36 protein-coding genes, 2 pseudogenes and 1 riboswitch are annotated in these 45,726 nt (G+C 48.7%); of the genes and pseudogenes, 30 read left to right on the top strand and 8 right to left on the bottom strand.

Going from position 1 to position 45,726, the window contains the following annotated elements; translation table 11 throughout:
• Both BMX22_RS14530 and BMX22_RS14525 read right to left on the bottom strand, forming a co-directional pair.
• A pseudogene (locus BMX22_RS14530) lies at positions 1–1,016 on the bottom strand (endo-xylanase); the annotation flags it as partial.
• Between the two features lie 200 nt (positions 1,017–1,216).
• Positions 1,217–4,372: a glycoside hydrolase family 9 protein gene (locus BMX22_RS14525; protein ID WP_318259779.1), complete on the bottom strand. Its 3,156-nt coding sequence runs from the start codon at positions 4,370–4,372 to the stop codon at positions 1,217–1,219.
• Between the two features lie 681 nt (positions 4,373–5,053).
• On the opposite strand from BMX22_RS14525, the gene BMX22_RS14520 reads away from it, so the two are divergent.
• Positions 5,054–5,866: a hypothetical protein gene (locus BMX22_RS14520; protein WP_074743234.1), complete on the top strand. Its 813-nt coding sequence runs from the start codon at positions 5,054–5,056 to the stop codon at positions 5,864–5,866.
• Between the two features lie 111 nt (positions 5,867–5,977).
• Here BMX22_RS14520 and BMX22_RS14515 read toward each other — a convergent pair whose 3' ends face one another.
• A complete protein-coding gene (locus BMX22_RS14515; RefSeq protein ID WP_074743232.1) occupies positions 5,978–6,763 on the bottom strand; it encodes a helix-turn-helix domain-containing protein in 786 nt (261 codons plus the stop codon).
• A 160-nt stretch (positions 6,764–6,923) separates the two neighbouring features.
• Between BMX22_RS14515 and BMX22_RS16250 the strand changes: the two genes are divergently transcribed.
• The 4 genes from BMX22_RS16250 to BMX22_RS14495 all read left to right on the top strand — a co-directional run bounded on the left by BMX22_RS16250 (position 6,924) and on the right by BMX22_RS14495 (position 11,452).
• A complete protein-coding gene (locus BMX22_RS16250) occupies positions 6,924–7,685 on the top strand; it encodes a substrate-binding domain-containing protein (RefSeq protein ID WP_074743230.1) in 762 nt (253 codons plus the stop codon).
• Positions 7,588–8,895 (top strand): GDSL-type esterase/lipase family protein, encoded by a 1,308-nt coding sequence (locus tag BMX22_RS14505; protein ID WP_318259780.1) that lies wholly within the window; start codon positions 7,588–7,590, stop codon positions 8,893–8,895. Before BMX22_RS16250 ends, BMX22_RS14505 begins: the two co-directional genes overlap by 98 nt.
• Before the next feature lie 194 nt (positions 8,896–9,089).
• The gene (locus BMX22_RS14500; RefSeq protein ID WP_074743240.1) at positions 9,090–9,884 is read left to right on the top strand and encodes an alpha/beta fold hydrolase; all 795 of its coding nucleotides are present in this window, start codon (positions 9,090–9,092) and stop codon (positions 9,882–9,884) included.
• A gap of 413 nt (positions 9,885–10,297) precedes the next feature.
• Positions 10,298–11,452, top strand: coding sequence for a phosphotransferase (locus tag BMX22_RS14495; protein WP_074743227.1), 1,155 nt, complete (start codon positions 10,298–10,300; stop codon positions 11,450–11,452).
• Between the two features lie 69 nt (positions 11,453–11,521).
• Here the strand turns inward: BMX22_RS14495 and BMX22_RS14490 are convergent, their stop codons facing one another.
• Together BMX22_RS14490 and BMX22_RS14485 are read right to left on the bottom strand one after the other, a co-directional pair.
• Positions 11,522–14,092: a dockerin type I domain-containing protein gene (locus BMX22_RS14490; protein WP_074743226.1), complete on the bottom strand. Its 2,571-nt coding sequence runs from the start codon at positions 14,090–14,092 to the stop codon at positions 11,522–11,524.
• Positions 14,093–14,346: 254 nt separating this feature from the next.
• Complete coding sequence (locus BMX22_RS14485; protein WP_074743225.1) at positions 14,347–16,500, bottom strand: substrate-binding domain-containing protein; 2,154 nt, start codon at positions 16,498–16,500, stop codon at positions 14,347–14,349.
• Positions 16,501–16,718: 218 nt separating this feature from the next.
• Here BMX22_RS14485 and BMX22_RS14480 point away from each other — a divergent pair, with 218 nt between their 5' ends.
• The 3 genes from BMX22_RS14480 (at position 16,719) to BMX22_RS14470 (ending at position 23,031) form a co-directional block, all read left to right on the top strand.
• The gene (locus tag BMX22_RS14480) at positions 16,719–19,706 is read left to right on the top strand and encodes a dockerin type I domain-containing protein (RefSeq protein WP_074743223.1); all 2,988 of its coding nucleotides are present in this window, start codon (positions 16,719–16,721) and stop codon (positions 19,704–19,706) included.
• Positions 19,707–19,727: 21 nt separating this feature from the next.
• Positions 19,728–22,430 carry a DUF6055 domain-containing protein gene (locus BMX22_RS14475; RefSeq protein ID WP_074743221.1) on the top strand — a complete coding sequence of 901 codons (2,703 nt, stop codon included), beginning with the start codon at positions 19,728–19,730 and terminating at the stop codon, positions 22,428–22,430.
• 103 nt (positions 22,431–22,533) lie between these two features.
• A complete protein-coding gene (locus BMX22_RS14470; RefSeq protein ID WP_074743219.1) occupies positions 22,534–23,031 on the top strand; it encodes a nuclease-related domain-containing protein in 498 nt (165 codons plus the stop codon).
• Positions 23,032–23,062: 31 nt separating this feature from the next.
• Here the strand turns inward: BMX22_RS14470 and BMX22_RS14465 are convergent, their stop codons facing one another.
• Positions 23,063–25,543, bottom strand: coding sequence for a S8 family serine peptidase (locus BMX22_RS14465; protein WP_074743218.1), 2,481 nt, complete (start codon positions 25,541–25,543; stop codon positions 23,063–23,065).
• Between the two features lie 366 nt (positions 25,544–25,909).
• Between BMX22_RS14465 and BMX22_RS14460 the strand changes: the two genes are divergently transcribed.
• The gene (locus tag BMX22_RS14460) at positions 25,910–27,106 is read left to right on the top strand and encodes an ATP-binding protein (RefSeq protein WP_074743216.1); all 1,197 of its coding nucleotides are present in this window, start codon (positions 25,910–25,912) and stop codon (positions 27,104–27,106) included.
• Positions 27,107–27,119: 13 nt separating this feature from the next.
• A complete protein-coding gene (locus BMX22_RS14455; RefSeq protein WP_074743214.1) occupies positions 27,120–27,665 on the top strand; it encodes a prolyl-tRNA synthetase associated domain-containing protein in 546 nt (181 codons plus the stop codon).
• Between the two features lie 184 nt (positions 27,666–27,849).
• Here BMX22_RS14455 and BMX22_RS16245 read toward each other — a convergent pair whose 3' ends face one another.
• Positions 27,850–28,191 carry a dockerin type I repeat-containing protein gene (locus BMX22_RS16245; RefSeq protein WP_143055547.1) on the bottom strand — a complete coding sequence of 114 codons (342 nt, stop codon included), beginning with the start codon at positions 28,189–28,191 and terminating at the stop codon, positions 27,850–27,852.
• Between the two features lie 31 nt (positions 28,192–28,222).
• Here BMX22_RS16245 and BMX22_RS16605 point away from each other — a divergent pair, with 31 nt between their 5' ends.
• From BMX22_RS16605 to BMX22_RS14355, 20 genes are all read left to right on the top strand, one after another.
• Positions 28,223–28,378 (top strand): hypothetical protein, encoded by a 156-nt coding sequence (locus tag BMX22_RS16605; protein ID WP_177173040.1) that lies wholly within the window; start codon positions 28,223–28,225, stop codon positions 28,376–28,378.
• Between the two features lie 55 nt (positions 28,379–28,433).
• A complete protein-coding gene (locus BMX22_RS16240; protein WP_143055546.1) occupies positions 28,434–28,631 on the top strand; it encodes a hypothetical protein in 198 nt (65 codons plus the stop codon).
• A 73-nt stretch (positions 28,632–28,704) separates the two neighbouring features.
• The gene (locus tag BMX22_RS14440; protein ID WP_143055545.1) at positions 28,705–29,001 is read left to right on the top strand and encodes a hypothetical protein; all 297 of its coding nucleotides are present in this window, start codon (positions 28,705–28,707) and stop codon (positions 28,999–29,001) included.
• Positions 28,998–30,572: a recombinase family protein gene (locus tag BMX22_RS14435; RefSeq protein WP_074743210.1), complete on the top strand. Its 1,575-nt coding sequence runs from the start codon at positions 28,998–29,000 to the stop codon at positions 30,570–30,572. Before BMX22_RS14440 ends, BMX22_RS14435 begins: the two co-directional genes overlap by 4 nt.
• Before the next feature lie 174 nt (positions 30,573–30,746).
• On the top strand, positions 30,747–31,877 hold the full coding sequence (gene cbiD, locus BMX22_RS14430; RefSeq protein ID WP_074743208.1) for a cobalt-precorrin-5B (C(1))-methyltransferase CbiD: 1,131 nt from the start codon (positions 30,747–30,749) through the stop codon (positions 31,875–31,877).
• 1 nt (position 31,878) lies between these two features.
• Positions 31,879–32,637, top strand: coding sequence for a precorrin-4 C(11)-methyltransferase (cobM, locus tag BMX22_RS14425; RefSeq protein ID WP_074743207.1), 759 nt, complete (start codon positions 31,879–31,881; stop codon positions 32,635–32,637).
• Positions 32,634–33,665: a cobalt-precorrin 5A hydrolase gene (locus tag BMX22_RS14420; RefSeq protein ID WP_074743205.1), complete on the top strand. Its 1,032-nt coding sequence runs from the start codon at positions 32,634–32,636 to the stop codon at positions 33,663–33,665. The genes cobM and BMX22_RS14420 overlap by 4 nt, the downstream gene beginning before the upstream one ends.
• Positions 33,665–34,387, top strand: coding sequence for a precorrin-3B C(17)-methyltransferase (gene cobJ, locus BMX22_RS14415; protein ID WP_074743203.1), 723 nt, complete (start codon positions 33,665–33,667; stop codon positions 34,385–34,387). Before BMX22_RS14420 ends, cobJ begins: the two co-directional genes overlap by 1 nt.
• Entirely contained in the window at positions 34,380–35,120 is a 741-nt protein-coding gene (gene cobK / locus BMX22_RS14410) for a precorrin-6A reductase (RefSeq protein WP_074743201.1), read from the top strand. The genes cobJ and cobK overlap by 8 nt, the downstream gene beginning before the upstream one ends.
• The gene (locus tag BMX22_RS14405; protein WP_074743199.1) at positions 35,117–36,307 is read left to right on the top strand and encodes a bifunctional cobalt-precorrin-7 (C(5))-methyltransferase/cobalt-precorrin-6B (C(15))-methyltransferase; all 1,191 of its coding nucleotides are present in this window, start codon (positions 35,117–35,119) and stop codon (positions 36,305–36,307) included. The genes cobK and BMX22_RS14405 overlap by 4 nt, the downstream gene beginning before the upstream one ends.
• Positions 36,304–37,623: a cobyrinate a,c-diamide synthase gene (locus tag BMX22_RS14400; protein ID WP_074743197.1), complete on the top strand. Its 1,320-nt coding sequence runs from the start codon at positions 36,304–36,306 to the stop codon at positions 37,621–37,623. The genes BMX22_RS14405 and BMX22_RS14400 overlap by 4 nt, the downstream gene beginning before the upstream one ends.
• 1 nt (position 37,624) lies before the next feature.
• Positions 37,625–38,674: a nicotinate-nucleotide--dimethylbenzimidazole phosphoribosyltransferase gene (gene cobT, locus BMX22_RS14395; RefSeq protein WP_074743196.1), complete on the top strand. Its 1,050-nt coding sequence runs from the start codon at positions 37,625–37,627 to the stop codon at positions 38,672–38,674.
• Complete coding sequence (locus BMX22_RS14390; RefSeq protein WP_074743194.1) at positions 38,671–39,192, top strand: bifunctional adenosylcobinamide kinase/adenosylcobinamide-phosphate guanylyltransferase; 522 nt, start codon at positions 38,671–38,673, stop codon at positions 39,190–39,192. Before cobT ends, BMX22_RS14390 begins: the two co-directional genes overlap by 4 nt.
• Positions 39,186–39,953: an adenosylcobinamide-GDP ribazoletransferase gene (locus BMX22_RS14385; RefSeq protein WP_074743192.1), complete on the top strand. Its 768-nt coding sequence runs from the start codon at positions 39,186–39,188 to the stop codon at positions 39,951–39,953. The genes BMX22_RS14390 and BMX22_RS14385 overlap by 7 nt, the downstream gene beginning before the upstream one ends.
• Entirely contained in the window at positions 39,947–40,330 is a 384-nt protein-coding gene (locus BMX22_RS14380; protein WP_074743191.1) for a bifunctional adenosylcobinamide kinase/adenosylcobinamide-phosphate guanylyltransferase, read from the top strand. The genes BMX22_RS14385 and BMX22_RS14380 overlap by 7 nt, the downstream gene beginning before the upstream one ends.
• Positions 40,327–40,887, top strand: coding sequence for a histidine phosphatase family protein (locus BMX22_RS14375; RefSeq protein WP_074743189.1), 561 nt, complete (start codon positions 40,327–40,329; stop codon positions 40,885–40,887). The genes BMX22_RS14380 and BMX22_RS14375 overlap by 4 nt, the downstream gene beginning before the upstream one ends.
• Positions 40,884–41,849, top strand: coding sequence for an adenosylcobinamide-phosphate synthase CbiB (gene cbiB, locus BMX22_RS14370; protein ID WP_074743187.1), 966 nt, complete (start codon positions 40,884–40,886; stop codon positions 41,847–41,849). The genes BMX22_RS14375 and cbiB overlap by 4 nt, the downstream gene beginning before the upstream one ends.
• On the top strand, positions 41,846–42,880 hold the full coding sequence (locus BMX22_RS14365; protein WP_081349237.1) for a pyridoxal phosphate-dependent aminotransferase: 1,035 nt from the start codon (positions 41,846–41,848) through the stop codon (positions 42,878–42,880). The genes cbiB and BMX22_RS14365 overlap by 4 nt, the downstream gene beginning before the upstream one ends.
• Positions 42,873–44,342 (top strand): cobyric acid synthase, encoded by a 1,470-nt coding sequence (locus BMX22_RS14360; protein ID WP_074743185.1) that lies wholly within the window; start codon positions 42,873–42,875, stop codon positions 44,340–44,342. The genes BMX22_RS14365 and BMX22_RS14360 overlap by 8 nt, the downstream gene beginning before the upstream one ends.
• Complete coding sequence (locus BMX22_RS14355; RefSeq protein WP_074743184.1) at positions 44,339–44,980, top strand: precorrin-8X methylmutase; 642 nt, start codon at positions 44,339–44,341, stop codon at positions 44,978–44,980. The genes BMX22_RS14360 and BMX22_RS14355 overlap by 4 nt, the downstream gene beginning before the upstream one ends.
• An 87-nt stretch (positions 44,981–45,067) precedes the next feature.
• Positions 45,068–45,263: riboswitch (cobalamin riboswitch) on the top strand.
• Between the two features lie 263 nt (positions 45,264–45,526).
• Here the strand turns inward: BMX22_RS14355 and BMX22_RS14350 are convergent.
• Positions 45,527–45,726: pseudogene (locus tag BMX22_RS14350) on the bottom strand (IS110 family transposase); the annotation flags it as partial.

The raw sequence follows: 45,726 nt of genomic DNA, 5'->3' as shown, positions 1-45,726 counted from the left end.
GCATAGCCTCTCTTGGATATCTTGCCTGTGTCCCACATCGGGCTGTACTGACGGCGGATATACCACCAAACGTACGCGTTCATGTTTCCGACAACCATTGCGTTGTGGATGTTCTCCGCAACTGCAACGCCCTCGGGCCAGCGGTCTGCCGAGTTGGCGTCCGAGTTCGGTACGTATACCTCGGTCATCCATATCTCCTTGCCGCAGTTTTCGAGTGCGGGGAAGTCCATGGCGCTGCGCTGTGTGCCGTAGAAGTGGGTTCCGAACATATCGCAGTTCGCCATAGCCTTCGAGTCGTTCAGGATAGCGTTGTAGTAGTCCTTGCTGTAGCTGAAGCTCTCGGGCGACATCATCTTGGTGTTGGTGCCTGCGGTTACGGTCTTGCCGTAGTTTGCGAGGAATGAGGCACAGCGTGAGGGTGCCCAGTATGTCCACTCGCCCGACCAGTCAGGCTCGTTCTGTACAGAGATGGAGTTGAGCTCTACTCCCTTGCTGTTGCAGAACTTGATGAAGTCGTTGAGGTGCTTTGCGTAGTTCGCTTCCGCGCCGTTATTGAGGACGTACTGACCTCCGCGAGGTCCGCCAGAACCGTTGCTTCTCATCGAAGCAGGCGGGTTCCACGGTGTCGCAAAGACTGTGGCTCCGAGCGCGGATGCTCTCTGAGCGGTGGGTATCGCATTGTTCCATGCGTTCTGCTGGTCGCTGACAAAGATACGGAGTATTGTGAGGCCGAGCTCGTTGGCTCCGTTGCCGAATGCTGTCTGTACCTGCGCTGCTGTCATGTCTCCCGGAGCTCCGTTCTGCGCGTTGTAGCTCTGCCACTCGGGATGGTTCATTCCTCCGAAGCCGCGGATACGCTGGTACAGCTTGTTTGTGTTGATAGTGCAGGCTCCCGCCGCATTTGCGTCGAGCTCCTGTGTGAATGTGCCTGTCGGGAATACCGATGCCGCCGAAAATACCATTGTTCCTGCAAGCATTCCCGCAAGCACAGACTTTATTGCTCTGATCTTGCTCATTTCTGATTCCTCCTTGAATTTGGCGATTGTATGTACAATAAACATCCCTTCTATTATAATACAGCATACAAGCGATTCGGGAAACCCCTTTTTTGAAAGAATGGTGGACAAAATACAGTTTTTTGTAAATTTGTACGGACATTTATTAAATCAATTGGTAATGTTTGTGCGGTGTTGCCTAAAGGATAGCGTGCCGATATTCAGCTGTTCTTCCGATCGTTTGAGAGCAGGCTCATCTTTTCCGATGTTATCGGAAGGTCTGCCGCGCTGATGGTCTTTGCGTCGATCATACGGATAGCCAATGCATCCTTTGGTGTCACTCCGTCGCCTTTGTCTACAATGTCTGCGTTGACCTTGCCCTGCGGTTTGAGGTCGTATTTGTCCTTGTTGGCTATATACTGGAGTATGGCGGTCGCATCTGCGACAGTTACCTTTCCGTCTGAATTGGCATCACCGTATAATGACGTTCCTGCGATCCCTGAGGTCGAAGTCGAGGTAGTGGTCGTTACGGGCGGTATGGGGCCGACGCTCGGGGCTACATCTTCAAGGTAGGAAGTTATCCACGCAAGCGATGCGTTCCAGTTGAGTGCGGTCTCGTTCACAGACCACGCTTCGCCTGAGTCTACATAGCACTTCTGGCTTGCGAGTGTGCCTCTCCTATATCCCGTGCCGCGGATATAATCATCATATGCCCCGACATACGGACCTCCGCACAGTACGCCCGAGGGCGCCTTCGGGTATTCGGGGGAAATGCCGTTAGCCCAGTATCTGTGGTGGGGATACTGCATCACCGAGCCCGATTCCACGTCGCCGTAACCCGACACATAAGAGAAATCGTTGCCGTTGCGTCCGAAGATGTAGTCCATGGCAATCGACGCTCCGCTGAGATATTTGGAAGACATGGCGGCGTCGTAGGCATATGCCATTACTATCGCGTTGTTTACTACGTATGAATTTGAGCCGAATTCATAGCCCGATAATTCAATTGGTTCGACGATACCGCCGCTTATGTAATCAACATAATTAATGCCGACATAGGGTATACCCATACCCGAGATATTTTCCTGATAAATGTACGTATCGGCTGCCTTGCATATCGAATTCTTTACTGCCGCTGCGTCTTCGGCATTGAGCTGGTCATCATTGAGGTAAAGCGACAGCGTTCCGAGACCTGCTGTACAGCCCCAGTTGAATGAGCTGAATGAACCGCTGTTCTCGCCGCCCGTGATATTGGTCGTGAGCCCGAAAGCCTTGTCCTGTCCCATGGCGTCGTTGAGGTTCCTGTAGACCTTGAGCTTGTCGTAATACTCGGGGGCGCCTGTTGTGGCGAAGAGCTCGCAGAGTGCCCAGTAGTATTCGTCTGTTACGTAGGTGTCGCCGTAGAGCTCGCCTTGCATTGCCTGGTCGAGAGGAGCGAAATATACGTCGCCCTCCCTGTTGTTCATGCCTGTGACGTCGTCCTGCTCGGCGGATGTCCCGTTCTTGTCGTACCAGTTCGCTTGCAGCTTTTCCGCGGCAGCAAGTCCTGTCTCTGCATTTTCAAGGCACTTCGCGGCAAATTCATCGTCTATATCTTTCCACAGACGCGCTGCCTGAGCGGCACAGGCGACCATATTGAATGTTGCGGAATACGTGGGCGGCTTGACTATGCGTGTCGGCGTGCCGAAGCCTTCATAATCCCATGCGCGGATAGCAATGCCTGTCCATTTATGGTCCTGTATACTGTGATATACAAGTCCTGCGTCCTCGCCGAAGTACGGGTCGTCGGGCTTTACCATCATGTCAAACATCCACTCGAGCTCGACACGCGCCTCGTCAAGTACATCGGGTGAGCCCTTGGCGTTGTTCTTGTCCTGCGGGATGAGTATTGACTTGCCGTCTTCCCACTTCTCATCCGAGCCGAGATGCTTTGACATCTCATACATATTCTGGAGCGTCCAGACGGATATGCCTCCGCTGACAACGTTTTTGCTGTGGTTGCCTGATTCGTACCAGCCGTTTGTGGCTGTTATCTTGTAGGCCTTGTCGCCGTCGAATTCATTTGTGTAATACTTTACCCAATTCGGCTGGACGTATGCTGTGTCAGGAGCATGACCGTAACGGTCGTGAGCAAGAGAAGCAGCATTGTCGCTGATGATGTACTTTGCCTCTATCGGGACGCCTGAGCGGTTCTGGTAGAAATAGCTCATGGAGTCGCGGAGAAGTCCGTCATAGACAGTGTCGGATATGCTGAAAGGATGTGACTTGTTCATCTGGTACTGTATGCCTGTCTTGCGGTTCGTCCACATTACCTTGTCGCCTGTGACCTCTGTGTCGAACGCCTTCTCTTCCGCTCCGCTGCGGGTACCTGATACCCCCGTATCGTCCTTTACTATAATATAGTATCCGTCACCTGTTTTCTCCAATTCCGAAAAGTCCAGAATATGAACGTATGTGCCGCTGTCCTTATATTTGATAGCAGGATTTCCGCCGATGTTTTTTACGGTAGTATCCTTGGGAGTGCCCGAATCGTAGTCGTTTGAGATGACCGTGGATGTTCCGTGGTATACGGACTTCCCCGAAGCATCAAAGACGTCGAATTCAAGCGGAACGCGAGCGTCTGTGGTGTATGACGCCACCTTTCTGAGCCCATTGTAATAGCCGACCTGATTGAGGCGGACATTCGACTTCGGTCGTATCACCCCGTACTCTGTAATGTTCGGCTCATCACCCGAGCCGTCAAGGTCCTGAAGTGACATATTATCAAATATCAGCATGGAGCCGTTGGGCATCCCTGTTTCCGTCATTCCGTACATCGCTTCGCTCGATGCACCCTTGTCGCAGGCATACGCAAACATCCACTGAGCAGGTCCTTCCTGCATGGCGGAAGGTCCTTTGCCTGCTGTGAAGTCGGTATCAATGATGAATGTCTCGCCCTTTGTAAGCTTTGACGCCTTCCAGTCTCCGCTGCCCGTATCGTTCCAGTATTCGAGGTCGCCCGCGTAGTTACCGATGGACGAATAGATGTATCCGTCTTCGGACGGCGTTATCTCTGCGTGGATATGGTATCTGTGCCCAAGTGTGAGATGAATGCCCCTGTGACGGAATTGCAGGTCCCATCTTCCTTCGCCGCCGTAATTGTTGAGGATACGGATCGTGTAGGCTCCGTCAACAATGTCGAATGTCTGTCGGGCAGGGCTTGTCTCGCAGGTGTGCCACGGGAGACCGACGCCGTCGTCGAAGTCCGTGGCTCCGAGCAGTTCGTCTGCATTTGCGCTCATGGGGGCAAGCACTCCTGCTGCGGAAGAAGCTGCCATGACTGCTGCCATAAGGCTGCCTGTGACTGCTTTCATTAATGTCCTTTTTGCTTTCTTCACTATAATTCACCCCTGTTTTCAGATATGCTCCTTTTCATCTTATAAAGAGCAAGAGTTGGCTTTGATGCCTGACTGATACAAAGCCGTTTTGTTCCTATCCTTCATAACAATCTTCAATGCTCAACACATTGAAGGCAACACCGCACAAAGCCCGCCTGAAGGCTTTGTACTGGATATGCTTGCATATTTTCCGTCATCTTGCACAGAAATCCCTTGACATACGTCAGTATGCCTGCGGAATTTCTATACAATCTGACGAAAAATCTGTCGGCGCATCTCCAGCACAAGCTTTGTGCGGTATTGCCTGAATGGTTGTATAATAATAGTATATAACTTTTCTTCCGAAATGTCAATGAAATTTGCTGATTTATCTGATTATCCGCTTGCCTGATGCGGGCGGAGCTTTGCGGGGGGTGCGGGCGGGGGGGCTCACGCTCCTGCGGCGCGGCTCTCCTGTGTATGGTGTGCTTGCAGGGGACGGCTGCCCCGAATAGTTTTTTTACAGTTTCAACGGTTTCCGTAGCCTAAACTACACCTCGCAAAAATGCGTAGTTTAGGCTACGTTTCGGGGAATTATTGAATATTGATTCTCTCGCGTATCCGTGGTATTATGTAATCACGGAAGGGGAAAGCCCCTCAGAAAAATGTTATTAAATCGTAATGATAAAGGAGAAATCAATCATGAAAACAGGTAAGTTCACAGTAATCGCTATCGCTTCTATCCTCGGTGCTATCGCACTGACAGGCTGCGGACGTGCAGTTGAGACATCAAAGGACGCAGGTAAGGTACAGCCCGCAGCACAGACTGTTCAGACCACGGAGGCTGTTCAGACTGACAATGCCGCTGTGACAACAGAGACGGCTGTGACCGCTCCCGCAAAGTCGGCAGAGCAGAACGCAAACGCTGCTGCGCTCAGCAACAACGATGTCATTTCCTACAACGCTGATACAAATACTGCTTCATATACACAGCAGCCCGCAGCTCAGGCTCCCGTTCAGCAGGCTGCTCCCGCATACAAGGCTGCTTCCTCCGCAGAGCAGGCGGCTGCCGACAATGCGATCGCTTACGCGGGCGGTAACGGCAGGATTGTAAGCTCGGAGACTGTTCAGACAAGCGACGGCTCGGCTGCTTATCGCTTCGGTATCATTCCCGTCGACAACGCGAATGCTGCTGCTTGGTACTACATCGCAGGCGAGAACTTCGCTATGACTGAGGGCGAGTGGATCAGCAAACAGGACAGCCTTACCAAGGAAGAATGGGAGCATTACTATGATTCCGCCGAGCACAGATTCGCTTTCGCAAGCCAGCAGGCTGGTCAGAACGCTATCGCTGCTTCCGGTTTCGCTGACGGATTGATAGTAAGCTGCGACTTTGTGAACTATGACTATGATAAGCTCAGCTACGCTTTCAAGGTCGGCGTAAGACCCATGAGCGACCCGAACGCTAATATCACGTACTTCATTGCAGGTACCGATTACGCTGAAAAGTGCTGATCTATGTACATCGGGCTGCACCGCGGCTGAGCAGATACGGATTTTTCTCTCAATAAATATGAAACCGCTGTATGCCGATATTTCACGGCATACAGCGGTTTGTCTTTGACGTCAGTCGTTCCTTCTGTAGGCAGCGGGAGTCACTCCCGTTTTTTCGCGGAACAGCTTCACAAAATGCGAAACGCTGCTGTATCCGCAGTTCTCTGCTATCTCTTCTATCTTCATTTTTGAGTTTTTCAGAAGCTCGCAGCTCCTTTGGATACGGCTGTCGATTATGTCCTGCATCATAGTCGAGCCGAATGCTGTGGTGTACAAATGCTGGAAGCGGGAACGGCTTATGCCGAGCTCGGCTGCAAAAAAATCTGCGTTCCATTCCTGCTCGGGCCAGCGGAATATAGATTCGCGTATCCACAGCAGGCTGTGCATATATTTCGTTTCGGTGAGAAAGGTGTCGCTGTAATGGAAGACAAGCTGTTCGTTGAATTTGTACAGCATCATGCGGAAATACAGCGATGCTATCTCGTTGCGGTTACGGTGTGCGGAGTAAAACTCAAAGCAGATGTTCCGCATCATGGCGGAGGCTGCTGTCGTGTCGCCGATGTGTACGGGTCTGTTAAGCGGGATATCGAGCTCGCTGAACAGACGGAGTTCTTCCTCGTCAGGGAAGAAGTGCAGCCAGTCGTCGATGTATTCGCCGCTGTCGGCTGAATACTTCAGCGGTGCATGGAGCGGAAATATGATATATGTCCCCGCCTTGGTGTGTATCTCTTCGCCTTCGATACTGAACACCGCGGGAGTTTTTACTATGAGCAGCAGCCAGTCGCCCGAGCCGTCGGGACGGTCTACCGCGAATTTTTCGTCATGTATATGATGATAGCCTACGCACAGACACTTCATTATCTTCACCTCTGTTCTGATTTTATCATAATTATGGCGGAAAAGTCAACGAAAATATTGCATTTCTGCTATCATTTCAGCACAAATCCTCATTTACTTTTTTGTTCGGTCGGAGTATAATAATAAGGAGAAACGCTTCGACCTGTAGGAGGTGCTTATCATGGTGGCTGAAGGCAGATTCGGACTCATTATCCCCGAGATAAACAGTCCGCTCGACCGCGATCTCGTTGAGGAAGCATACGAACAGGCTAAACTGCTCGGATATGACCTGACCGTGTACACGGGGATATACAACTGCCTGCGTGAATACCGCTATGATTCGTATATCTCGGGGCTTGAAAATATCTATACCCTGATATGTATGCATAGGCTCGACGGGATCATCTTTGCCGAGGAACGCTTCCACACGCAGGAGGTCATCGAAAAGATTAATGCTTGTCTCATGCAGACCGATACACCTTGTCTCGTGCTCGGCGGCAGCTCGGAAAAGCCGAATGGTATGAACGCTGACGAATACGGAAGTATGTACCGCATAACAAGGCATCTGACCGACGAACACGGGTGCAGGAAGCTTTACTGCCTCGCGGGTGTGCCCAGCCACCGCTCGTCGGAGGAGAGGCTGAGAGGCTTCAGGGACGCGTGCTCGGATCGCGGCATCAGCCTTTCTGACAGCGATATCCGCTCCGTACATTCTGCCTCGGAGCAGCCCGACGATATTTTTACCGACTTTACCCCAAGCAATAATATGCTAAGAAAATCTGTTTTACTGGAGGATGATATATGTGAAAAAGATAGTTTCATCGGTTCTTGCTGCGGCTGTCGCGCTGAGCGGCTTAGCTGCTGCGGGTTCGGATGTTTTTGTGTCGGACGGGAGCGCGTACAGCACCGCTTTTGCAGCCGATCCATTCTTCGAGGGGGCTAATCCCGTTATAAGCAGGGGCGTTCCCGCTTATTCGGACAAGTCCGACAGTGCTTCCATGGGCAATGATGAGCACTACTTCACCTCGTGGAACGCGTCGGCGGGCGACTACCTCGCGTATGACCTGTCGGGGGTGCCGAAGGAACAGCGTAAAAATGTGCTCGCGGCGTGGTACAACCTCAGCAGCTATGACGACCTCGGTGCCTATGCGAGCAGAAATGCCGAGCCGACAGATTATACTATCGAGGTCAACAAGGCAGCAGGCGGAAACTGTCCGTCGGCGGGCTGGGAGACTGCTGTGACCGTTACGGGCAATGGGCTGAGCTCGCGTCAGCACCTGATAGATATGGACGGTTACAACTGGATACGCATGAACGTCTCAAAGGCGTCAGGTGACAGGGTAACGCTCAACCTCGATATACACGACGCCTCGCAGGGTGTGTTCGACAGCTGGATATTCTTCGGCGATTCCATTACCGCGGGCGGTATGGTAAACGCTTACGGTACGAGCTACGCCAGCTATGTGAATCAGATAGACGACCGATTCTTCCCCGCTCAGGAGAACGGCGGCATCGGTGGTATCACCAGTAAGGACGGCAGGGAACACATCGACGAATGGCTCAGCGGGAGCCCCGTCCATTTCGTCAGCATTGCTTACGGTACGAATGACTGCTGGGGCAACCCGAACAACGCGGAGAGCTACTACAGCAACACAAAGTATATGATAGATGCTGTGCTCAAAGCAGGAAAAGTGCCTGTGCTCCCGAAGATACCGTCCTCTACGAACAAGGACGTCGGCGACAATGTGGGCTACTACAACTCTGTGGTCGATAAGCTGTATGAGGAGTACGGCGATAAGCTCGTTCACGGGCCCGATTTCGACGACTTCTTCAGCAAGAACACATGGGGACTCAGCGCTGACGGCGTTCACCCGAATTCCGAGGGCTATGAGGCAATGAAGAAGCTCTGGGCGGAGACGATGTATGAGAATGTGTACAGGAAGATAGGCTCTCAGCCGCCTGTCCCCGAGTATGTGAAGGGTGACGTCAACGGCGACGGTGAGTTCTCTTCCGCTGACCTCGTGACCTTGCAGAAATGGCTGCTCGGAGACAAGTCCGCAGAACTTGCTGACCGAAAGGCGTACGACCTCTGCGAGGACGGCAGGATCGACACGTTTGACCTCTGCCTGCTGAGACAGCTCCTCATTTCATGACATATCACCTGTTTTCCTTTAGGCAACACCGCACAAAGCCCGCCTGAATGCTTTGTACGGTATTGCCTTAAATTTTCAAAAAGGTCTTCTCAAAATCAGTCGGCAGTGTTATAATGTTTTTGACCGATATGCTCGGAAGGTGTAAAAAGCTTGAGCGCAGAGCTTACAAAGCAGAAATGAAAAAGGTGACAATTATGTTTAACGCTGAAAATAAAACGGTAATGCTGCCGTCAGGTGCTGAGATGTATTATGCAAAATTCGGCAGGGGCAGCAGGCAGATGGTGATGATACCCGGACTGAATATTGTCGATATGAGCGGAACAGCAGGCAATCTTGCATATTTCTACCGCAGATTCGCAAAGGAGCTCACGGTGTATGTTTTCGACAGGCGCAAAGGACGTGACCCCGGATGTACGATACGGACTATGGCGGAGGACCTTGCAGGCGCTATGATGGCACTGAATATTACCGATGCGTATGTGGTCGGTGTGTCACAGGGCGGAATGATAGCACAGTATCTTGCGGCATATCACCCCGAACTTGTCAGAAGGCTTGTGCTCGGTGTTACGGCTGCAAAAACGAATCCTCTTATGATCAGCGCGGTGGATGAGTGGCTCGCTATTGCCGAAAACGGCGATCTTCAGGGCGTTCTCACCAAAAGCTACGATAAGATGTATACCGAGAAACAGATGAAGCTGTACCGCAGACTGATCCCGCTTATGATGAGATTTACTAAATTTATGAGCATTGAACGCTTTGCTGATCACGCAAGGGCGATATATTCGCTCGACTGCTCAGGGCTGCTTGACAGGATAAAATGTCCTGTGCTTGTATTGGGCGCTGAGCTTGACAAGATAACCACCGCTGAGGGGGCAAAAGAAATTGCGGATAAGCTCGGCTGTAAGGTCCATATTTTTCCGAATGAGGGGCACGCAGTTTACCTCGGCAAGGGGTTCAACCGTATGGTATATGATTTCTTTGAAGAATGAGGTTTTCAGCCGCAGGGTGACTTGCGGCTTATCATGCTGATCGGCAGCTGCTCGGTCCGCCGTATGCTCCGCAATGCTGAAAGCAATAGTTCGGAGCCGAAAAAACTGTGATTTTGTCAATTTACAGCAGACGTAAAATGTGCTATACTGAAGAAAAGCAAGACGGCGGATGATGACAGTGACTGATGAACTGATGGTGACCGATTTTATTAAAGGCAACACCGCACAAAGCCCGCCTGAAGGCTTTGTACTGGATATGCTTGCATATTTTCCGACATCTTGCACAGAAATTCCTTGACATACGTCAGTATGCCTGCGGAATTTCTATACAATCTGACGAAAAATCTGTCATCGCATCTCCAGCACAAGCTTTGTGCGGTATTGCCTAAAATGTGAACAGTGGGAGAATGCCAATGAATGTTGTTATTAAATTTCCAAAGAGTGTGGATGCACGTAATTCCGATGATTTCGGCAGGGAGATCGAAGCGAGACTTGCTTCATATCAGGGTGAGAGTATCGACGAGGTGACTCTTGACGCTGATGAGCTTGATTATATTTCAAGTGCAGGTCTGAGAGTTCTGCTGAAATGTAAGAAAAAGTGGATAAATGTTTCCGTTATCAATGCTTCTTCCGCTGTGTTTGAGATCTTTGAAACAACAGGCTTTACCGAGCTGCTCAGTGTTGAAAAAAAGCTCCGAAATATCAGCGTTGATGGTCTGCCCTGTATCGGAAAAGGGGCAAACGGGGCTGTTTACCGACTTGACGAAGAACGGATCATCAAGGTCTATAACCCGATCTCAAATACTATCGAGAGGATAAAACGTGAGAAAAGTTCGGCGCGTCAGGCGTTTATCCATGATATCCCGTCGGCAATATCCTATGATATAGTTAAGGTCGGCGACAGATACGGTATGATCTATGAAATGATAAAAGCAAAAACTCTCGGAGAAACAATTGCTGATGCTCCCGATAAGAAAGAGTATTATGCCCGTCAGATGGCAAAACTCCTGAAAAAGCTCCATTCCACCGAGTTTGATGACGGAGTGCTTCCCGATGCAAGGGACGGACTTATGCTTTGGGCTGATATCGCTGCCCGAAGCGGTTGGTATTCGGACGAGATAATTGAAAAGCTCAGAGGCTTTATCAGGAGCATCCCCGCTGCAAATACTTTTATCCACGGCGATTTTCATCCCGGAAATATTATGGTTTGTGACGGTGAGCTGATACTTATTGATATGGGCGACGCTTCGGTCGGAGATCCTGTTATCGATCTTCTTGGTTCATATCAGATAATGAGGCTGGTAACTCAGAGAAGCGGCGGAGCAGAGCGCTATACAGGAATGTCTGATGAATTGCTGAGCAGTGTATGGGATGTTTTTATTCATGAATACACGGGCATCACCGATGAGAATGAGCTCGCGAAATATGAGAATAAACTTAAATTCTTTGCTATTATTCGTTCCTTTGCGGGAGTGACATTCTCAGAGCTCGTTCCAAAGGAAACACTGCCCGCTCTTACAAAGAATATCTCTGAGGCTTTTCTTCGCGGGCTTCAATGTTTCCGATGAAACGAGTATATGACGCAAATTCATAATGAATGAGAAAGAAGCTCCCCAATCAGTTGGGGAGCTTTCACCTTATCCAACGAGCTTTTTTCTCATCAGACATAAATCGAACACATCGAGCCTGTCATCTTCACACAAATCTCCTGCTTTCCAGTCAGCAAGTTCAGCGTCAGGTTTAGCAAGCAGCCAGTTCTGCAATACGACTAAATCAGCAACATTGAATTTTCCGTCTGCATTGACATCGCCGATAACAGTCTTATCAGCAGCCTTTTCCGATACCGCTGCAATATAATTCATGCAGCTTGTGGACTGTCCGTTTGCACCGAGTATAAGCTTTTCATCAGCTCTGACAGACTTCGTGTACAACACAAATGTTACGCCGTTGGATGTATTGACAGTATCATCTATCTTTGTGAAGCCCGAAAGCCATGAGGGGACTTTTTCCACACGGCTGTCCAGTCCTACATAGAGCGTACAGTCCTTTGCAAAAGTAAGTTCTGCCTGTTCTTTATCAGAATTCTTCGCATCGCAGGGAGTAAGTATCAGCTCTGCTCCTTCCAGATAAGACGGCAGTTCAAAAACCGCACATCGTTCAGCCTCTCTGTCTCCGAAAACTGTATCACCAACTGCAAGGGAGCTGTCAATGCCCCAGCTTTTGTAATATGTTGTATCCTTGATATTGAGTTCACTGACGAGAGCTCCTTTTATCGGCTCTACTTCGATAATATCGTCAGGACGGCTTCCGCCGCCGAGAACTGTGCAGGCAGGACGAGCAGGCATATCGTAGCCCGTACCGAGGAAGAAGCTGGTATGCGGCGGCTGGTTGTAGGCAGTGTTCTGCGAGGAGACCTGTACACGGTACTGCGGGTCATGCATCAGGCACTGTACACGGTAGTCCGTGTCGTAGGTAGTCGTATAGATGCGGATGCCGCTGCCGTCAGCCTTGCGGACAATGAGTTCCTCGCGCCAGTCGCCGAAAATATCTGCGCTCAGACAAGGAGTGCCCTTTGTCGTGTTGCAGGTGTAACAGCCGTCTGTAGAAAGCAGATTTGTTATAGTGGTCTTGCCTGCATCGCCTGTCAGCTTGGATATGGTAGCCGGAGAATCAGTGTAGCCGTCAAGTATCTCGCGCTCAAAGTCACCGTCCCAGTAGCTCAGAAAGTTTATAGCCGGACGACGGCAGTTGAGTGTTGATCCGTTCACATCTTTGACTTCGTTGCCGTTGCCCCAAAGCTCGGCTCCCGGATTGCCTGCCCAGACATTATCCGCACAGCAGCGTCCCGTATCACCTGAGCCGTTGTTCCTGAAAATCGTCTTTCCTGTGTCCGCATCAATGAGAGACACACCATAGGGCTTGTCCTCATGGCAAGTCCAGACTTCAATATCCGGATTGGTCGGATCAAGATCGCCCACATGAAGTGCGTCGCCGTGACCTGTATTTGTATTCCATTTGAGTGTGCCGTCATGGTCGATACACGTCGATCCTGTAATAATTTCGTGCTTTCCGTCGTTGTCCACATCTGCCACCATAGAATTGTGATTACCGTCGCCGTATCCTGCGGTGGATGAGCTTGTGCCTGTATCAAATGTCCAGAGCTTCTTGAGTTTCTTATTCTCCACGGAATAAGCCGTTGCAGTCAATCTTCCATAATAGCCGCGACCTGTGATGACGCTCGGCTTTACGCCGTCCAGATATGCAACACTGCCCCAGTAGCGCTCCACACGGTTGAACTTGTCAGAGGACTTGCCCCATTTGGTCGGATCACCGCGTCCCGGCTCATAATTGACGGTATCAAGTGCCGCACCTGTCGCGCCGTCAAACAGCGTGTAGAACTCATTGCCTGAGTAGATCAGTCCATTGCCGTCACGATATACTTTAGACTTATCTCCGATGACCTTGCCTGTGCCGTCAACCGTGCCGTCTGAGGTCTTGCAGGTCATTTCGCACTTGCCGTCAAGGTCGAAGTCTGCCACATAGAACTGCGTATAGTGCGCTCCTGCACGGATATTCACGCCAAGATCAATGCGCCAGAGCTTCTTGCCCGTGAGCGTGTAGCAGTCGATATAGACCTTATCTGTCTTTCCCTTCTGGGAGTTGTCCTTTGATGTGGAGGGATCCCACTTCACGAACAGTTCATACACACCGTCACCGTCCACATCACCGACACTCATGTCGTTCGGCGAGTAGGTGCCGCCGTCAGAGCCCTTGCCAGGCTGGTCGAGCTTGATGTCAAAATAGGCGTTGGATGATTTAATTGTGCAATTATCACTTGCTATGAGCTGTGTTCCGTTGTATGTCTCAACTTTGTAAGCAGAGTTTGCATTGCCTGACTTGTCGAGGAAACAAGTCGCACCATTCGCCTTTTCTGTCGAGGTGTAGATGAGCGTATTGTCCCGATACAGCTTGAATATGGCATTGTCAGGGTCAGTCGCAAGGAAACGCCAGTTAACAAGCATTCCGCTGCCTGTGTTGACTGCACAGATGCCACGGTCAAGGTACTCCACGGTCATACCAGCCGTATTGTTGAAGGCTGTGTTGTTTGCGGCTGCGGCATTGACGGACAAACAGGCTGTCGGCACATTCAAGGCAGATACGCCAATGCAGGCAGCACAAAATGCAGAAAGTAATCTTTTTTTCTTCATGACAAGTGATCCTCCTTATTTTGATAAAGGCTGGCTAACAAGCCAGCCTTACCCGAATTGTCCCCCTTACAGAACAATCTATATGATAATCTCCGTTCAGCGGAGCATTATCCTTAGGCACTGATTTACTTGCGAATTTTAAAATATGTTTCGTTATTCACGGCTAAATCATGTTTTCATTATAAAGCGGTGTCGGATACTTGTCAATCCACAAATCGGATAGAAAATTACACTTTTTGGATAATATGCAACATTCAGTCAGTGTTCTCAGAGCGTTTATGCTTTCTGAAATGATTCGGCGTGTCACCAGTCTCATGACTGAACTGACGGATAAAGTAGGGGAGATTCTTGTAGCCGCACGCCTCAGCCACCTCAGCGACCGGAAGATTGGTCTCGGAAAGCAGTTCCTTTGCCATAGCGATACGCGCTTCTATCAGATCACGGGTAAACGGAATGCCGAACATCTGCTTATACAGCTTCTGGAAATACATTGTGCTGACATACATGGATTCGGCAAAGCTCTCCTTGCTGTATTCAGCCTGCGGGTGCTCATATATCTCCTTGCGTATAAATTTGAGCATTTTGACATAGCGGCTGTGAACGGGAGCAAGCTCTTCATTGGTCGTCTTTGGTTCAAACATCTGCCTCAGACGGTTCATATTGCTGAGGAACTCCTCACGGCTGATGCCGCTTTTGAAGTATTCGTGATAGAAGCCGAGCGAACAGTTTTCATTTTGCTGCTCCTGAGAAATGCTGTTCTCGATCATGGTCAGTATCTTATCATTTTCGGTCATACCGAAGATACAGTATGTGGAATCATTTATCCTGATATAGCTTAGTTCCTTGGAGATCGAATTCTGTATGCTCTTTTTGACTTTTAGCCGGATATTGCTGTTGCTGTCGCGGGATTTGACAAATACAAGCATAATTGCAAAGCGCTCTGTGCTGAGCTGTGAGTTCTCGGATAGCCACATCATGAAGTTCAGCAGAGCTCCCCAGTCGATAGAACCTGAAAGCGGATCGCGTATCGAAGCAAGGTGCATTTTATATACAGATGTTTTCAGTCGATTACGCATTCGTATTTCTTCAAGAGCCACATTGACCTCATGGCAGAATCTTCGATATACCGATTCAAACGTGATCTTTCCCTCACCGCTCTGAGCCACGGAATAACCATAGAAATCCATACCGAAATGAAGCGAGGTGAAGAATATCAGGCGGTTCTCGTTAAGTATCGGATAATCCGACGGCAGCAGCGATGAAGCAGGGAATTCTATGTACGAGCCGTCGGGCTGCATTTCCATAAGTATCTCATTTTCTTGAAGCGGTGAGGATATGGTTTCATTCAGCCAGTTCTTCCGCAGGCAGAGTTTATGTATCATTACAGACGGTATCATATTCTGATACAGCTTTCGCATGAATTCGCTCAGAGACTGCGCCGTTGCAACACGCATGAGCAAATTACGGTTATCATAAAACTCATCGAATAGCGAATCATAATAAAGTTCATGATTCCGCTCTGCATTTTCTCCTAAGTTACAGTGCAGACAGCCGCAGCTTTCGCCAATAATGAGCTTTCCTGCATTTATTCTTTGGGGTTCGGTTTCGATACCGTTGATCTTGGCTATCAGCGTTTGGACTGCTTCATGTCCTGCTTCTGCATATGCCGGCAGACAGCTTGTGATACGGGGGTGACTTTTGAAGGCATAGTCAGTTCCGTCATAGCCTGCGATTGCCAGGTTTTGCGGCACTTCCCAGCCTTTTTCGGCTAACGCCCTTTCGAGCGTTATCGCCATAATGTCATTGGCACAGAGAACTGCCTGTGGCTTGCGAATCTCACCTGAAACCAGTTTTTCAGCATACGAAGTTGGCGCATTAAGCCAGTAATCACCATAGATGACAGTATCCTCTGCACAGCTCAGACCGTGTTCTGCAAGACTGTTCCTGAAACCTGAAATGCGCTGCTCCGAGAGGACTTCACCCTCCGGACCTGCAATGAGTACAATGTCAGTGCAGTTGTGTGCTTCAATCATATGAGATGTCAAAGCAGCAAACGCCTTCTCATGATCGGCGATAACATCAGGCTGATAGGTAAGCACGTCGTCCATAATGACTATGGGAGCTGTACAGCGTTTCTGCAAGATTTCATACACCTTGTCGCCGAATGAACGAAGCGTGAAGCTGTTTGGAATAAAGATAATACCGTCTAATACACCGTAGTTTACACTTTCCAGGAGAGCGAGTTCGCCTTTTTCATAATCCTCCTCTATCTCAAAGGATTCAAGCGATGCAAAGACTAAGACTTTCAGATTTTTCTCCTTTGCAGCCTGAGAAATTCCGCGCAAATATTCCTTTGCCATTGTGCCGAAAATGCTTCCTGCCACGACACCGATCGTTCCAAACTTCATCTTGATACGCTCCTTTTAGTATGCTTTCTTTCATTATACAACAAGGCAGTTTACTTCGTCAAGAAATATTACCCATTTCAGATACAATATCCAAAATGTGCAATTTTATATCCGATTTGTGAATTGACATTTTTAGTTGTTATGTTACAATAAAAATATGAGTAAACTGTGTATAAAACATATCAGATATATTTGCATTTTTACAAGGAGGATATCTCATGGGGGCTACAAGAAGAAAAGCAGCAGCTTTTGCAGCGGCACTTGCGGTACTGGCCGGAGGTGTTCAAATCCCTTCATCACAGCAGACACCGTATGCTATAGCCGCGCAGGCAGCCGACACCGCCTCACGCATCCGTGTGGACATCAACAAGAATGACGGCAGAAAGGCATCGTATTCCAAGAACGCCAACAACTGGATGCTTGAGGAAGGTACTGCACCAACATACAAGGTCGGAAATGTGACATTTAAGCTCTCTAACGGTGGTTCTGCCGGCGGTAATGTAACGGGCGCCAACAATAAAAAGTTACAGCTTCAGAGCGGCATTTATCCGCGGCTTACAATGGACGGGGCAAAGATAAAGGACGGCGATAATGGCGGCGTTCTCAAACTGGAAATATCAGGATTGTCAGAGAGCGAGCATTCCTTACAGATGTGGCATTGCAACACTGACGGATACACAAACAGTAAGCTCAGCATTTACGTCAATGGCAAAAAAGTTCTCACAGGCGTGAATTGTCCTACCAATGTCACCAATGAAAATGATGCAGGCATATCTTACGTAACATGGACGGGCAGCAGTGTTACTATCCTTATCTCACCTGAGGGCGGCGGCAAAATGGATGTTGCGTGGCTCAACGGCTTCGAGCTGGACGGCAGTGACCCTTTCAACGGTGTATCGAAAATGACTCCTGCCGATAAGGAAGCCCACCTTGACCGCTCACAGGGACTTTCGTGGACGGCAGGAAAGAACGCTCTGTCCCATGATGTTTACATCGGTACAAGTTATGATGCCGTTTTCAATGCGAATCACAATTCCGCTGAATTCAAGGGCAATCAGACCGCAGCAAAATATACCATCGATGACAGCTATTCTTCGATCCCGACATACTACTGGCGAGTGGACGAGGTAAGCGCAAACGGTACAGTCAAAGGCGCGGTATACTCGTTCATGCTCAGCCGCCTTGCTTTCCCGACTGCCGAGGGCTACGGACGTTTTGCAAGAGGCGGCAGGGGCGGCTATGTCTATCATGTCACCAATCTCAACGACAGCGGCGAGGGCTCTCTGCGCTACGGACTTGAAACGCTCAAAGGCGCAAGGACAGTCGTTTTCGATGTGGGCGGTGTTATTTCTCTGAAATCCGTCCTCTGCATTCCCGATGACGGCGGAGATGTGTATGTTGCAGGTCAGACTGCTCCAGGAGACGGCATAACGCTTATCAACTATACATTCGGAGCAATGGGCTCGAGCGATGTCATTATCCGCGATATTCGTACCCGCGTCGGCGATGTTTCGGGAAAATCTATGGGCGGTATGGGCATAAGCTCCTGCGACCATACGATCGTTGACCACTGCTCGATCTCATGGGCTACGGACGAGGGACTTTCCACCAGAAGTGCGTCTAATATCACTTTCCAGCGGAATATCATCGGCGAATCCTTGCACGATTCCGTACATTATGATGCAGGCGACCGTGGCAGCGGTACCGAAACTCACGCATTTGCGGCATCTATTGGCGGCTATGTCGGCTCGTTCCACCATAATCTCCTCATTAACAATACAGGACGCAACTGGTCACTTGCAGGCGCTATGGAACAGGACGGCGTGACATACGGCGGTGCGCTCGATATACGAAACAATGTCGTATATAATTGGCGTGACCGCACCACAGACGGCGGTGCAAGATTCGTGCAGTTCGTCAATAACTACTACAAGGCAGGAGCAGAATCAAATACCAGTCTGCATCTTGTGTCCGTGGACGGCAACGAACTGAACACAGGCGATATGCAGAAGCTCTATGCTTCGGGCAATATGAAGGTCGCACAGAACGGACAGACACTTATCGGCGCAAATGTTGATGAATGGAGCTCGGGCAAGGCTAAGTCCGGCGGAAAGAATTCAACGAACGATACAGTCCGCAGCAATTCGCCGTGGTTTGAGCCGTATGTGAACACTCAGTCCGCAGAGGACGCGTACAGGAGCGTTATCGCAAGTGTCGGTGCAAATTATCCGAAATGGGACTATATCGACTCGCGCTATATCAGTGAGGTCACAAACGGCAAGTACACTTACATCGGCTCCAAACAGAAACTAAAAGGCATCATCGACAGTCAGAACGATGCCGGCGGCTATCCGAACAGCAGCAATTTCAAGGGCGGTACAGCTCCGACTGATACTGACGGTGACGGTATGCCTGACGCATGGGAATCTGCACATGGTCTGAATCCGAATGATGCAAAGGACGGCGCAATAGTCTCCCTCTCAGGCGATGATTATACCAACCTCGAAATGTACCTGAACGAGCTTGCAGGCGATCCTGTTGAGTACAATGGCACTCCCGTCACATATGACGCTATAACAGGCAGACTTGTCAGTGTTGATGTGCTCGATACGGCATATTACAGAAGCTGGGGCATTGACAATACACTTGCTGTCGGAGATACGCTGTTCGGCGACAGGACTGCTGAGAAATGTGCAGTTTCCGAGCTCCCCGATAAGCTCGGCGGTGCGGAGCTTGTGATGACGCCTTGCGACGCGAAAGCTTCGAGCAAAGATCAGGCTGAATTGACAATTGCACAGGACTGCACAGTCTATGTCGGACTGGACAGCCGTGTGGAGAACGTCCCTGCGTGGATGTCAGACTTTACGAAAACGAACAGTGTGATCAAAACCACCAACGGTGTGACTTTTGAGCTGTATGCAAAGCCTGTCAAGGCAGGTGAAGCAGTGAAGCTCGGTTCAAACGGGCAGTCGGCAAGCTGCATGAATTACATCGTTATTGCATCGGAAAAAGATATTTCCTCTGTGCGCGGAGATATCAATGCAGACGGCAGACTGGATGTTGCTGACCTTGTACTTCTTAACAAATGGCTGCTTGCAGCTCCCAATACACAGCTTCCCGACTGGAAGGCAGGCGACTTGTGCAATGACGGCAGGCTCGACGTATTTGACCTTGTGCTTATGAGACAGGAACTAATTGAGCGGTAATTTTTTTTGGAGGGGATAATAATGTTTAGATTTGCAAAGAAAACAACAGCTGCTGTTTTGGCTTCAGCTCTGACGCTGACAACTATACCTTATATTTCGTATGCTGAAACTGCTGTTGCAGAAGAAAAACTGCTCACCCGTGATGTTCGGTGTGCAAATGAGGACGTGAACCGCTGGGAGTCCGAGCATTTTCAGTTCATATGGGGGAAAAACGGAGCTGATTCAGCAAAAATAACGCAGAGTTTCCTTGAGGAGAACGCAAGGAATCTTGAAGCCTGCTGGGACGTTTATATGAACGACCTGTCAATGGAACCGCCGACACAGTCTGTAAATATGAGCCTGCGTGACGGCAATCAGTACAAGGTCAATTTCTATATTTCAGGCACAGGTCTTTCGTCTTTCACTGATGACTGGGCTTATATGGGATACGACAGTCAGGGCTACGCTTTTATGTTCTGCTGCGTGGGAGCAATGCAGAATTCGCCCAATCCTTCATGGGTACTTCCGCATGAGTTCGGACACGTTGTAACAGCTCATCAGCTTGGCTGGAACGAGAACAAATACGTTCAGGCGTGGTGGGAGGCTATCGCTAACTGGTACAGGGAGCAGTTCCTTTATTCCGATTATTACAGCAAGCAATGGGGCAGTGTGAACGGTATAACCGATTATTTCGAGACGTATATGAAGAATCTCTGCTTTACGCCGATACTTGGACGTGACAATTATGCTTCATGGGCATTTTTGCAGTATATCACGGAGAATCCTGATGATCTGCCCGGATACGGAAACAGCTTTGTCAAAGACCTCATGCAGCAGGGACAGCGTGACGAATATCCATACGCCGAAATAGAGCGTATCTCCGGGGCTGATATGAAAGATACTCTCGGTAATTATGCTAAGCGCCTTGCAACTCTTGATCTGGCTCACAAAAAAGAGTATCAGGCACGTCAGCATGAGCTTTTAGCGCGGGGAGAATGGAACTGGGGAGAAATATATACTATCCTTGAAAATACGTCAGGCAGAGAGAATTTCTATACCGTTCCGACAGAGCGAGCTCCGCAGCAATTCGGAGTGAATATAGTTCCGCTTGAAGTCAGCGGCAGTAAAATATCAGTTACTCTTGAGGGGCTTACAAGTGTTGAAGGTGCAGACTGGAGAGCCTGTATTGTCGTTGAGCAGAAGGACGGTATTACCCGTTATTCTGACCTTTTCAAGTCCGATGAGACTATGACTATGGATTTCAGCAGCGCGACCGATGAAGCTGCATATCTCACAGTAACTGCAACTCCCGACAGTTCGGCATGGCAGCAGATAGGAGTTCCGTGGGCATACGGAACAGGAGAATTTGATGAAAGCAACTGCCCGTTCCTCAGTAAAACACGATATCCCTGGGCAGCAACTATTACAGGTGCAGGCATCAAACAGGAACAATACAGCAATGATGCATCAGGCGGAACTCGTCACCCTAACGGGGGCGGATTTGTTGCCTCAACAGCTAAAGTTGATCCTTCTGTATATGTCGGTCCGAACGCAAAAGTCCTCGGTCATGCAACTGTTTCAGGGAACGCAGTGATCGACGGTCACGCAGTAGTTACAGGAAGTGCGAGAGTATCCGATAATGCAGTCGTGACAGGTCATGCGATCGTCGCGGAAAATGCTGTTGTAAAGGATAATGCTATTATCGCTGACTACGCAGGAGTTATGGGTCAGGCAGTTATTTCTGATAATGCAAGAGTTATCGAAAGCGGACTTGTATTTAACACATATACTGTTAGCGGTAATGCTGCTGTAAAGGGCGTTGCATATTGTCTTGGCAACGGCTCTGCGAGTGGTCAGGCAATGCCTGATGGAGACTATTATGACGATTCGGGAAGGTCTGTACAGAAAGGCTCAATCTATGGCTGGGCAAGCTATGATGATTATGCACAGAATCGTCCATACACTGACGGACAAGTGGCGGCATTGGAATTCTCGGCAGACAGCTCTGAGATCGCTGCTGACGTTTACACATCTACATTCGGTATCACAATGGGAGCTCCGACATGGAGTGAAAATACAATTTCCGGCAAAGGCGTCCTTACATTTGACGGTTCTAAACGGCAGTATATTATCGCAGACAGTTCATATGCTGCACTTCATGATGCTGAGTATCAGACAGCGGTACTGCTCCGTGATAACAGCAGAAATGAGATCTTCAGTTTGGGTTCGGACAAAAAGCTCTCTCTGACAGCTGAAAACGGTACTGTTTCGCTGACCGAAGGAGACAATAGCGTTTCTGTGGATAATGCTTACATTCCTGGCGAGTGGATAACTGTAAGTGTACTCATCTCCGATGATAAAGCTACGCTGAAAGTCAACAACGGAACAGACATAAAGTCAGAAAGCGGAGTATTTACAACTGATCCTGTTGACGTTATAATTGACGATTCGGTTTATCTTATCGGTTCAGGTATGAACGGCTCTATGGACTATTTTCGTGTCTTCAACAAGGAGCACGAAGATGCTGAATACTATTACACAGAAAAAGAGACTCTTTCATCTGTTAAAGGTGACATTAACGCAGACGGATATTTAAGTGCAGCTGATCTTGTACTTCTTAATAAATGGCTGCTCGGAACTCACGATACTCAACTCCCCGACTGGAAAGCCGGTGATCTGTGCGATGACGGCAGGCTCGATGCATTTGACCTTGTACTGCTTAGACAAGAACTGTTAAAAACATAACTAAAAGCGATACTGTTCCATTTTCGGACAGTATCGCTTTTTCATCAAAGATAAAAAAAGGTCACATTTTTGGTCTGTTCCTGTATTTACTGTTTACCCCCGTATGATGTATCATATCTCTGAGCATGAGATCGATTTCGTTGTATTTGAACAAACCAAAGGAATTCTTTGTATTGAGGCGAAAGCTGGACAAATTCATTACTGCGATGGGGCATGGCGTTATGGTAATGGAGACATCATAAAACATAATGGACCATTTAAACAAGCAAGTGCGTTTTCACATAACCTGATTAATTACATAAAAGACTGTGGAGCAGGTCATTTGCTGAAAAAATGTAAAATAATGTATGCAGTTTGTTTCCCATCTGTTTCAAAGGTAAAGTTTGGGCACCCATCAATGCCGCCTGATTCTGATTCTGATTATGATCTCATATTATTCAAGGAATCTCCTGACGATATTAAAAATAGCATAACTTCGCTGTTTTCTTTGGATATAGAGGGAGCGGTTCAGAATACATTACTTTCCAACCAAGATGTAAAAACATTGATGGAAGGTGTACTTGCACCCAAACTTAATCTTCTTCCTATAGCTGAAATATGATAAGCGACGTAAACTGTTTGCTATTTTCATTTTATGTTATAGGATTATCCCATTCGATGATTATACCGCGTGTTACACCGTTCACATCGAAATCAGCAATATCCAAATAACTGAGAGCGTTCTCAGGGACTTCAAGCCAATATCCGAAATCTTCACTGCCAGTGGGATCATCACCACTACCGCGGAAGACTGCAATAACATCATCTAAGCCGTTTTGACCGTAGTCGTTCGGATAACCTTCCTGCCAATGAGTATAGTCTGTTTCAGTAAAGTTTACGGCGTAAACGGAGCCGTCAGAATTGACCAGTCCGCCTGTGTAGTAAACATCACGCTCACCATAAGTGATTAGTTCTTCAATAAGAGCTTGCTCTTCCTCGTCGTCTATAATAACGAGGTGCACTGTCGGGTCTTGTTTAGTTATGAGGCTCATAAATTTCGCTGAAACAGCGTAATCGCACACAGCATACAGGTGCCCGTTGCGATAAGTCCACGCCTTGACTTTGCTCAGCGCCTCTCCATAATCATAGCTTTTGTATTTGGAGCCCATAAATCTCTTAATATCATCACCGGTATGTATTTTTCCGTCTTCGAGAAGAGCGGTTTTGTGATCGTCGGTTGGTGTAAGCATTATTGTATCGAGATATTTTATTGTATTCTTCGTCACTGTAAACGTGCGCATATAGCTAAAGTTTCCGGGCCATTTCCAGTCCCTGTATCCATCAGCAGTTACGGAAAGCTTGTATTTTCCGGCGGGTACGGGTAATTCGACGTGTCCATCATCGTCTTTTTCGGATATAAAGGCCTCACCGGTTTCTGTGTTTGTTGCCGTGAACCTGATGTTGGAAACGACATACATTTCATCATATTTATCACGCACATAGGCGAAAATAATGCCGTTATCTCCTGAGGTCGGTGCAGTTGTGCGTTCAACTCCGAGAGCTTTCTGTACACAAAGAGCTGCATCAAGCATATTGACCTCATCCGTTCTATAATTCGGGCTGTTTACAACTATATCTTTGACCTGAGCGCCGGTCAGTGAATTATTAGCAGTCCAAACCATCGCTGCAACTCCTGCAACGTGCGGAGAAGCCATAGATGTGCCGCCTTTAAATGTGTATTTTTCTCCATACGTTTTATAACCGCTTACCGCTGATAAGATCCCCTCACCCGGAGCATAAATATCTGTTCTCGTTCCGCCGTTTGAAAAACATGATACATTCAGCTCCTGGTCAAGAGAACCTACAACGATTATCCTGTCGTATACATTCGGGTATTCGTCGCGTTCCATTATAGTAAGGAAGGAGTTATACTTTGCCTCAAGATTACCTGTATAATCATCAGAATCATTTCCTGCAGAAGTGACGATAACGAAGTCAAAACCCTTTTCGAGCAATCTATTGAAATAATCTCCAATTACCCTGGACTTCTCAAGCGTATCAATATGTTGTGATGGATCACTAAAGCAATTTATCAGCGCATCATCATCAACGTATCCCTCATCGTCTGCAAAGCGTTTGCGCAGTCCGTTGCCCATGCTGAAATTAATAACCTTAACATTGCGGATTATCATTTCACCGTATGCAGCCTTGGTAGACATTGAACTGAAATGGATACCTTTCAGATCTTGATATCTGTAAGCCCCCCACGCAGATGCCGCATATAGTCTTCCGTTTCCGTAAGGATATACTCCGCATATACCTGTTTCATCATCGGTGCTGGCGGCAAAAGTACCCGAGACATGTGTGCCGTGATCTTTTTCATCAAGACTTGTGGCAATATGATTTGCTCCGTTCTCATAGAAATAAGCTGAAAATCCAAGGTCATCATGTTCTGTATAGAAACCGGCGTCGCATACTCCGACTTTTATCGGAACTATGTCGCTGTTGGTCTGCAATTCCTCCCATGCTCCGTCAGTGTTGATAGCTTCAAGCGCCCACCGAGGTCTGACGATGCCATCGTCGCTTTCAGTGTAGTTGTCCCACTCTCTTCCATAGTAGAACTCTCCGAAACGCTCGCTGGATTCAAATAATTCTTCTTCATAAGAATCGACATAGTTCAGTGTAGCCGAATCAACAATAGCCTCAGTTGCAATACTCTTTACGATAGGAACAATCTCATCTGGAGTTGTTGCCAGCCTTAGCTGATAGTCGCCGGAGACTTCTATCTCTCCGACTATTTCTGCACCATAGGAAGCGGCAAGCTCAGCAATTTGCCCTCGGTTAACGCCGTCTTCCGCTACAACGAGAACCTCATTATCTATATATCCGCTTCCGCTTCTTTCATCTTCCACAATGACGTGTTCTTCGTCTATCGGGGAATAATAGAGTTTTCCAAATTCTGTATTAGCATTTGGGTCTGTCATATCGACAAGTTCAGTGTCCTGCATTGTTTTAAAATTCAAGCGTGTTCTTAGTTTTGTATATAGAAAAACGTCCAAAGAACCGAGAATCAATGCAATAACTACAAGTATTGAGAAAAACGGAAGAAAAAGAGAATGCTTCTTTTTTATCACAATTATACCTCCTGTATTATAAATGGATAAGTATACAACAACTGCTTACATTTTATCACATCTTCTCATATGTGTCAATACAGTCAATTTAAGGTGTTATGTGACGAAAGGTCGAGCGAGACCAACTGAATTCTGACAGGCGATATTTTGAGAACAGAAAGGCTTCTACTGCTTCTCTTTCCAATTGAAGTATAATGAAATATGTATTCTCGGTGGTCGCAAGACAGGCGGATATCGACACTTTATTCTATAATATATGCCTTATAACCGAAATAGTCATATAAATATTAATGTTTTTTCTTCTATATTGGAAAAACTTCTTGACTACTCATACTTTTTAGGGTATAATAATGGTGAGGTGATGTTATGATACTCAGACCTGATTATATTAACGCAATAGAGCCTTTTATAGACTCTCCTGTTGTAAAGATACTCGCCGGAGTTCGTCGCTGCGGCAAGTCCACTATACTCGAAATGGTTGCAGCTGAACTTGAAAAGCGGGGCGTTGAAAAGGAAAACATCATTGAGCGCAGATACAGCGAAATTATGTATGACGACTTTTCCGCCAAGGAGATGTACTCCGACATAAAAACAGCCATTTCAGATAAAGGACGATGCTATCTGCTTCTTGATGAATTGCAGGAGATAAAGGGCTGGGAAAAGGTCGTCAACGACCTGCTTGAAAACAGCGATGTCGATATATATGTCACAGGCTCAAACAGCAAGCTGATGTCGAGTGAGATCTCCACATATCTCACGGGCAGGTATGTGACTATTCCAGTTTATACGCTTTCGCTCCGTGAGTACCTGTCATTCAAGAATAAAGACGAGTCTCAGGCGAGAGACGTGTTCGATGAATATGTTCAGTATGGAGGCTTTCCTCTTGTGGGTATCAGCAGCTTCGATACTAATTCTGCATATCAGATAGTTGACGGTATATATGCTTCCGTCATTACACGTGATATCTCCAAACGTCATAAGATACGCAATAAGGAGCTGTTCGACAGAGTTGTCCGATACGTTATCGAAAACGTAGGTATGATCTTCTCGGCTAATACCATTGTGAAATTCCTTAAAAGCGAGAATCGCAGCCTGTCCGTTGAGACTATCTACAATTACCTGAAATGGCTCGGTGAAGCATTTATTATCTATCCTTGTCAGCGATATGACCTGCAAGGCAAGGCGGTGCTCAAAACTCAGGAGAAATACTATCTCTCCGACATTTCTATCAAGTACAGTCAGATGGGCTTTGATACAAAAATGATTTCGGCTGTGTTTGAAAATATCGTTTACCTTGAAATGAAACGGCGCGGCTATGAGGTCTACATCGGCAAGAACAACACCAAAGAGATAGATTTTGTTGCCGTCCGCAGAGATGAAAGGATATACGTTCAGGTATGCGTTCAGCTTCCCGACGGCTCCGACCGTGAGACAGCAAACCTTATGGACATAAAGGATCACTATCACAAATATGTGGTATGCCGCGATCCCCTTGCTTTGGGGAATGACAACGGAATAGAGATAGTGCATATCGCAGACTTCCTGATGCGTGACAACTGGTGAAAGTAGAATTGCAATGAATATTGATAAGACACTTTATACGGGACGTCCCTCGGACGAGCGTTCAGAAGTTGAAATGGCGATATACAACAGGCTTGATTCGCTCGGTATCGAGTACAAGAGAGCCGATCACGACCACGCCGATACTATGGAGGACTGCCTGCTGATAGAGTCTGTCCTCGGAGCTAAAATATGCAAGAATCTCTTCCTCTGCAACCGTCAGAAAACGAGCTTCTATATGCTGCTTATGCCTGGTGACAAGCCCTTCAAGACGAAGTTCCTGACCTCGCAGCTGAACTGTGCCCGTCTTTCATTTGCGGAAGCTGATAAGATGCAGGAATTTCTGCATACTATCCCGGGCTCGGTGTCTGCTCTTGAACTGATATTTGATACAGACAACAACATTCAGCTTGTTATAGATAACGATCTTATGAGCGATGAATACATCTGTGGACACCCAGGCATCAATACATCAACAGTACGCTTGCTTCGCGAAGATATGCTGAAATATGTCCGCGCGGTTAAGCATGAGCCCACATTTATTGACCTGCCGACGGAGTGATACTACAGAATTTTTTCACTGGGGATTGATAACGAAGCGGTATCAGGTCCTACGAGGCGGAGCATAAAAAGTATCAGCTGCACGCTGAATATATGCCTGCTTTCTCTGTTCAGCTAACAATACCCAAACTACCATTTATGAAGAATGAGCAAAAAGCTCTCCGAATCACTCGGGGAGCTTCGCTTTATTCTACCAGCATTCTTCTCATCAGGCAGAGGTCAAATACATCGAGTCTGTTATCTTCGCAAAGGTCACCTGCCTGCCAGTTTGCAAGCTCTGCATCGGGAGTCGCAAGCAGCCACCTCTGCAATAGTACAAGGTCGGATACATTGAAGCTGCCGTCAGCGTTCACATCACCTGCAACATAGGATCCGCTGCGGAGAGTGTCGTTTATCACCTTCAGCAGCGACTTTTCGCCCTTTGCGTCCTGCGTGAGCTCCCATATGATGTAAGGTGGGAGGACAACCGCAAGTATATCACTTACACTTGCCCCAATGGCAGAAAGTGCCGTGACAATAAGCTTCACGGCGACAAATACAGAAAGGAGAATATGGAGTATGAATTCAAAGCAAGAAGAATTACAGCAGATGTACGACAAGGAATTGTCGGCAGCGGCGGACACTCAGCCGACAGTGGTAGTGCTCGATTCCAACTGGAGAGCACTGATAGAGCCGTACCCTTTTACGTTATCAAAAAGGAGAATGTTAAAATGAGCAATTCAAATCACATAGGAAACACAAGCGAGAGATATATAAGGAGCGTGATATATTGGGAAGAAAGATCAAAGAACCGAGTATCAGGAACGTCAATGTCAGGTTCAATGGAGACGCACAGGGCTTCGACTTGTTCATAAAATCACTGCTGAGCGACTATCTCCATTCAGGTGATGTAGACAAATGTCCACTGACAGATGTTGTTGATAAGGTCGAAATTTCGAGCGAGAAGGAAAAATCAGTAGACTTCTGAGGAGGTCTGTGGTATGGTGTGTCGTAGCACCAACCGAGGTGCTGCGACTGCCAAAACGAATGGATGTATAAAAATGAAAGCATCAGCATTAAACAAAATGGAATCCTGTGACCGTGACGAGAGCATCATACAGGTTCCGCAGCATATACGTCTGGACTATGCCGAGCAGTACGACGATGACACAGGAGGTATAACGCTTGGAGAAGAAGTGTCATACTGCAGAATAAAGGAGCCGAAGATCAGAAATATTATCGCCAAATTCAACGGCGACCGTGAGAGCTTCGAGCTGTTCATCAAGTCGCTTCTGAGCGATTATCTTCACGCCGCCGAGGTTGAAAAGTCTTCGGCAGAACAGGAGGCAGATAAATGAAAGCATGGTTATATTACAGACTGTCACGCGACGAGGACGCCGAGATGAACAGTCTTCAGAATCAGCGTCAGATACTTGTGGACTACGCTGAGCAGCACGGTTACGAAATTGCAGGTGAGAGCTTCGACGACAACGTATCTGGTATGACCTTCGAGCGCAAGGGGCTTCACCAGATAGAGCTCGCGGTGGAGGACGGAAAGATTGATATACTGTTGGTCAAGGACCTGTCCCGACTTGGCAGGCACCGAACACGCACGGCGCTGTTCATTGACTACCTGAGAGAGAATAATGTCAAGGTGTACTCGGTGACCGAGGGTATCGACTCATCGAACGAGAATGACGATATGATAATCGGCTTCAAGCAGCTCGTCAATGACTTCTATGCCAAGGACATCGGCAAGAAGGTCCGCACGGGAATTCGTCAGAAGCAGAAAACGGGAATGCCTGTGAACTTACCAATGGGATATTATAAGGACAAATTCACAGGTGAGATACTGGTCGATGAAACGGCGGCAGCGATAGTCAGGGAGATATTTGAAAAGTTCTTCGCAGGCTACGGACTCAGTACAATAGCGAAAGACTTCAACCGGCGAGGAATAAAATCTCCGGAATACTTCTCACACAGAAAGGTCGGAGCACAAAGAACACAGATGTGCAAGAAATTCTTGTGGGTGCAAACAACGGTCAAGCGTATAATTCAGAACGAGGCGTACACGGGAACGCTCGTCAACCATAAGACCGTAACATCAAAAATCTACAAGACCGTGGACGTTATTCCGCCCGAGGAGCAGTACAGACATGAGAACTTCATGCCTGCGATTATCGACCGCGAGACCTTCGAACAGGCACAGATACTGCTAAAAAGCAGGCAGAGTACGCAGGTGAGGGCAAAGTTCGGAAGCGTTATCCATAGGTACTGCGGAATGATAAAATGTGCCGAGTGCGGAGCGAGCCTCATAGCTAAGAAGCGGACGGTCGCAGGCAACTCGTGGGTGGAGTACACCTGCAACAGCAATCACCGTTACGGAAACGAATACTGCACCGCTCACACTATCCGCGAGACTCAGCTTGACGAGATCATTCATACAGAGCTTGTAATGCTCCGCCAGGAGATACTTGATTCCAGTCAGAAGTACGACGAGATAGTCAGGGAGTGGAACAAGAAGAAGCCCAAATACGATAAAATGATAAAGGACTACACCGAGAAGATAGCCAATCTCAAGGTTCAGATCGAACAGGTGATCATTGAGCGGATCAATGACCGCGAACACGCCAAGATCTACAACTCAATGATCGAAAAGCGTGAAGCTGAGATAGCGGAGCTGACGCAGAAGATAGAGGAAAGCAGGAAGTTCGACGAACTCAGTAAGAAGCGTCGTGACGAGCTGATGTCCACAGCAGAGCTGCTGGACGAGGTGCTCCTCGAACCGTACATCTCGGATGCGAATATGCGTCTGCTTGTCCGCAAGATAAACGTCCACGAAAACGAGGACGGCAGCCTTGACGTAACGCTTGAATTCAATGGTGATTTCAAGAATTCGAGCACAGTGTGCTTTGAAATCAATGAATAGGCATGAAAACAGCCGCAGGGTGACCTGCGACTTTCTATTTATCAGCATACTCACGAACTACTGGCAATGTAACGTTGTTGTAACTAATGATTCTTCCCGTTTTATTCTTTATCATTGACTAAAATGCCATAATATGATAAAATAAATATATATTTGACCGAACCGGGTGATGTCATGGAGGAAAACTATATTTACAGCGGTACAAAAAAGCTTCGCTGCGGCTATACTACGGGGACTTGTGCTGCTGCTGCCGCCAAGGCTGCTGCTGAGTCTCTGCTTACTGGAAAGTACGTTTTCTTGGCGGAGATACTTACGCCAAAGGGCGTAAAGCTGAAGATCCCTACAGTCATCACCGTTGTCGGAGCTGATTATTCGGAAGCTTCTGTTGTAAAAGACAGCGGCGATGACCCTGACGTTACAAACGGTATCGAGATACGTGCAAAAGTCTCGCTTGCTGACAGCGGTATTGAGATACAAGGCGGCAAAGGCATCGGAAGGGTCACAAAGGCTGGGCTTGACCAGCCTGTCGGTGCGGCTGCAATCAATTCAGTTCCGAGAAAAATGATCGCTCAGGCGGTATCCGAGATAGCAGAGCTTTATGAGTATCACGGAGGCTTCCGCGTAGTCATCTCCGTACCCGCAGGCGAGGAACTCGCCAAAAAGACCTTCAATCCGCGGATAGGCATAGTCGGCGGTATTTCGATAATCGGGACGACAGGGTTAGTTGAGCCGATGAGCGATTCTGCCCTTATCGGGACTATCCGTACAGAGGCGAATATTCGTAAAGCTGAGGGAAGAAAGGTCATGCTGCTGACGGTCGGCAATTACAGCGAGCGCTTTATCGCCGATAATCTCCCTCAGCTGAACGAGCAGTGTGTAATGTGCAGCAACTTCATCGGCGACGCGATAGATATCGGCATAACACTTGGGTTTGAGGATATCCTCATATACGGACATATCGGGAAAATGGTCAAGCTTGGCTCGGGGATAATGAATACCCACTCCTCCTATGCTGACGGCCGGATAGAAACCCTTATCGCCTGCGGAGTTCTTGCTGGCGTCGATAGCCGGCTGCTTTGCAGCTTGAATGACTGCGCAACGACTGACGCAGCATTGGATATTCTCTATGAAAACGGTGCAGCGAATAAACTGCTTGAAGTTCTGACAGAGCGGATACACAGCTATTTGCAGGCACGGGCAAAGGAGAGCGCGAAGGTCGGAGCGGTTATTTTCTCATACAAGAACGATCTGCTCCTGAAGACCGAATATGCGGATGAGATACTGAAAAAAGCTCTGGAGGTGTGAAATGGTACATTTTGTAGGTGCAGGCAGCGGTGCTGCTGACCTCATAACGCTGAGGGGAAAGACTCTTCTTGAAGAAGCAGATGTCATAATATATGCAGGCTCCCTTGTGAATCCTGAGCTGCTCGGATATGCACGTTCGGAGTGCGAGATGCATAACAGTGCCATGATGACACTTGACGAGGTCATAGATGTCATGGAAAAGGCAGAAAACAGCGGCAGAACGACTGTGAGACTGCATACTGGCGATCCTTGTATCTATGGCGCGATACGCGAGCAAATGGACAGGCTTGATGAACTCGGTATCGAATACGATGTGTGTCCCGGAGTAAGCTCCTTCTGCGGAGCTGCCGCTGCCCTGAAAGCGGAATACACCCTCCCCGATGTGTCGCAGACTGTCATCCTCACCCGTATGGCAGGACGCACTCCTGTGCCCGAAAAAGAAAACATCGAATCACTCGCCGCACATAATGCGACTATGGTGATTTTCCTTAGTACAGGAATGCTCGAGGAGCTCTCAGAGCGTCTTATCAACGGTGGTTACAGTGCTGACACCCCTGCGGCGATAGTTTACAAGGCAACGTGGCCGGACGAAAAGGTGTGCCGCTGCACAGTCGCTACTCTTTCCGAGACTGCAAAAACTAACGGTATAACGAAAACTGCGCTCATCACAGTGGGGGATTTTCTCGGAGATGTGCGCTCGCTCTCGAAGCTCTATTCCGCAGATTTCGAGACTGAGTTCAGAAAGGCGAAGGAACAATGAAGGCTGCGCTCATATCTGTGACAGAGAAGGGGAGGGAGCTGTCGCTTCGTATCGCTGAAAATGCCGATTTCCTCAGCGCAGAACGCTTCTGTTTCAAAAACCGCTGTGACAGCTCCGCGCAGAGCTTCGACAGCCTCAGCGGACTTGTCGTTGATATTTTTCAAGGATACGAAGCGCTGATCTTCGTGTGTGCCTGCGGCATCGCTGTACGGTCTGTTGCTCCTCACTTGAAATCGAAAACAAGCGACCCTGCCGTGATAGTTATCGACGACTGCGGCAAGTTCGTTGTCCCGATACTGTCGGGACATATAGGCGGCGCGAACGCCCTTGCCGGCAAAATCGCAGAGCTTATCGGCGCTCAGCCAGTCATAACCACTGCTACTGATACTGGCGGACATTTTTCTCCCGACAGTTTTGCCGCTGCAAACGACCTGATGATCACTGATATGGACACCGCAAAGGCAGTTGCGGCTGCTGTCCTTGACGGCGAAAAAGTCGGAATAGTGAGCGACTTCGAGTACATAAATATGCCGGACGACCTGACCTCCGGTGAGGGCTGCAATATCGGGCTCTACATCGGCGCTGAGGAAAGGGAGCCTTTTCCGGTCACGCTCAGACTTGTTCCGAGGAATATCGTTCTCGGCATAGGCTGCAAGCGCGGTACAGCCTGTCAGACGATCGAAAATGCAGTCTCGTATGCGCTCGGAAACGAAGGGGTCGAATTTGAACGCGTATGTGCTGTCGCAACTATCGACCTTAAATCAAATGAAGAAGGGCTTCTGGGATTCTGCGAAAAACATCGCTTGAAGCTGTATACATACACCTCTGATGAACTATTGAGCACTGAGGGAGATTTCACCGCTTCCGACTTTGTCAAAAACGTTACGGGCGTTGATAATGTCTGCGAGAGAAGCACCGTAAAATGCAGCAGCGGAAGGCTCGTCATCACAAAAAAAGCTGCTGACGGAGTAACCGTCGCAGCCGCGGAAAAGCCGCTCATGCTTGATTTTGAAAGGAGGAGACTGTAATGCTGTATGTTGTCGGTATGGGAGCAGGAGACCGCGATGGTATGACTATCGCTGCTGAGCAGGCTCTTCTGCGCAGTGAGCTGATAGTCGGGTATACGAAATATGTCGAGCTTCTGAAGGCGTATTTTCCCGATAAAGAATATGCCTCCACAGGTATGAAGCAGGAGCGCAAACGTGTCGAACTTGCCTTGAAAGAGGCGGAAAACAGGAATGTTGCACTCATATGCAGCGGCGATCCGCAGCTTTACGGTATGGCTGGACTGGCCTTTGAGCTCGGTATCAGCTACCCCGATGTCGATATAGAGGTGGTACCCGGTGTGACTGCCGCTTTCAGCGGCGGCGCTGTGCTCGGCTCTCCGCTGACACATGACTTTGCTGTGATAAGCCTTTCCGACCTGCTGACGCCTGCCGAGAAGATAAGGAAGAGACTTGAATGTGCTGCTGAATGCGACATGGTGATAGTCCTGTACAATCCTTCCTCGAAGACGCGTGCCGACTACCTGCAAAAAGCCTGTGACATAATACTTAAACACCGTGCAGGAGAAATCGTTTGCGGCTATGTCAGAAACATTGGACGTGACGGTCAGGAAAGCCGTATCCTCACTCTTTCGGAGCTCCGCGATACGGCAGTTGATATGTTCACTACCGTTTATATCGGCAACTCCGAAACTAAGATCATCAATGGAAAAATGGTGACTCCGAGAGGATATAGGAATGTTTAAGCTGCTTATCTTCGGAGGTACTACAGAAGGTCGCAAGCTCGCTGAATATTGTGCAGCAAACGACATCATAGCTGATGTTTCCGTAGCAACGGAATATGGAGCATCACTTCTGCCGGAAGGGATAAGCATTCTCTGCGGCAGACTTGACGCGAGGGAGATGACTGAGCTGATACGCAGCGGTTATTCTGCTGTTGTTGATGCAACTCATCCCTACGCGGTCGAAGCAACCGCCAATATACGCGCAGCCTGCGAGGAGACCGGGACAAACTGCCTCCGCCTTATCCGTAAAAACTCAGTACCTTACGGGAAAACAGTTCCGGATATGGACAAGCTCATTGAGCTGCTCAACGGTACAGATGAGACCATTCTCAGCACCCTCGGCAGTAAGGCATTGCCGGAGCTGATAAAGGTGAAGGACTTTCGCAGACGGCTGTGGGTCAGAGTACTTCCCTCGGAGGAGATACTTGAGCAGTGTCGTGCTCTCGGCTATGACACAGCAAAGGTGATACAGCAGAAAGGTCCGTTCACGACTGAACAGAATGCGGCTCACCTTCGGGAGAGCGGAGCAGGTATGATAATCACCAAAGAGAGCGGTGAAGCCGGTGGATACCCGGAAAAGGCGGAGGCTGCACGGATATGCGGTGCCGAGCTCATAACACTCACCCGTCCGCCAGAGCACGGTCACAGCTTCGGAGAAATCATCGAGAGAATTGAAAAGGAACGGAAAAAATGAAAGTCTATATTGTCGGGACAGGTGTGGACGGTAGAAATACCCTTACGAAGGAGGCTGAAAAAGCCATTGATGAGGCAGAGCTGCTGATAGGTGCAGAGCGTATGCTGCAGCCCTTCCAAAGTATGGGGAAAGAACTGTTCACAAGTTATATGCCACAGGATATAGCTGATAAACTTGCTTCATCCAGTTACGGTACTGCGGCAGTTCTATTGTCGGGAGACTGCGGCTTTTTCAGCGGAGCCAAGAAGCTGCTCCCGTTGCTCGATATTTATGATGTCCGCATCATTCCCGGTATCTCTTCAGTCTCATATTTTTGCAGTCGGCTCGGCTTATCATATGAGAATATGAAGTTTGTCAGCCTTCACGGAAAAGCAGCGAATATTGCCGTGAACGTCAGACTGAATGAACGCTGCTTCTTCCTGCTCGGCGGCGACATGACTGCTGCTGATGTCTGCCGTGTACTTTGCAGCTTCGGGCTATCTGATGTGACTGTTCACATCGGTGCCGAACTCGGTTACGATACCGAGACTGTCACAAGCGGAAAAGCGCATGAGTTCGTTGATCCAGCGCCTGTCGGACTTGTGGTCATGGTAACAGAAAACAGTGGGGCTCTCCGCTGTGTACCGTCTGCGATAAATGATGATGATTTCGTCCGTGGCGAGATACCTATGACGAAATCTGAGGTCCGCTGCATAGCCGTTTCAAAGCTCGGTATACGTACCGATTCCGTCGTGTGGGACGTCGGCTGCGGAACAGGCTCTGTATCAGTAGAGTCCGCATATCGCTGTCCTGACGGCAAGGTAGTATCATTCGATAAAAAAACCGAGGCGGCAGCACTCACAGCTAAAAATGCACAGCTTTTCAGCTGTGATAATATCGAAGTAATTGAAGGAAGCTGTCCCGAAGTGCTTGAAGATGCACCTACTCCCGACAAAGTATTCATCGGTGGGAGCAGCGGTAATATGAATGGTATCTTTGATGCGGTATATGCTAAAAATCCTTTTGCGAACATCGTTGTAACGGCGGTATCACTTGAAACTTTGAATGATGCTGTAAGCTGTTTCAAGAAATACGGAACAGCTGCGGAAGTAGTTCAGATAGCCGTCATGCGCACGAAAAAGCTCGGCTCGCACACGATGCTGCAAGCGCAGAACCCGGTATTTATCATCAGCGGGAGGCTCTCATGAGACGGATACTTATCGGAGGAACAAACAGCGGCTGCGGAAAAACAACTGTGACGTGTGCGTTGTTCTCCGCACTAAAACGCCGCGGCTTAAACGTTGCAGCATTCAAGTGCGGACCCGATTACATTGACCCCATGTTCCACAGAAAGGCGATAGGCGTTGCCTCCCATAACCTTGACAGCTTTTTCTGTGATGATGATACACTTCTTAGCCTGCTCGATGAGTACGGCAGCGGTGCTGATATCGCAGTCATCGAGGGCGTTATGGGCTTCTATGACGGTGACCGCGGAAGTGCACATTCTGTTTCAGAGATAACGGATACTCCGGCTGTTATCGTCATTGACTGCAAGGGGATGAGCGATTCGATAGGCGCGGTGATGAGCGGATTTCTACACTATCGCCCTAACCGTATCGCCGGTTTTATTTTTGATCGTCTGCCTGAGAAGCTTATCTCACTTGCAAAGAGACTTTGTGATGAGATCGGAACTGAGTATTTCGGCTGCCTTCCCAAAAGCGATATAACGATAGAAAGCCGTCATCTCGGACTTGTAACTGCTGACGAGATAGGCGATATCCAAACTATGCTCGGCAGGCTCGGGGAGCTTGCTGAGAAATACATCTGCATAGACAAGCTCATCGAAAGTTTTGACCGTCCTCTTCCCGAGTTCAAGCATACAGATATATCTCGTTTTTCAGATGCGCCAATAATAGCGGTCGCAAGAGACAAAGCCTTCTGCTTCATCTATCAGGAGAATATCGACCTGCTTGAAAAAATGGGATGTCGGATAAAGTACTTCTCGCCGCTTTCTGATAAGGCGGTCCCCGAATGTGACGGGCTTATCCTCTGCGGAGGCTATCCCGAACTGTATGCGGAGCATTTGTCTGCGAATATGTCGATGCTCGCGGACGTAAGGAACAATATTTCAATGGGTATGCCGACAATTGCAGAGTGCGGAGGATTTATGTATCTTCACGATGAGCTGACGGACGGGAGCGGCAGCACTTACGCTATGGCAGGTGTCATAAAAGGGCGAGCCTTCCCAACTGAAAGACTGCAAAGATTTGGCTATATCACGATGAAAGCCGACTCTGACAGTTTGCTGTTCGGTTCGGGAGAGGCGATAAGGGCACATGAGTTCCACTACTGGGACAGCACCAACTGCGGAAAGGATCTCACCGCTGAAAAAGCTGACGGCAGAACGTGGAGATGCTGCCATACGAGCGATACGCTGTATGCAGGTTTTCCGCATATTTACTTCTATTCTGATGTTAAGGCAGCCGCGCGTTTTGTTGAAAAATGCATAGATCACGGAGACTAAAATGTATAGGATAAAAAATATCTCAGCTCCCGACAGAGCGGCTTATAATGCGGCTAAGGAGCGCTGGGACAGCATAGCAAAGCCCATTGGCAGCTTTGGACTGCTCGAGGAAATGATACAGAAGATAGCTGCCGTTCAGGGAACGCCTGATGTCGATATCTCCAAGCGTACTGTTGTCGTTATGTGCGGCGACCACGGGGTAGTAAGTGAAGGAGTTACTCAGTGCGGACAGGATGTCACGGCTGAATGCGCAAAGGCTATTGCAGAGGGACGCTCCAATATCAACGCTGTAGCAGCTGCCTGTAACGCTGATGTTATCGCAGTAGATGTAGGTATCGCAGCTGATGTCAAGTGCGAAAGTCTGGTAAAACGAAAGGTCGTTTACGGCACGAAGAATATCGCATCCGGATCTGCCATGACTTTAGAACAGACAGAGGAAGCTATAACAGTGGGGCTCGATACTGTAAAACAACTGAAAGCTAAAGGTACAAAGCTCATGATCACGGGCGAGATGGGTATCGGAAACACAACACCTACGTCAGCGATATCTGCTGTTCTCCTTGATCTCCCACCTGAAGAAACAACGGGCAGAGGTGCGGGATTGTCATCGGAAGGATTGCAAAGAAAGATAAATGCCGTTAAACGTGCGATAGAAGTAAATCGTGTATCCGAGGACAAACCGCTGGAGCTGCTGCAGAAGCTCGGAGGAGCTGAGATAGCCGCTATGACAGGACTTTTCCTCGGCGGAGCTTACTACCGTATCCCCGTGATAATCGATGGAGTTATCTCGGCGGCTGCCGCAGCTGTCGCATATGCGATCCAGCCGCTGTGCAGGGAATATATGCTTGCAAGCCACTGTTCGGGTGAGCCTGTCGGAGAAAAGCTGCTTGGATACTGTGGTTTGAAGGCACCGATAAATGCGGGATTAAGACTTGGAGAGGGGACTGGCGGAGTACTGCTGCTTCCTCTGCTTGACGGAGCATTGGCTCTTTACAATAATGCCCATAGATTTGATGATACTTCAATAGAAAGGTATGTTGAGCTGAAATGACAACTCTTGTTACAGGCGGTTCAAAGTGCGGCAAATCGAGCTTTGCTGAGAGAATCCTCGAAGGTCGCTCAGGCAGAAAAATTTACATTGCTACTATGCAGCCCTTTGGCGCCGACGCCATTGAAGCTATTGAACGTCACCGAAAAATGCGTCTGGGGAAAGGCTTTGAGACGATAGAGAAATACACTAATCTGCACGAGCTTTCCGTTACAGCAGGTTCTGCGGTCCTGCTTGAATGTGTCGGAAATTTGTGTGCAAATGAGATGTTCCGAGGCAATGAGATAATGTGTCCGACAGAAAACGTGATAAGCGGGATAAAGGCTGTTTCTGAAACGGCTTCTGAGCTTGTGATAGTAACAAATCAGGTGGGCAGCGACGGTATATCTTATTCTGAAGGCACAGCGCAGTATATACGCTGTCTCGGGGAGATAAACCGATATATCGCTGAAATAGCCGACAATGTGATAGAGTGCGTTTATGGTGTCCCTGTATTACTGAAAGGAGAAATGCCATGCTGAATTCGCTGCTCTCGGCGTTCCTGATGTACTCGCGGATACCTGTTCCGAAGGTGGAATGGAAGGAGGAGAACCGCCGCTATGCACTGGGATTTTTCCCACTTATCGGAGCAGTCATCGGTGCGCTGCTCGTTCTCTGGCGCTTTGCCTGCAATGCGCTTGATATAGGACAATTCTTGTTTGCGGCAGGAGGTGTTTTCATTCCCATTCTCGTAACGGGAGGGATACATCTCGACGGCTTCTGCGACGTTTCCGACGCGCGTGCCTCCTGTGCTGACAGGGAAAAGCGCCTTGATATAATGTCTGACCCTCATATCGGTTCGTTTGCAGTTATAAAGCTGTGCCTTTATCTTATCGTTCAGACGGCGCTGTTCTCGCAGGCAGATTCGCTGCGTACGACAGCTTTGATATCCGTCGGGTACGTGTTATCTCGTGCGTTGAGCGGGATCAGTGCCGTAACGTTCAAAGCTGCAAAGAAAAAAGGCACTCTGCAAAGCTTTGTATGCCCTGCACACAAGAGAATAACGATCGCGATGGAGGCGTTTTTCATTATTTCAAGTGTCTCGGCAATGACAGCGATACTGCCTATCCAAGGCATTTCAGCTGGGCTTGCCGCACTTTTTGTCTTCATCTATCATAGGTACACATCATACCGCGATTTCGGCGGAGTTACAGGCGACCTGTGTGGCTGGTTCTTGCAGATCTGCGAGATATCCATGCTTGCGTCAGTAGTTTTTTCAGGGAGGATAATGCAGCTATGGTAATGATAACAGGTGGAGCGTATCAGGGTAAAACTGCCTATGCTATGCAGAATTGCGGCATTCCTGCAAACGAGATCACAGACGGGAAGAGCTGCGTTCCTGAGGAAGCACTGAAAGCCCGTTGTATCACGGATTATCACGAGCTTGTCCGCCGTCTCGGAGACGAGTGTATGACCTTTACGGAGGAACTTTGCCATCGCAATGATGAAGCTGTCATTATCATGGATGAGATAGGCTGCGGTATAATACCTCTTGAAAAGAGCGAACGAGTATGGCGCGAGAACGTCGGACGCTGCGGCTGTATCATAGCTTCACACTCAGAAAAGGTGGTACGTGTTGTCTGCGGTATACCGACATTTATCAAAGGTGGGCACAAATGAGGATAGTGTTCATTCGTCACGGGCTCACCGCAGGGAACCTCGAAAAACGATACATCGGCAGAACTGATGAGCCTCTTTGCCCTGAGGGACGCAACTCTCTCACCCGCAGGGACTACCCACAGTGCGAGGTGCTTGTGTGCAGCCCTATGCTTCGCTGCATACAGACTGCGCAGCTGCTTTTCCCGAATCAGAGAATCGTCACATTTGATGATCTGCGCGAGTGTGATTTCGGCGGATTTGAGGGAAAAAACTACATCGAGCTGTCAGGAAACAGCGATTATCAGAAATGGATAGACAGCGGCGGAACTCTGCCTTTTCCGGGTGGAGAAAGCCCACAATCATTCAGAGAAAGATGTATAAGCGCCTTTGATCTTATCACTGAAAAATACAGCACATCACGCTCTGTTTGTCTTGTCGTTCACGGCGGAACGATAATGTCAATACTTGAAAAATATGCCGTCCCGCACAGGGATTATTTTGACTGGAACTGCGAAAACGGTCGCGGATATATCTGCGAATGGAACGGCTCAGAGCTTCACATAACGGAGAGAATATGAAACATTTTTTGCCTGCACTCCCCTTGATACTTGGATTCCTGCTCGACTGCATCATCGGTGATCCGTACAGTTTCCCACACCCGATAAAACTCATAGGCAGACTGATCAGCGCACTTGAAAAATCAGTGCGGAAGCACTTTTCTGATCTGCGGAAAGGCGGAGCCATACTTGCGGTGACCGTTGTCGTACTTTCAACAGCAGCTCCGCTCGGACTCCTGATTCTCTGTTACAGCATACACGTTCTGCTCGGAATTGCCGCTGAGACTGTGCTTTGCTGCTATATGCTCGCTGCACGGTGTCTCTGCAATGAGAGCATGAAGGTCTGCAAGGCAGCGGAAAGAGGCGATACCGAGTCAGCGAGAAAGGCTGTTTCGATGATAGTCGGACGTGATACAGCGTTCCTCGACAGGGACGGGATAATACGTGCGGCGGTTGAAACGGTCGCGGAGAATACCTCCGACGGCGTTACTGCGCCCCTTTTCTATATGGGGCTTGGCGGAGCAGTCGGCGGATTCTTCTACAAATCGGTGAATACAATGGATTCGATGATAGGATATACAGACGAAAAATACGCCGATATCGGGCGATTTGCGGCTAAGCTCGACGATGTGCTCAACTATATCCCATCAAGGCTGACAGCGCTTCTTATGGTAGCCATAGCGCCTGTTCTCGGACTTGACGGCAGAAATGCATTCCGCATCTGGAAGCGAGACAGGAGAAATCACGCAAGTCCAAACTCCGCGCAGACCGAGTCTGCCTGTGCCGGTGCGTTGCACCTTCGGCTCGCAGGCGATGCGTGGTACTTCGGCAAGCTACATAAAAAGCCTTACATAGGAGATGACGACAGACCTATTGAAGCTGAGGATATCAGACGCGCGAACCGACTGATGTATGCTGCGTCGCTGCTTATGCTCGTTATCTCAGCCACCGCAAGGTGTGTGATAATTGGAGGTGTTCTATGATACAGCAGCACGGTGGGAACATATCACGGCTTGACAATATCTTTGATTTTTCAGAAAACATTAATCCGCTTGGCACCCCCGAAAGCGTCAAGGCAGCGATATCAGAAGCTCTCAGCAGCATCGAGCACTACCCTGATCCATACTGTACAGAGCTTCGCAGCAAGCTTGCAGTTTGCGAAAAAATGCCTGCTGAAAATATAGTTTGCGGAAACGGCGCAGATGACCTTATATTCCGCATCGTACACGCTCTGAGACCTCGCAAAGCTCTGATATGCGCTCCAACATTCAGTGAATACAGAAAAGCGCTCGAAGAGGTCGGCTGTGAGATCTGCGAGCACATACTCACCGAGAGCAGCGGCTTCACAATGACGGACAGCTTCATTGAAGAGCTTGACGCGAACTATGATATCTGCTTTGTTTGCTCGCCAAACAATCCTACAGGAAAGCTTGTTAAGCCTGAAATCCTGAAAAGACTTGCTGACAAGTGCCATGAAAAGAATACTATACTCGTGTGCGACGAGTGTTTCCTCGGTTTCGTTCAGAACGGCGCAGATTTCAGTCTGAGGCGTTGTATGAATGAAAGCTGTATGATCCTCAAAGCATTCACCAAACTTTACGCAATGGCAGGGATACGGCTTGGATACGCCGCTTTCGGCAGCACAGACTTAGCGCAGCTCGTTCAAAACAGCGGTCAGTTCTGGAGCGTTTCGTCTCTCGCACAGACGGCTGGTATCGCTGCCCTCGGTGAGGATGACTACGTCCGCAGAACAGCAGGATACATCGCTCGGGAGCGGAATATCCTTATCTCTGAGATGAGAGATATGGGCGTCAGAGTTTTCGATTCTTCGGTGAACTTCCTCCTTTTCAGAAGCATCCCGGAGCTGTGCGAAAAAATGCTCTCAATGGGAATACTCATCCGTGATTGCTGCAATTTTGACGGGCTCTCAGAGGGGTATTACCGTATCGCAGTGCGGACTCACGAAGAAAATACCGCGTTTCTGAACGCACTCAGGAGGTGCTTGAATGGCTAAAAGCATAATGCTTCAGGGAACGATGTCAAACGTCGGAAAGAGTTATCTCACTGCGGCACTTTGCAGGATACTCAGACAGGACGGCTTTTCAGTCGCTCCCTTTAAATCGCAGAATATGGCGCTGAATTCATTCATTACTCCCGACGGTATGGAGATAGGCAGAGCACAGGCATTACAGGCTGAGGCCGCCGGACTTGAGCCGTCAGCTCTTATGAATCCAATCTTATTGAAGCCGACCACAGACGTTGGCTCGCAGGTCATAGTAAACGGTCAGGTGCGCGGCAATATGCGTGCAGCTGAATACTTCCGCCGCAAAAAGGAACTTATCCCCGACATTCTCTCTGCGTACGAACAGCTTGCATCAGAGCACGATATCATAGTTATCGAGGGCGCAGGCAGTCCCGTGGAACTGAACCTCAAAGCTGACGATATCGTGAATATGGGGCTCGCTGAGCTCGTTAGATCGCCTGTTCTGCTTGTCGGAGACATCGACAGGGGCGGCGTTTTTGCGCAGCTCATCGGTACGCTTGAACTGCTCGAGAAAAGCGAGCGCGATATGGTCAGAGGGCTTGTTGTGAACAAATTCCGCGGCGACATTTCACTCTTCCGCGACGGTATCAGCATACTCGAGGAGCGCTCACACAAAAAGGTGGCAGGAGTAGTTCCGTTCATAAACTGCGATATCGAGGATGAGGACAGCCTGTCCGAAAAGCTGACAGCCCGCATCAGAGGCGGAGTGATAGACATTGCTGTGATACGTCTGCCGAAAATATCCAATTTCACCGACCTTGACGTTTTCAGCCAGTATGACGGCGTTTCGGTGAGGTACGTAACAAGAGCGAGTGAGCTCGGTGCTCCGGATCTGATAATAATTCCAGGTACGAAGAGCACTATCGCAGATATGAAATGGCTCAAAGAAAACGGACTTGCTGATGACATAAAGCTTTGTTTCAGCAGAGGTGTCCCGATATTTGGTATCTGCGGAGGCTATCAGATAATGGGAAGGACCATATCCGACCCTCTCGGGAGCGAGTGCGGCGGAAGCATCGGCGGTCTTGGTCTGATGGACTGCACCACGGTTTTCGGAAGTGAAAAGACGCAGACGCAGGTCACAGGCAGATTCGGCGATATCGAAGGTTTTTTTTCGTGCCTATCCGGTGCAGGCTTCTACGGGTATGAGGTGCATATGGGAGAGACTGAAAATGCCGGAGCTGTTCTGACCGACCGCGGAGGCTCTTATAACGGGAACGCAGCCGGTTGTTATGTACACGGCATTTTTGACAGCGCTGATGTCTCGGGAAGGCTTGTGAGAGCGCTATATCATCGCCGCGGTCTGACATACGGCGGCAGGAGCGTTGACAGGCGGGAATACAGAAATGCACAGCTTGACCTGCTTGCCGAGAACGTGAGAATAGCTATTGATATGGAGCTTATATACCGTATCATCGAGGAGGGTGTATGAATTTAGAATATGTACTTCCGAAGGACATCGAAAAACGAAGCTTTGAGATCATCGAGAGCGAGCTCGAAGCCGAAGTGCCCGAAGAGATCAAGCCTGTAGTTATTCGTGCGATACACACGACCGCGGATTTTGACTACGCAAAAAACCTTTATTTTTCGAAGAATATTGTTGACAAGGCACTTGAAGTTCTTGACAGCGGAGCCGTCATAGTCACGGATACGAACATGGCAAAAGCAGGTATAAACAAAGCTGCACTTTCACGGCACGGCTGCGAGTGTATGTGTTTCATGGCAGACGCAGATGTCGCAGAAACTGCCAAGCAGAACGGCACAACACGGGCAACAGCTTCGGTGGACAAAGCCGCTGCCCTCGGCAGACCTGTCATATACGCGGTCGGCAATGCTCCGACTGCACTTGTAAGGCTATGCGAGCACATCTCCGCGGGAGATTTCATTCCCAAATTCGTCATAGGAGCACCTGTCGGATTTGTGAATGTCGTGCAGTCTAAGGAGCTGCTCATCGCGTCGGGAATCCCATGCATAGTCGCCCGCGGACGCAAGGGCGGCAGTAATGTCGCGGCGGCTATATGTAATGCACTGCTTTATATGCTTGACGAACAAAAAGGGTATAAAAAGTGAAAGATAATTGTTGTTAACGTATAATTATTGCCGAATGCTTGCATTTTTTTAATTGTTCTGATATAATAAGTATCGTTCATGAACAACAATCAAATAATAGCAAACGGTGCCTCCGACAGACTATCTGTTGCAGGAGGGTAAAAGGGAAGCAGGTGAAAGTCCTGCACGATCTCGTCACTGTAATTGCGGAGCGGTGTGCAAATATAGTCACTGAGTTCTCGGGAAGACTGTATACCACGATGATGCATAAGTCAGGAAACCTGCCGTTTTGTTGGTACACGACCAAAAGGTCAAGGTCACGAGGTATTGATCGTACTGTTCCACAGACTCTTCAACGAGTCTGTTTGCAATGCCTTCTGCCTGCGCGGAGGGTTTTTTTGTTATGCGGTCAAGCCTTTCTCAGAAAGTCCCACGGTAAAATGTCAATAGACAAAAAGTAGAAAAAACAGTGAGGAAACCGTATACTCTGCCTAAAAAGAGACAAAAAAGGCATCTCCTACTAAATCCCGCACCGAAAAAATTTTTCGGCGGGCTGGAGTTGCCGGATTAATATTCCTCCGGCGGGATATACAGGCGGTTAGTCTTCAGCAGTGTATAGACTAACCTGACCAACTTTCTGGCAGTGAGAGCGAGTGCGCGTTTATGATTGTGCTTGTTAGCCTCTTTGTATTTGAGAGCGTAGAAGCGCTTGAACTCCGGGTCGCATCTTCTCAGAGCGTTTGCAGCTTCGCACAAATAGTATTTCA

Origin of the sequence: Ruminococcus sp. YRD2003 (assembly GCA_900109435.1) — a bacterium.
In the GTDB taxonomy this organism is placed as follows: Bacteria; Bacillota; Clostridia; order Oscillospirales; family Ruminococcaceae; genus Ruminococcus; species Ruminococcus flavefaciens_G.
This window is presented reverse-complemented; position numbering and strand designations above follow the sequence as displayed.

Coding starts and splice junctions, on each gene's coding strand:
- BMX22_RS14520 (WP_074743234.1), top strand. CDS start 5,054: ATGAAAACAGGTAAGTTCACAGTAATCGCTATCGCTTCTATCCTCGGT.
- BMX22_RS14515 (WP_074743232.1), bottom strand. CDS start 6,763: ATGAAGTGTCTGTGCGTAGGCTATCATCATATACATGACGAAAAATTC.
- BMX22_RS16250 (WP_074743230.1), top strand. CDS start 6,924: ATGGTGGCTGAAGGCAGATTCGGACTCATTATCCCCGAGATAAACAGT.
- BMX22_RS14500 (WP_074743240.1), top strand. CDS start 9,090: ATGTTTAACGCTGAAAATAAAACGGTAATGCTGCCGTCAGGTGCTGAG.
- BMX22_RS14495 (WP_074743227.1), top strand. CDS start 10,298: ATGAATGTTGTTATTAAATTTCCAAAGAGTGTGGATGCACGTAATTCC.
- BMX22_RS14490 (WP_074743226.1), bottom strand. CDS start 14,092: ATGAAGAAAAAAAGATTACTTTCTGCATTTTGTGCTGCCTGCATTGGC.
- BMX22_RS14485 (WP_074743225.1), bottom strand. CDS start 16,500: ATGAAGTTTGGAACGATCGGTGTCGTGGCAGGAAGCATTTTCGGCACA.
- BMX22_RS14480 (WP_074743223.1), top strand. CDS start 16,719: ATGGGGGCTACAAGAAGAAAAGCAGCAGCTTTTGCAGCGGCACTTGCG.
- BMX22_RS14475 (WP_074743221.1), top strand. CDS start 19,728: ATGTTTAGATTTGCAAAGAAAACAACAGCTGCTGTTTTGGCTTCAGCT.
- BMX22_RS14470 (WP_074743219.1), top strand. CDS start 22,534: ATGATGTATCATATCTCTGAGCATGAGATCGATTTCGTTGTATTTGAA.
- BMX22_RS14460 (WP_074743216.1), top strand. CDS start 25,910: ATGATACTCAGACCTGATTATATTAACGCAATAGAGCCTTTTATAGAC.
- BMX22_RS14455 (WP_074743214.1), top strand. CDS start 27,120: ATGAATATTGATAAGACACTTTATACGGGACGTCCCTCGGACGAGCGT.
- BMX22_RS16605 (WP_177173040.1), top strand. CDS start 28,223: ATGAATTCAAAGCAAGAAGAATTACAGCAGATGTACGACAAGGAATTG.
- BMX22_RS14440 (WP_143055545.1), top strand. CDS start 28,705: ATGAAAGCATCAGCATTAAACAAAATGGAATCCTGTGACCGTGACGAG.
- BMX22_RS14435 (WP_074743210.1), top strand. CDS start 28,998: ATGAAAGCATGGTTATATTACAGACTGTCACGCGACGAGGACGCCGAG.
- cbiD (WP_074743208.1), top strand. CDS start 30,747: ATGGAGGAAAACTATATTTACAGCGGTACAAAAAAGCTTCGCTGCGGC.
- cobM (WP_074743207.1), top strand. CDS start 31,879: ATGGTACATTTTGTAGGTGCAGGCAGCGGTGCTGCTGACCTCATAACG.
- BMX22_RS14420 (WP_074743205.1), top strand. CDS start 32,634: ATGAAGGCTGCGCTCATATCTGTGACAGAGAAGGGGAGGGAGCTGTCG.
- cobJ (WP_074743203.1), top strand. CDS start 33,665: ATGCTGTATGTTGTCGGTATGGGAGCAGGAGACCGCGATGGTATGACT.
- cobK (WP_074743201.1), top strand. CDS start 34,380: ATGTTTAAGCTGCTTATCTTCGGAGGTACTACAGAAGGTCGCAAGCTC.
- BMX22_RS14405 (WP_074743199.1), top strand. CDS start 35,117: ATGAAAGTCTATATTGTCGGGACAGGTGTGGACGGTAGAAATACCCTT.
- BMX22_RS14400 (WP_074743197.1), top strand. CDS start 36,304: ATGAGACGGATACTTATCGGAGGAACAAACAGCGGCTGCGGAAAAACA.
- cobT (WP_074743196.1), top strand. CDS start 37,625: ATGTATAGGATAAAAAATATCTCAGCTCCCGACAGAGCGGCTTATAAT.
- BMX22_RS14390 (WP_074743194.1), top strand. CDS start 38,671: ATGACAACTCTTGTTACAGGCGGTTCAAAGTGCGGCAAATCGAGCTTT.
- BMX22_RS14385 (WP_074743192.1), top strand. CDS start 39,186: ATGCTGAATTCGCTGCTCTCGGCGTTCCTGATGTACTCGCGGATACCT.
- BMX22_RS14380 (WP_074743191.1), top strand. CDS start 39,947: ATGGTAATGATAACAGGTGGAGCGTATCAGGGTAAAACTGCCTATGCT.
- BMX22_RS14375 (WP_074743189.1), top strand. CDS start 40,327: ATGAGGATAGTGTTCATTCGTCACGGGCTCACCGCAGGGAACCTCGAA.
- cbiB (WP_074743187.1), top strand. CDS start 40,884: ATGAAACATTTTTTGCCTGCACTCCCCTTGATACTTGGATTCCTGCTC.
- BMX22_RS14365 (WP_081349237.1), top strand. CDS start 41,846: ATGATACAGCAGCACGGTGGGAACATATCACGGCTTGACAATATCTTT.
- BMX22_RS14360 (WP_074743185.1), top strand. CDS start 42,873: ATGGCTAAAAGCATAATGCTTCAGGGAACGATGTCAAACGTCGGAAAG.
- BMX22_RS14355 (WP_074743184.1), top strand. CDS start 44,339: ATGAATTTAGAATATGTACTTCCGAAGGACATCGAAAAACGAAGCTTT.